Genomic DNA, 52,141 nt, shown 5'->3' on the forward strand with positions numbered 1-52,141 from the left:
GCTGGAGAGTTTCCTCATCCTGCACACCGTGCTGTGTAAGCCGTTGTGCCGTGTCAGTGGAGGCGCATTATAGGGATCCGTTCGATTAGCACAAGCGTTTTTTAGATCTTTTATTTTGATTGCGCAGATTCTGTGCTCATCGTCCGGATCACATACGATCCGCTTAACTTTCGCTCACTAAACTTGAGGTTTTGCCACACAATTAGATGATTTCATGTAAGGAGCAAAGTATGCCTCAACCGTTAAAAGCTTATAAAGATACCTTTCCCGTCTGTGGTGAGCACGTCATGGTCGACGAATCCAGTGTGGTAGTCGGTGATGTTCATCTGGCTAACGATGTTAGCATCTGGCCATTGGTAGCGATTCGTGGTGACGTTAATCACGTTATTATTGGCGAACGCAGCAACATTCAGGATGGATGCGTACTGCATGTTACGCATAAGTCGGACCGTAACCCTCAGGGTTTTCCGTTGTTGATTGGTAAAGATGTGACAGTCGGCCACAAAGCCATGCTGCATGGCTGTACCATTGGCGATCGAGTTTTAGTTGGGATGGGAACTATTGTGCTGGATGGCGTCATTATCGAAAATGACGTAATGATTGGTGCAGGTAGTCTTGTACCACCGGGCAAAAGACTGGAAAGCGGCTATCTCTACTTTGGCAATCCCGTAAAACAGATACGCCCTTTGAATGAGCAGGAAATTGCAGGATTGCTTTATTCAGCGACTAACTACGTTAACTGGAAAAATGACTATCTCGCGCTGCTCAACCAGACCCAGCCCTGATCATCATCTTTTTGCTGTTCGATGAGGGTTTGCGCTTCTTCTTCCAGATCCCAGCGATGAGCACTGAACAGTTTGTCAGCCAGGTGCTCATTGCCATAACGATGCTGTAACTCACTTGCGGAAATAGCGCAGGTAAGGCTGATGCCATTTACCAGCGCGGGAAAACACATCGCATCAATTTCTCTATTCCACTCTTCGCGATCGGGAAATTGAATTGCCTGATTCATGACAGCAGCTCTTTGTGCAAACGGTCAATCACAGGTTCAACGTCGGGAAACTCGCCATGCCAGAGATAAAAAGCATGTGCGGCTTGTCCCACCAGCATCCCTAATCCATCTGCAAGCTGACTGGCTTCATGTTGCTGACCCCAGCGCAGAAAAGGCGTTAAACCCGGCTGGTAAAACATGTCGTAACAGCGGGTCGAAGGCGCAATGATTGTTGAAGGTAACGCTGGCACTTCTCCCGAAATCCCACTGGACGTTGCATTCACAATCACATCAAACGGCTGTCCGCTCAATTTTTCCATGGGACATGCGATTACGTCGCCATGTGATTGAAAGAGAGTGGCTAGTTCCTGCGCCTTCTCAGCCGTTCGATTTGCTATGGTGATCACGCAGCCTGCAGAAAGCAGTGGCAGAATAACCCCTCTTGCTGCCCCTCCCGCGCCCACCAGCAAAATACGGCAGCCCGGCGCGATCATTTGCAGGCGGGAAAGATCGCTGACTAAACCAATCCCATCGGTGTTGTCGCCGAGAATCTTTCCCGCACCGATTTTTTTAAGCGTGTTGACGGCCCCCGCCAGAGCTGCTCGCTCGGTTAACTCATCTGCCAGCTCAAATGCCTGTTGTTTAAACGGCACCGTCACATTTGCGCCTTCGCCACCGTTCGCAAAAAAGTCTTTTATCGTGGCAGGAAAAGCGTCAATGGGTGCACAGACGCGACCATACGGATGTTCGATGCCCGTTTGTGCAGCGAACAACGCATGAATCAACGGTGATTTACTGTGAGCGATTGGATGACCAAATACGGCAAAACGTTCCATCTTTTATCCCTGGCGAATCAATGCACCTGTAATAACATCTTTAATTTCCGAAGGATTTTTTCTTCCGCCGGTCACACCTGCCAATACGGGAAAATCGCTACCAAACTGCGCCAGAACGTCTTCCATTGAACGGCAAGGAGGCTGACCGGAAAGATTGGCACTGGTAGAAACGATAGGTTTGCCGAATGCCTGGCAGAGAGCTCTGACATCAGGATGATCGCTTACGCGAATAGCCAATGAATCAAACTGGCCGGTAAGCCATCGTGGAGTTTGCGGCTTTGCCGGCGCCACCCATGTTACTGGTCCAGGCCAGCTGTTCAGCATGCGTTCACGCTGGATAACAGATAACTCACGATCGGCAATATAGGGTTCTAATTGCGAGTAGTCGGCAGCAATTAGGATCAAACCTTTTTCGATCGGACGCTGCTTCAGAGCGAGCAGAGCTAAAACCGCCTGCTCATCATCCGGATCGCATCCCAGCCCAAAAACTGCTTCGGTTGGATAGGCGATAACGTTATGGTTGCGTAAATGGTGCAGGCAGTTCTCAAATGATGATGAATGAATCGAGTTAATCACTTTCAGTTCCTGATGCCACAGGTTTGCCGCAAATTTTGCTGGCACAAAATTGCTTCATTCCCTGCGCGGTTTTCTTTTCTATTAGCAGAGGAAAATGGCAAAACGCACATTCGCCTTCTATCGGTTGTGCGTTAATCGCAAACTGGCAGCTGGGATAGCGATTACAGGAATGAAAAGTTTTGCCAAAACGTGAACGTCGTTGAACCAGATGGCCAGTCTCACACTGAGGGCAAGCAATTGCTGTTTCATCCGGACGATCGATCACTTCCGTATGCGGACATTCCGGGTAGTGGCTGCAACTAATAAACATGCCGTATCGTCCCTGGCGCAATACTAAATCGTTACTGCAGACTGGACAGCTCTGTCCCTCTAAAATTTTCACAACGTGTCCGTCGCTTTGACTTTTAAGCGGACGAGAATAATCACATTGAGGATAATGCGTGCAGCCCAGGAAGGGACCATGTTTACCGGAGCGTATAACAATTTCTGCCCCACATTTGGGGCAGAGTTCGTTTTTTCGCACCGTAAAGAGCGCTGGTTTATTCATAACTGCTCAGGCATGAAGAGAGTCTTCAGTGCATCATTCCTTCGTTGACGTCAAAAAGTAATTCTTCCATTTGCTGATAGGCATTTTCACATCCCGGGATGTTAAATAACACCATCAACACGACCCATTTAAGATCTTCCAGATCGAATTCAAAAGTATCAAGCGCCATGATGCGTTCAATAACCATCTCCCGGGTTTCGAGATTGAGTACCTGAATCTGTTCCAGGAACAGAATGAAGCCCCGGCAACTGGCATCCAGACGCTGGCTCTCTTCTTCCGTATAAATACGCATAGAGAGCGGATCGGTAGTTAACAAAATCGGCGCAACGAGGCCATCCTGATAATCTGCCAGCTTCTCCAACCAGTTCAACGCATTGTAGATATCTTCCCGATGAAAGCCGGCATCCGTCAAATCATCAGTGAGCTTATCCTGATCAACGCGCATTTCAGCCTCGCTGTGGATATACGTTTCAAACAAGTACATTAGTACGTCGAACATGGCATGCCCTCCTCAATCGGACATAGCCGCCGGGTACAGCTGCGATCCATCCTGCTAACTCCAGCTCAAGCAACTTTGCTGCGATAGCTGGCACAGGTTGGCCGGCACGTTCAGCGACGACGTCAACAGGTGTAACCTCATCTCCTACGTTAGCCAACACCTCAGCAAATGGCAATGGAACATCAACGTTGTCTGATGAATATATTGCGTCATCCGCAGAAAATGGTAACCAGGCAAAATTTTGATTGAGCTGCTCAACAATATTATTGGGATGTGCGACCAGTAAGGCGCCCTGCTGAATAAGCCAATGCGTACCTTCACTGCTGTTATTTCCCAGCGGTCCGGGCAACGCATACACATCGCGATTTTGCTCAAGCGCATAACGCGCCGTGACCAGAGAACCACTCTTGATGGAAGCCTCAACAACCAGAACGCCTTTGCTAAGGCCGCTAATAATGCGATTCCTTCGCGGAAAATTAGTGGCGTAAGGGGGTAACGATAGCGGGAATTCGGAAACTATCGCCCCGCCCGCCTCAATAATGTCATGTGCCAGGCCAATATGCCGCTGCGGATATATATTTTCCAACCCACTTCCGAGCACTGCCAGTGTTTTTCCCGATACTGACAGCGCGGCGCGATGTGCAATACCATCAATTCCTCTTGCCAGCCCGCTGGTTATTGTGAGTCCGCTTAGCGCAAGCGCCTGGGTAAAGTATTCCCCCCACTGACGACCATAATGTGAACAATTTCGACTTCCAATAACGGCTAGCTGAGGTGTCAGCAGTAATGAAACATTGCCTGTCACAAACAACAGTGCAGGAAATGCAGTAATAGCAAGCAGCTGTGGCGGATAGCGTTCATCTTCGGCGGTAATTAAAAAATGGTTATCGGCTTCCAGCCACATTGCTGTCTGCTCTATGAGGTGCTGCGGACATGACCAAAATTGCTCCCGCTGCAATTCAGTTAATCCGGCATGTATACACGCGTCTTCATCGACCCCCTGTTGAGACAGATACCTCGCTGTAGCCAGCAGCTGTGTACCTTTTAATCCTTTTACTACCGATAACCGCAACCAAAGCTCACTTTTTTCCACGGCTGCCTCCTTGCAAAGCCCGGTATCTCATACCGGAATGCTGTCAATCGGGCAGTGAAATGTCTACAATACAGGGAACAATTTTCCCTTTTCTTGAACACAGATCTGGATAGTTATGTCAGTTTTGCAGGTATTACATTTCCCTGACGATCGTCTTCGCATTGTCGCCAAGCCAGTTAAAGAAGTGAATGCGGATATTCAGCGCATCGTGGATGATATGTTTGAAACGATGTACGCCGAAGAAGGCATTGGCTTAGCGGCTACGCAGGTGGATATTCATCAGCGCATCATCGTTATCGATGTATCAGAAAATCGTGATGAGCGTTTAACGCTCATCAATCCTGAATTGCTGTCAAAAGATGGCGAAACCGGTATTGAGGAAGGCTGCCTTTCTATTCCGGAACAGCGTGCTTTTGTGCCGCGCGCAGAACGAGTGAAGATTCGCGCATTAAACCGCGAAGGCGAAGCATTTGAGCTTGAAGCCGATGGCCTGCTCGCCATCTGCATTCAGCATGAGCTGGATCATCTGGTTGGTAAGTTATTCATTGATTATCTTTCACCGATGAAACGTCAGCGTATTCGCCAAAAAATGGAAAAACTGGCGCGCCTGAATGCGCGCGATGCCTGATTAAGGAATAAGCGTGTCCGAATCATTGAACATCATTTTTGCCGGCACGCCAGACTTCGCGGCCCAACACCTGTCGGCGCTTCTGTCATCACAGCATCGTGTCGTGGCTGTTTTCACGCAGCCTGACAGACCGGCCGGGCGTGGTAATAAATTAGCTGCCGGGCCAGTAAAAACGCTGGCTCTTGAAAATAATATTCCGGTGTACCAACCAAAATCTTTGCGGCCTGCAGAAAATCAACAGCTGGTTGCAGATTTACAGGCTGACATCATGGTTGTTGTCGCTTATGGGTTGATTCTGCCTGCGTCAGTACTGGCAATGCCGCGGCTGGGCTGTATCAACGTTCATGGCTCGCTGCTGCCACGCTGGCGCGGCGCAGCGCCCATCCAACGTGCCGTATGGGCTGGCGATGCGCAAACCGGCGTGACCATTATGCAAATGGATGTTGGTCTTGATACTGGAGACATGCTGCTTAAGCTTGACTGCCCTATTGAACCTGAAGATACCAGTGCAACGCTTTATCACAAGCTTGCCCAGCTCGGGCCAACAGGCATGCTTGAAACGTTGGCCTTGTTGGCAACTGGCGAAGCGAAACCGGAAGTGCAGAATGAAGCCAGCGCGACTTATGCTGAAAAACTCAGTAAAGAGGAAGCTCGCCTGAACTGGCATTTGAGCGCGGCGCAACTTGAGCGCTGTGTTCGTGCCTTTAATCCGTGGCCAGTCAGCTTTTTTGTCGTTGATGAGCAACCAGTGAAAGTATGGCAGTCCAGCATTTTCCCTCACCAGCCGAATACCACGCCGGGGGAAGTCATCGCCGCCGATAAGCACGGTATTCAGATCGCAACGTCTGATGGCGTATTGAATATTGAGCAATTACAGCCTGCTGGAAAAAAAGCCATGACAGCGCAAGACCTGCTTAACTCACGCCGTGATTGGTTTACGCCAGGAACCGTGCTTACCTGATACCCGAACCCGGCCATCGCCGGGTTTTATTTAATGACGATGTAAAATGAAAAAAACAACCAATCTTCGTAGCCTGGTGGCCATTGCTGTTGAGCGCGTAATAGAACAGGGGCAATCGCTGAGCACCGTATTGCCCGTTATACAGCGAGAAGTAGCGGAAAAAGATGCCGCACTTTTGCAAGAGCTCAGCTATGGCGTTCTACGTACTCTTCCGCAGCTGGAAGGTATTATTGGCAAGTTAATGGCCCGCCCCATGACCGGCAAGCAGCGGACTATTCATTTCTTGATCATGGTTGGTCTTTATCAGCTTATACATACGCGTATTCCTGCTCATGCCGCCCTGGCAGAAACCGTTGAAGGCGCAGTCGCGCTGAAACGCCCACAGCTGAAAGGGGTAATTAACGGTGTTTTGCGTCAATTTCAGCGCCAGCAGGATGAGCTTCTTGCGCAGCATGAGCAATCTGCACAGCGCTATTTGCATCCTAAATGGCTGATGAATCGCTTGCAACAGGCCTGGCCTGAGCAATGGCAATCGATTGTAGAAGCAAATAATCAGCGCCCGCCGATGTGGCTACGTGTTAATCAGCAGCATCATTCACGCGAAGACTGGCTAAAGCTGTTGCAGGAAAGTGGTAAAAACGCCATCGCTGACGAGCATGCAAGACATGCAGTGCGTCTTGAAACACCTTGTGGTGTCTCGCAGCTTCCGGGATTTAGTGAAGGTTGGGTAACCGTACAGGATCTTTCAGCTCAGCGGTGTGCTGAGTTTTTAGAGCCGCAAAATGGAGAAAGCATTCTTGATTTATGCGCTGCTCCTGGCGGGAAAACCACGCATATTTTGGAAGCAGCGCCTGAAGCCATTGTACTTGCCGTTGATGTCGATGAAAAACGGCTTGCGCGTGTTCACGAAAATTTGAAACGCCTCGGGCAGCACGCTGATGTTAAGGCAGGAGATGGGCGTTTTCCGGAACAATGGTGCGAAGCCAGCCAGTTCGATCGTATCTTGCTGGATGCGCCCTGCTCTGCAACCGGTGTCATTCGTCGTCATCCAGACATCAAGTGGTTAAGACGAGATGCAGATATTGCCGAACTGGTTAAGCTGCAGAGTGAAATATTTGATGCGGTCTGGCCGCGCTTAAAATCCGGCGGCACATTTTTATATGCTACATGCTCAGTACTCCCAGAAGAGAACCACCTTCAGGTAGCTGCATTTTTACAGCGGCATCCGGATGCGCAACATGTTCCACTGACTGATTCAGCGGAACCGGGATTACAAATTTTCCCGCAGCACGACAGCGGTGATGGTTTTTACTATGCGAAGCTGATTAAACGTTAATCTGAAGCCTAATACTTGAGGCAGGTTCACTGATGAAAATCATTATATTAGGCGCCGGGCAAGTGGGCGGAACGCTGGCGGAAAACCTGGTTGGCGAAAATAACGATATCACCGTTGTGGATACCGATACCGGGCGGCTGCGCCAGTTGCAGGACAAGTTCGATCTTCGTGTTGTTCAGGGACACGGCTCACATCCTCGCGTTTTACGCGAAGCTGGCGCCGAAGATGCTGACATGTTGGTCGCCGTAACCAGCTCAGATGAAACAAACATGATCGCGTGTCAGGTAGCCTACACGCTTTTTAATACACCGAACCGCATTGCTCGTATTCGTGCCGTGGATTATGTGCGTGATTCTGAGAAATTATTTGGCCCTGAAGCCGTACCGATTGATCACCTGATTGCGCCTGAGCAACTGGTGATTGATAACATTTATCGCCTGATCGAATATCCTGGTGCGCTGCAAGTGGTCAATTTCGCAGATGGGAAAGTTAGTCTTGCGGCGGTAAAAGCCTATTATGGCGGACCATTAGTTGGCAATGCTCTGTCTATTATGCGCGAGCACATGCCGCATATAGACACGCGAGTTGCCGCAATTTTCCGACAGGATCGCCCTATCCGTCCGCAAGGTTCTACGATTGTGGAGGCTGGTGATGAAGTCTTCTTTATTGCCGCCAGCCAGAATATTCGCGCCGTGATGAGCGAGCTTCAGCGACTGGAAAAACCCTATAAACGCATCATGTTAGTCGGTGGCGGCAATATCGGTTTTGGCTTAGCGCAACGCCTGGAAAAGCATTACAGCGTCAAGCTGATTGAAAGAAATCAACAACGAGCCGCGGAACTCGCTGAACAACTGCAAAATACCATCGTGTTTTATGGTGACGCATCCGATCAGGAATTATTAGCCGAAGAGCATATCGATCAAATCGATCTGTTTATCGCCGTTACCAATGACGATGAGGCTAATATTATGTCAGCAATGCTGGCCAAGAAAATGGGTGCCAAAAAAGTCATGGTGCTGATCCAGCGTCGTGCATATGTTGATCTGGTTCAGGGCAGCGTCATTGATATTGCCATTTCGCCTCAACAAGCCACTATTTCCGCCCTGCTTGGACATGTACGTAAAGCTGATATCGTCAGCGTTTCATCACTCCGACGCGGCATAGCAGAAGCGATAGAAGCGATTGCTCACGGCGATGAAAGTACTTCACGGGTTGTTGGTCGCACCATTAACGATATTAAACTTCCCCCAGGAACGATCATTGGGGCAGTGGTTCGTGGAGATGACGTGATGATTGCCAATAACAATTTGCGCATTGAGCAAGGCGACCATGTCATCATGTTCCTGACTGATAAAAAGTTCGTTCCTGATGTTGAGCGCCTGTTCCAGCCAAGTCCGTTTTTTCTGTAAAAGATTTCCAGATAAGTTATTAGCAATCTATGCAAATTAGCTAAGCAACATGGCAAACCCCGTATCGTTTGTTAGACTTTACCCACTGGTAATGGAAAGGAGATAAGAATGAGTTTATTCAAAGAGTTTCGCGATTTTGCCATGCGCGGCAATGTGGTGGATTTGGCAGTAGGTGTCATCATCGGTGCGGCCTTTGGTAAGATTGTATCTTCATTGGTCTCAAACATCATTATGCCGCCACTGGGCTTGCTTATCGGGGGAGTAGATTTCAAGCAGTTCAGCTGGATATTAAAACCAGCGAATGGGTCAACGCCTGCGGTAGTAATGGAATATGGCATGTTTTTGCAGACCGTATTCGATTTTGTCATCGTAGCTTTTGCAATCTTCATTGCTATCAAACTGATGAATAAGTTGCACAAGAAGAAAGAAGTTGAGAAGCCGGCACCGAAGCCTACGGCTGAAGAAAACCTGCTCACTGAGATCCGAGACCTGTTAAAGCAGCAAAACAGCAAGATCTAAAATTTACGCCGGGCTAGAGCTAAAAGGCCAGTGGTAAAGTTTGCTTTACCACTGGCCTCCCAGTTGCCCTTCTTATGATGTTTATCCTTCCGTTTAAAACTTCCTTTCCCTTTCTGATTTACTTCAACCCGTGCTCTAAATAATGGATCGTGTAACAGAGCTTCGAGCGCGTTATCGCGTATTTTCCCCTTCGTATGCTTATAGTCGGCCATGCAATCATTTCCTGTGTTTAAAATGGATGTCATCTGAACAATTTAATGCAGATGATTATTTCATACGGTTGCGTAAACTCGCGGCATAATCACCATGGAGAAACTCGGTATTCATTCCTGCCTGACGCAACGTTAACTCCACGACTTGCAGACGCTTAAGATAGTGTGCATATTGCGGATTTTCAAGCTGGCAACTTTCTAATAATTCATTCAACTCCATGGCTTCGCGACGCAACTGAAGTTCTGGCGGCAAAAAACCTGCATTTTTTAGTATTCGATAAGACGCGCGTAACTCCTGAGGGACATGGCTATCATCCTCTATCTGAAGTGGCATGCCAGCACCAGGTAGATTATCGAATTCACCTTCAGCCAGTGCTTTACGAATATGCTCTTCAGCAAGTTGGTCAATTAACCACATATATTACCCCCTGAAAAAAGAGACGTGACTGGCCCAGGTTAACGTACCGCCATAATAAAGATATAAAAAAACCCGCCGGAGCGGGTTTTTCCAAGTAGCTACAGATTACTCTGCAGCAGCTTCTGCTTGAACTTCTGGACGATCAACGAGTTCGATGTAAGCCATCGGAGCGTTGTCACCAGCACGGAAGCCACACTTAAGAATACGAGTGTAACCACCTGCGCGGCTCGCGAAACGCGGGCCAAGTTCATTAAACAGTTTTGCCACGATCTCGTTATCACGAGTGCGGGCGAATGCCAGACGACGATTAGCTACGCTGTCGGTCTTGGCAAGTGTAATCAGCGGCTCAACTACACGACGCAGCTCTTTCGCTTTCGGCAGGGTCGTCTTGATGATCTCATGACGAACCAGAGAGCCAGCCATGTTGCGAAACATAGCCTGACGATGGCTGCTGTTGCGGTTCAGTTGACGACCACTCTTACGATGGCGCATGACCTTATCCTTCTCAGTGAAACCTTAACCTGTGATCGGTTTATTCATCAGCAATGCTGGCTGGCGGCCAATTCTCAAGGCGCATGCCCAGAGAAAGACCACGTGATGCCAACACATCTTTAATCTCAGTAAGAGATTTTTTACCCAAGTTAGGCGTTTTAAGGAGCTCAACTTCAGTACGCTGCACCAGATCACCGATGTAGTGGATAGCTTCTGCCTTAAGGCAGTTAGCAGAGCGGACAGTCAATTCCAGATCGTCAACAGGGCGCAGCAGGATCGGATCGAATTCTGGTTTTTCTTCTTTAACTTCTGGTTGACGTACATCACGTAGGTCGACAAAAGCTTCAAGTTGTTCAGCCAGAATGGTTGCCGCACGACGAATCGCCTCTTCAGGATCGATTGTGCCGTTAGTTTCCATTTCGATGACCAGCTTGTCCAGGTCGGTGCGCTGTTCTACACGCGCTGCTTCAACATTGTAGGCGATACGGTCTACAGGGCTGTAACAGGCGTCAACCAACAGGCGGCCGATCGGGCGCTCATCTTCTTCCGAATGAATTCGGGCAGACGCCGGCACATAACCACGGCCACGTTGAACTTTGATACGCATATTAATAGATGCGTTGTCATCGGTCAGATGGCAGATCACGTGCTGCGGCTTGACGATTTCGACATCACCGTCATGGGTGATGTCGGCTGCAGTCACAGGGCCAATGCCAGATTTATTCAGAGTAAGAATAACCTCATCTTTACCCTGAACTCTTACCGCCAGCCCTTTCAGGTTGAGCAGGATTTCCAGGATATCTTCCTGTACTCCCTCTTTGGTGCTGTACTCATGAAGTACACCATCAATTTCAACCTCGGTCACCGCGCAACCCGGCATGGATGAAAGCAGAATACGGCGCAGTGCGTTACCAAGAGTATGGCCAAAGCCACGCTCTAAAGGCTCAAGGGTCACCTTGGCGTGCGTCGAACTGACTTGCTCGATATCTACCAGGCGCGGTTTTAGAAACTCTGTCACAGAACCCTGCATTGTGTCCTCTCTTTGGTACTAAGCTTTACTTAGAGTAAAGCTCGACGATCAGGTGTTCGTTAATGTCCGCAGACAGATCGGTACGCTCAGGAATACGCTTGAACACACCTTCCATCTTAGTAGCATCAACTTCCAGCCAGGTTGGCTTTTCACGCTGCTCAGCCAGCTCCAGAGCGGCTTTCACGCGAGATTGCTTTTTGGCTTTCTCACGGATGCTAACAACGTCATTCGGAGTTACCTGATAAGAAGCGATGTTAACAACGCGGCCGTTAACCATGACGGATTTATGGCTTACCAGCTGGCGTGCTTCTGCACGAGTGGCACCAAAACCCATACGATAAACTACGTTATCAAGACGGCCTTCAAGCAGAGCCAGCAGATTTTCACCTGTGTTGCCTTTCAGACGTGCTGCTTCTTTATAATAGTTACGGAACTGACGCTCAAGAACGCCATAAATGCGACGTACTTTTTGCTTTTCACGTAACTGACCGCCGTAATCAGACAGACGCGGTTTACGCGCTCCGTGCTGACCAGGCGCTTGATCAATTTTACACTTGGTGTCAATCGCACGAACGCCAGACTTAAGGAATAAGTCTGTGCCCTCACGACGGCTCAGCTTGAGCTTAGGACCCAAATATCTTGCCATTTTCTTTCTCCAACTATCCTAAAAACGAGCGTTATACGCGGCGTTTTTTCGGCGGACGACAACCGTTATGAGGGATCGGAGTCACATCAGTAATATTCGTGATGCGGAAACCAGCGGCGTTCAGAGCACGAATCGTTGATTCGCGACCCGGACCCGGACCCTTAACCATAACTTCCAGGTTCTTAATACCGTAATCTTTTACCGCTTCTGCACAGCGCTCTGCAGCAACCTGAGCAGCGAACGGGGTAGATTTACGTGAACCGCGGAAACCGGAACCACCGGCGGTTGCCCAACCCAGTGCGTTACCCTGACGATCAGTGATAGTAACGATGGTGTTGTTAAAAGAAGCATGGACATGTGCCACGCCGTCGGAGACTTGCTTTCTTACACGCTTACGTGCACGAACTGGTGCCTTTGCCATTATTCAATCACCCCGATTATTTCTTGATCGGTTTGCGCGGACCCTTACGGGTACGAGCGTTGGTCTTGGTACGCTGGCCGCGAACCGGAAGACCACGACGATGACGCAAACCACGATAGCAACCAAGGTCCATAAGACGTTTGATGCTCAGGGTGACTTCACGGCGCAGGTCGCCTTCGACGACGAACTTCGCGACTGCATCACGCAGCAAGTCGATTTGCTCTTCAGATAACTCACTGATCTTAACATTTTCAGCGATACCCGTTTCAACGCAGATAGCTTGTGAACGAGTTTTGCCGATACCATAGATCGATGTTAAAGCGATTACGGTATGTTTTTGATCAGGAATGTTAATGCCTGCTATACGGGCCACTATGCACTCCTATAAAAAATATATACGTTCCATGCCGAAAAGCCCGTTTTCAGGATACTCAAATGGAAACGCATAGACATACAAAAGATTGGCTGGCTAATCTAGCCAGCTCAACCCGACTTTGCAAGAAAAATATGTGAAAATCAGCCTTGGCGCTGTTTATGCTTTGGCTCGGCGCTACAGATCACACGTACGACGCCGTCGCGACGAATGATTTTGCAGTTACGACATAATTTCTTGACGGAAGCACGAACTTTCATTTTTACTCTCCGTAACTTCTCAAGCGCCTGAATTAACGGCCGTAGCCCTTCAGGTTTGCTTTCTTCAATGCAGACTCGTACTGACTTGACATCATCAGAGTTTGCACTTGAGCCATAAAGTCCATGATGACAACTACTACAATAAGCAGTGACGTACCGCCAAAGTAGAAAGGAACTTTCATCGCATCACGCATGAACTCCGGGATAAGGCAGATAAAAGTAATATACAGAGCGCCGATTAAGGTCAGTCGAGTCATTACTTTATCGATATACTTCGCCGTTTGCTCTCCCGGACGAATTCCTGGTACAAATGCACCAGACTTCTTCAGGTTATCTGCTGTTTCACGTGGGTTGAAAACCAACGCCGTATAGAAGAAACAGAAGAAGATGATCGCAGTCGCATAGAGTAGCACATATAGCGGCTGACCTGGTTGCAAATACATTGTAATAGTTGCTAACCAGTTCCAACCGGTACTGCCGCCGAACCACTGAGCAATAGTTGCCGGGAACAGAATAATACTGGAAGCAAAAATAGCCGGGATAACCCCTGCCATATTAACTTTCAGCGGCAAATGCGTGCTCTGAGCAGCATAGACACGACGGCCTTGCTGACGTTTCGCATAGTTCACCACAATGCGGCGTTGACCACGCTCTACGTAAACAACGAAGAAGGTCACTGCAAATACGAGAACTGCAACCAACAGCAACAGGAGGAAGTGCAGGTCACCTTGCCTTGCTTGCTCGATGGTATGGCCAATGGCCGGCGGTAAACCCGCAACGATACCAGCAAAGATTATGATTGAAATACCGTTTCCGATACCGCGCTCAGTAATCTGTTCACCTAGCCACATGAGAAACATTGTTCCCGTAACCAAGCTCACAACAGCGGTAAAATAGAAAGCAAAGCCTGGGTTCATCACCAGGCCCTGCATTCCCGCCATATTGGGCAAACCAGTAGCAATACCGATCGCCTGGAATATGGCAAGTACCAACGTACCGTAACGAGTGTACTGACTAATCTTACGACGGCCAGCCTCCCCTTCTTTCTTTATTTCAGCTAATGCAGGATGAACCACAGTTAGCAACTGGATGATAATCGATGCCGAAATATAGGGCATGATTCCCAGAGCAAAGATAGAAGCACGGCTTAAAGCACCACCAGAGAACATGTTAAACATTTCAATGATGGTGCCACGCTGTTGCTCAAGCAGTTTGGCAAGTACAGTGGCATCAATACCAGGGATCGGAATAAAAGAGCCAATACGGAAGACAATAAGTGCACCAATTACAAACAACAGTCTGCGTTTCAGTTCACCCAGCCCACCCTTGGCACTTTGAAAATCTAATCCCGGTTGTTTAGCCATCTGCTACTTATTCCTCGATTTTTCCGCCAGCAGCTTCGATTGCAGCACGAGCGCCTTTCGTTACACGCAGGCCACGAATTGTTACTGGTGTAGTCACTTCGCCAGACAAGAACACCTTAGCGAACTCAATCTGTACACCAATAATATTCGCTGCTTTCAGCGTGTTCAGGTCTACAATACCGCCTTCTACTTTCGCCAGGTCAGAGAGACGAACTTCAGCCGTCACCATTGCTTTGCGAGAAGTGAAGCCAAATTTTGGCAGACGACGATACAGAGGCATCTGACCGCCCTCAAAACCGCGACGTACGCCACCGCCAGAACGTGAGTTCTGACCTTTGTGACCACGACCACCGGTTTTGCCGAGGCCCGAACCGATACCACGACCCAGACGCTTAGAAGCGTGTTTAGATCCTTCGGCCGGAGACAGAGTATTTAAACGCATCTCTTACTCCTCCACTTTAACCATGTAGGAAATCGCGTTAACCATACCGCGAACAGCAGGCGTATCTTCACGCTCAACGGTATGACCAATACGACGCAGACCCAGGCCAAGCAGCGTTGCCTTGTGTTTAGGCAGACGGCCGATCGAACTACGGGTTTGTGTAATTTTAATAGTGTTTGCCATGGTGATTACCCCAGAATTTCTTCAACGGATTTACCACGCTTGGCAGCGACCATTTCTGGAGAATTCATATTCGCCAGGCCATCAATAGTTGCACGCACCACGTTAATCGGGTTAGTGGAACCATATGCTTTAGCCAGAACGTTATGAACTCCAGCAACTTCCAGAACGGCGCGCATTGCACCACCGGCGATGATACCGGTACCTTCGGAAGCTGGCTGCATGAACACGCGAGAACCCGTGTGAACACCTTTAACCGGGTGTTGCAGGGTACCGTGCGTCAGCGCGACGTTAATCATATTGCGACGGGCTTTTTCCATCGCTTTCTGGATCGCTGCTGGAACTTCACGCGCTTTACCGTAACCAAAACCGATACGACCATTACCATCGCCTACAACAGTCAGTGCTGTGAAGGAGAAGATACGACCGCCTTTAACAGTTTTAGATACACGGTTTACCGCGATCAGTTTTTCCTGCAGTTCACCAGCTTGTTTCTCGATGTGTGCCATCTTAGACCTCTACCTTAGAACTGAAGGCCAGCTTCACGGGCAGCATCTGCCAGTGCCTGGACGCGACCATGATATTGGAACCCGGAACGGTCGAAAGAGACACCAGTGATGCCTTTCTCAATTGCGCGCTCTGCAATGGCTTTGCCCACAGCAGCTGCAGCGTCTTTGTTACCGGTGTACTTCAGTTGTTCAGTGATAGCTTTTTCTACAGTAGAAGCAGCAACCAAAACTTCAGAACCGTTCGGTGCGATTACCTGTGCGTAAATGTGACGCGGGGTACGATGTACCACCAGGCGAGTAGCACCCAGCTCTTTGAGCTTGCGACGTGCGCGGGTCGCACGACGGATACGAGCAGATTTCTTATCCATAGTGTTACCTTACTTCTTCTTAGCCTCTTTGGTACGCACGACTTCGTCGGCGTAACGAACACCCTTGCCTTTATAAGGCTCAGGACGACGGTAGGCGCGCAAATCAGCTGCAACCTGGCCAATCAACTGCTTATCTGCACCTTTCAGTACGATTTCAGTTTGAGTTGGACATTCTGCAGAGATGCCTGCCGGCAGCGCGTGTTCAACAGGGTGAGAAAAGCCCAGAGACAAATTCACCACGTCGCCCTTAACGGCCGCACGATAACCTACACCAACCAGCTGCAGCTTCTTAGTGAAGCCTTCGGTAACACCGATAACCATTGAGTTCATCAGCGCACGAGTAGTACCCGCCTGCGCCCAGCCGTCAACGTAACCATCGCGCGGAGCGAAGGTCAGCGTGTTGTCAGCTTGTTTAACTTCAACAGCATCATTGATAGTACGAGTCAGCTCGCCGTTTTTACCTTTAATCGAAATAACCTGACCGTTGAGTTTTACCTCTACGCCGGCAGGAATAACGACAGGTGCTTTAGCAACACGAGACATTTCTTCCTCCGATTAAGCTACGTAGCAGATAATTTCGCCACCAAGACCAGCCTGGCGCGCTGCACGATCAGTCATAACACCTTTAGAGGTAGAAACAACCGCGATACCCAAACCTGCCATAACTTTTGGCAGTTCGTCTTTGCGCTTATAAATGCGCAGACCTGGGCGACTAACACGTTGAATGCTCTCTACCACAGCCTTGCCCTGGAAATACTTAAGAGTCAGTTCCAGTTCAGGCTTGATGTCGCCTTCGATTTTAAAATCTTCAATATAGCCTTCTTCCTTCAGCACGTTGGCAATTGCCACTTTCAGCTTGGAGGAAGGCATAATGACCGCGACTTTGTTCGCGGCCTGACCGTTACGGATACGGGTCAGCATATCCGCGATCGGATCTTGCATGCTCATCAGTATAACTCCCGTGATTCAAATGGTGACAATTACCAGCTAGCCTTTTTAAGACCCGGGATCTCACCGCGCATAGCGGCTTCACGGACCTTGATACGGCTCAACCCGAACTTCCGCAGGAAAGCGTGCGGACGACCAGTTTGGCGGCAGCGGTTACGCTGACGGGACGGGCTGGAATCACGCGGCAGAGACTGCAGCTTGAGAACAGCATTCCAACGATCTTCGTCAGAAGCGTTCACATCAGAAATGATAGCTTTCAGCTCAACGCGCTTTGCGAAGAATTTGTCTGCTAATTTCTCACGCTTAACTTCGCGTGCTTTCATTGATTGCTTAGCCATTAAGTAACCCTACCTTACTTGCGGAACGGGAATTCAAAGGCGGCCAGCAGAGCACGGCCTTCATCGTCAGATTTCGCAGTAGTGGTGATGGTAATATCCAAACCACGAACGCGATCGACTTTGTCATAGTCGATTTCTGGGAAGATGATCTGCTCACGGACGCCCATGCTGTAGTTACCACGACCATCGAATGACTTAGCGGACAAGCCACGGAAGTCACGAATACGTGGAACAGCAATAGTGACCAGACGCTCAAAGAACTCCCACATGCGCTCGCCACGCAGAGTTACTTTACAGCCGATCGGATAGCCCTGACGGATTTTGAAGCCTGCAACTGATTTGCGTGCTTTGGTGACTAACGGCTTTTGACCGGAGATTGCTGCCAGGTCAGCTACTGCATTATCCAGCAGCTTCTTGTCAGCGATCGCTTCACCAACACCCATGTTCAGGGTGATCTTCTCGACCCGAGGGACTTGCATGACAGAAGCGTAGCCAAACTCAGTCATGAGTTTGTTAACTACTTCGTCTTTGTAGTAATCATGCAGTTTCGCCATCGTACTACTCCAAATTACTTGATAGTTTCGCTGTTTGATTTAAAGAAACGGACTTTTTTTCCGTCTTCAAATCTAAAGCCTACACGGTCAGCCTTACCAGTTGCCGTGTTGAAGATTGCAAGGTTGGAAACCTGAATTGCGGCTTCTTTCTCAACAATGCCACCCGCCTGGTTTGTAGCCGGAACCGGCTTCTGATGCTTCTTAACCAGGTTGATACCTTCAACAATGACCTTACCAGAAGACAGGACATTTTTTACTTTACCGCGCTTACCTTTATCTTTACCGGTCAGCACGATAACTTCGTCATCGCGACGGATTTTAGCTGCCATTGCTCGCTCCTTAGAGTACTTCTGGTGCCAGAGAGATAATTTTCATGAACTTTTCAGTACGAAGCTCACGAGTTACCGGCCCAAAAATACGCGTACCGATAGGCTGCTCACTGTTATTATTTAAAATAACGCATGCATTACCATCGAAGCGAATGACAGAACCGTCAGGGCGACGAACACCCTTCCTGGTGCGCACCACTACCGCCTTAAGCACATCACCTTTCTTAACTTTACCGCGAGGAATTGCTTCCTTGATGGTAACTTTGATGATGTCGCCTACGCCTGCGTAGCGACGGTGCGAGCCACCCAGAACCTTGATACACATTACGCGACGTGCACCGGAGTTGTCGGCGACGTTCAGCATAGTCTGTTCTTGGATCATTTTAGTGCTCCGCTAATGTCAACTACTACTTCGGGACCTAGAAACAGGTCGATTGATAGCCCCATAATTGAAGGCGCGGCATTATAACACCGGTTCCCCAATTTGGGTAGAAAAAATAAACGGCTCGACTGAGCCGTTTATTTTATTTTTTAAGAGGGCAGATTCTATTACAGAATCGCTTTCTCTACAACGCGAACCAGTGTCCAGGACTTAGTCTTGGACAGCGGACGGCATTCGCGGATTTCAACCACGTCGCCGATACCGCATTCATTGTTCTCGTCGTGGATGTGCAGCTTAGTCGTACGCTTAATGAATTTACCGTAGATTGGGTGTTTCACGAAACGCTCGATAGCAACAACAGCAGATTTCTGCATCTTGTCACTGATCACACGACCCTGCAGAGTACGGATTTTATCGGTCATTACGCACCCGCCTTCTCAGTCAGTAAAGTCTTAACGCGTGCAACATCACGGCGAACTTGCTTCAACAGATGAGACTGTTGCAGCTGGCCAGATGCTGCCTGCATGCGCAGGTTAAACTGCTCACGCAGCAGGTTAAGCAGCTCAGTGTTGAGCTCTTCAACGCTTTTTTCACGCAGCTCAGTTGCTTTCATTACATCACCGTCTTAGTTACAAAGGTGGTTTTGATAGGCAGTTTTGCTGCTGCCAGCTTGAAGGCTTCACGGGCAAGCTCTTCCGGAACGCCGTCCATTTCATACAGGACTTTGCCCGGTTGGATCAGGGCAACCCAATACTCAACGTTACCCTTACCTTTACCCATACGCACTTCGAGCGGCTTCTCAGTAATTGGTTTGTCCGGGAATACACGGATCCAAATTTTACCTTGACGCTTAACTGCACGGGTCATAGCACGACGTGCTGCTTCGATCTGACGGGCAGTCAGACGACCACGGCCAACAGCTTTCAGACCGAAAGTCCCGAAGCTAACATCCGTACCCTGCGCCAGACCACGGTTGCGGCCTTTATGCACTTTACGGAATTTTGTACGCTTTGGTTGTAACATAGCGACTCTCCTTACTTACGGCCTTTACGCTGCTGCTTTTTAGGTTGAGCAGCCGGTTCCGGTTGTTCAACAGCAGCCATACCACCCAGGATCTCGCCTTTGAAGATCCATACCTTAACGCCGATTACACCATAAGTAGTGTGCGCTTCAGAGGTGTTGTAGTCGATGTCAGCACGCAGAGTGTGCAACGGCACGCGACCTTCACGGTACCATTCAGTACGTGCGATCTCGGCGCCGCCCAGACGGCCGCTAACTTCAACTTTGATACCTTTAGCGCCCAGACGCATTGCGTTCTGTACAGCACGCTTCATAGCACGACGGAACATCACACGACGCTCCAGCTGTGAAGTGATGCTGTCAGCAACCAATTTAGCGTCCAGTTCCGGCTTACGGATTTCAGCGATATTGATCTGTGCAGGGACGCCAGCAATATTTGCTACGACCGCACGCAGTTTCTCGACGTCTTCGCCTTTCTTACCGATTACGATGCCCGGGCGAGCGGTGTGAATAGTCACACGGATGCTCTTAGCCGGACGCTCGATTACGATACGAGAGACAGACGCTTTTGACAGTTCTTTAGTCAAAAACTGACGAACTTTAAAATCGCTGTCCAGGTTGTCAGCGAATTCTTTGGTATTCGCGAACCAGGTAGAGTTCCAGGGCTTTACAATACCCAGGCGAATACCATTAGGATGTACTTTCTGACCCATTGCTAGTCTCCAGAGTCTCAGCGATCGGACACAACCACAGTAATGTGGCTGGTGCGCTTCAGGATGCGATCTGCACGACCTTTTGCACGCGGCATAATGCGCTTCATGCTTGGGCCTGCGTCGACGAAAATTTTCGCGACTTTCAGATCATCGATATCAGCGCCATCGTTGTGTTCGGCGTTAGCAATGGCAGATTCAAGTACTTTCTTGACCAGTACAGCCGCTTTCTTGTTGGTGTAGGTCAAAATGTCCAGAGCCTGCGACACTTTCTTACCGCGAATCAGGTCAGCCACAAGGCGAACCTTTTGAGCAGAAGAACGAGCGTGGCGATGTTGAGCTAAAGTTTCCATCTCTTCCTCCTGCCTTAGCGTTTCTTGGCTTTTTTATCAGCCGCGTGACCGCGATAAGTACGAGTCGGCGCAAATTCACCCAGCTTGTGACCGACCATTTCATCGGAAACAAAAACTGGAACGTGCTGACGACCATTATGGACAGCGATGGTCAAACCGATCATGTTTGGAAAGATCGTTGAACGACGGGACCAAGTGCGCAGGGGCTTCTTGTCACCGCTTTCCACCGCTTTCTCTACCTTCTTCAGCAAGTGCAGGTCAATAAAAGGACCTTTCTTGAGAGAACGTGGCATGGCTTATCCTCTAATTTTATTTGCTACGGCGACGTACGATAAATTTATCAGTACGCTTGTTGCTACGGGTCTTCTTACCTTTGGTCTGGAGGCCCCATGGGGACACCGGATGCTTACCAAAGTTACGACCTTCACCACCACCGTGCGGGTGATCAACTGGGTTCATCGCAGTACCACGAACGGTCGGACGAATACCACGCCAGCGAGCTGCACCTGCTTTACCCAGAACGCGGAGCATATGCTCTGCATTGCCGACTTCGCCAAGGGTAGCGCGGCAGTCGGATTCGACTTTACGCATTTCACCAGAACGCAGACGCAGGGTAACGTAGGAACCTTCGCGCGCAACGATCTGCACGTAAGTACCAGCTGAGCGAGCAATCTGACCGCCTTTGCCTGGTTTCATTTCTACGTTGTGAACAGTTGAACCTACTGGGATGTTACGCATCGGCAGAGTGTTACCTGCTTTGATCGCAGCATCAACGCCAGACTGAATCTGGTCGCCAGCTTTCAGGCCTTTAGGGGCCAGGATGTAACGGCGTTCGCCATCTTTGTACAGAACCAGAGCGATGTTCGCTGAGCGGTTCGGATCGTACTCAAGACGTTCAACAACTGCCGGGATACCATCTTTGTTGCGTTTAAAGTCAACAATACGGTAAGCCTGCTTGTGACCACCACCAATATGACGAGTAGTGATGCGACCGTTGTTGTTGCGGCCGCCAGATTTGCTGTTTTTCTCAAGCAGCGGGGCGAATGGTTTGCCCTTGTGCAGCTCCTGGTTCACCACTTTAACTACATGGCGACGACCCGGAGATGTCGGTTTACATTTAACAATTGCCATTGTTTCTCTCCTCCGACTTACTCTGCGCCGCCGACGAAGTCCAGATTCTGGCCTTCTTTCAGGGTGACGTAAGCTTTTTTCCAGTCGCTACGACGACCAATACGCTGTCCATGACGTTTAACTTTCCCTTTAACAACCAGGGTGTTAACGACTTCAACTTCCACTTCGAAAAGTTTCTGTACAGCGGCTTTGATTTCTGCCTTGGTCGCGTCTTTTGCAACTTTGAGAACGATGGTATTTGTTTTTTCCATCGCAGTAGACGCTTTTTCTGATACGTGCGGCGCGCGCAGTACTTTTAGCAGACGTTCTTCACGGATCATGCCAGCATCTCCTCAACTTGCTTAACTGCGTCAGCAGTCATAACGACTTTGTCGAAGGCGATCAGGCTAACTGGATCAATACCGGCTGCATCACGAACATCAACCTTGTACAGGTTGCGAGCGGCCAGGAACAGATTCTCTTCCAGTTCGCCAGTGATGATCAGTACGTCTTCCAGAGCCATGTCTTTCAGTTTTTCTACAAGCAGCTTAGTTTTAGGCGCTTCCAGAGAAAACTTCTCGACAACGATCAGACGATCTTGACGTACCAGTTCGGACAGGATGCTTTTCAGCGCGCCGCGGTACATCTTTTTGTTAACTTTTTGACTGTGATCCTGTGGCTTTGCAGCAAAGGTCACACCACCAGAACGCCAGATTGGGCTCTTTACAGAACCTGCACGCGCACGGCCGGTGCCTTTCTGGCGCCATGGCTTTTTGCCAGAACCAGTTACTTCAGCGCGGGTCTTCTGAGCACGAGTACCTTGACGGGCGCCTGCTGCATAAGCAACAACAACCTGATGTACCAGCGCTTCGTTGAAATCACGACCGAAGGTAGTTTCGGAAACAGTCAGCGCGCTTTGCGCGTCTTTCAATACCAATTCCATTCCTATCTCCTCACGCCTTCACAGCTGGTTTAACGATCAGATCGCCACCGGTTGCACCGGGGACAGCACCTTTCACCAGCAGCAGGTTGCGCTCAGCGTCAACACGTACTACGTCCAGGCTCTGAACGGTTACGCGCTCATTACCCAGCTGACCAGCCATTTTTTTGCCTTTGAACACTTTGCCCGGAGTCTGGTTCTGACCGATAGAACCCGGAACGCGGTGTGACAAGGAGTTACCGTGGGTGGCATCCTGGGTACGGAAGTTCCAGCGCTTTACAGTACCGGCAAAACCTTTACCTTTGGACGTACCAGTCACGTCAACTTTCTTAACGTCAGCGAAAATTTCAACACTGATGCTCTGACCTACGGTGTATTCTTCACCTTCAACGGTAAGGAATTCCCACAGACCACGGCCAGCTTCAACGCCAGCTTTAGCAAAATGACCTGCTTCAGGCTTAGTTACACGGCTTGCTTTCTTAACGCCGGTAGTGACCTGAATAGCTTGGTAACCATCGTTCTCCAGACCTTTGACCTGAGTAACGCGGTTTGCTTCAACTTCGATTACGGTTACTGGGATAGAAACGCCATCTTCAGTGAAGATGCGGGTCATACCCACTTTTTTACCGACTAAACCAATCATTGTTTCAACCTCTCAATCGCTCGGTGGCCTGATTAACCCAGGCTGATCTGCACGTCTACACCGGCAGCCAGATCCAGACGCATCAGAGCATCAACGGTTTTCTCAGTTGGCTCAACGATGTCAACCAGACGCTTATGAGTGCGGATCTCGTACTGATCACGCGCGTCTTTGTTAACGTGCGGAGAGATCAGAACGGTAAAGCGCTCTTTACGGGTCGGCAGCGGGATCGGACCACGAACCTGCGCACCAGTGCGCTTGGCAGTCTCAACGATTTCCGCGGTTGATTGATCGATCAGACGATGATCAAACGCTTTAAGACGGATACGGATTCTTTGGTTCTGCATGAGACCAGAGCTCCAATTTTATAAACGAAAAAAATTACTACTCGCACCCCATTGCGATTGATGGGGGAGTGTAATCGTTCAGCATATAACTCCACAATTGGGAGTATTGTCAGGCGACATCATATCGACAGCGCCTGCGATTCTGCTCGAATCGCGCCTGCTAATATTGGCAAGCCCGCGCATTATACGTAAATCAGCTCAGGAAGCAACCCATGCAGCCAGCTTAAATCATTTTTTGAATGTAACGCAGGTCACTTTGTAATGGCTCGCATCTGCGAGATGTTTCATTCGAGTCGCGACGCATAGCGGCACTTTCGCGTTTGGCTGAAGTCTTATCTCGACTTATCTTCGCCACTTACATTAATAGGAGGTGGCATGAGCGTATTACTCTTTGGCCTTGTTGGCATGCTGTTAGGCAGTTTTCTGGCTTTGGCCACGGAGCGATATTCTCTTGCCAATAATTATCGTGAGTGGCTACGCTATCTGCTCTCCCCTGCTTCACACTGTGCACACTGTTTACATCAGCTACGCTGGCGAGAATTGATTCCGGGGATCAGTTGGCTGCTGCTACGCGGGAAATGTCGCTACTGCTCGCAGCCCCTACCATTCACTCTATTGTTACTCGAATACATTTCTAGCTTGCTGCTTGTAGTGCAGTACTGGCTAATTGCCGGTCTTGAGATGCAGTTGTGGATGGGCAGTTATACGCTGATGCTGCTTTTGCTGGCAGATATTGACCGTCGCTATGGAGTTTTACCAGATATCCTGACCCTCCCCTTTTTATGGGCAGGATTAATTTTTCACAGTTTTCATAATCAGCTCACGGCTGTTGATGCCATCGCAGGAGCAACAGTGGGCTATCTTGCGTTTGCGTTTTTAGCTGAAGGTTGGCAAATCGTTCGTGGTTCACCGGGTATGGGCTATGGTGATGTGAAACTGTTTGCGGCTCTCGGCGCCTGGCATGGTTGGGCATTGCTACCAGAAATAGCCTTGGTTGCGGCGGGATTAGGTATTGCGGGCACACTAGCTATATCATCTTTTCACAAAGCAAAGCGCAACGTGATGTTCAGCAGGCAACCCTTTGGGCCTTATCTTGCAGTTGCCGGCTGGATCATCATGTTCATAAAATTTTGAATCACTCGCCCTTTCCTTCGCTTTTTATCTGGGCTTGCAGGTAATTTTGCAGCCCAATTCTCTGCAGCAGATCGAGTTCTGTTTCAATAAAATCGATGTGGTGTTCTTCATCAGCAAGTATCTCGATCATCATGTCACGACTAACATAATCGAAAACCTTATCGGCGTAAGCAATGGCTTCCCTCAGGTCTTTTGCTCCCTCAAGCTCCAGCAATAAATCCGATCTCAACATCTCTTCGACGTCTTCGCCAATACGTAGCCTGCCAAGATCCTGAAGATTGGGTATGCCTTCTAAAAAAAGAATACGTTCAATGTATTGGTCAGCATGCTTCATCTCATCAATGGACTCATGATACTCAATATCATTTAAGCGCATCAGGCCCCAGTTTTTAAACATTCTGGCATGAAGGAAATACTGATTTATCGCAACCAGCTCATTTCCAAGTAATTTATTGAGATGCTGTATGATTTTATTGTCACCTTTCATCGCTTTCCTCCTTATCCTGTTTATAACAGCGTAGATGCGGTTAAAAAGAAGTCAAAAAAGCTGGATGAAATGTGTGGGTATAGTCAGAGAAGTTCTTTGTACTGAGGAATGTGCTGCAACTCTTCATCAAGAATTTCACGCGTGGCGCGCAAACACTTTCCACACTGTTTACCAACAGGCAGAATTTTACGGAGATGTTGTACAGAGGCAGGCTGATAGCGGCGAATAGCTTCGCGAATCTTCTTGTCACTTATGGCGTTACACAGGCAGATATACATTGGACTACCCTTAAACCCAGTCTGAGTTAAGTGTAAATAATAATCGTTTCCATTACAAACATGCTGAGAGTTCTGATTTTCTGCTGATGAGTAGCTATGTAATTTGGCAAAAAAAAAGAGCACCGAAGTGCTCTTTTCTGTCATTGGCCGTTTTAAAACGGCCATGCCTGGTTATGCGATTAAGCGATAACTTTAGCAACAACGCCCGCGCCAACGGTACGGCCGCCTTCGCGAATTGCGAAGCGCAGACCATCGTCCATGGCGATTGGGTGGATCAGGGTAACAACCATTTTGATGTTGTCGCCTGGCATTACCATCTCAACGCCTTCCGGCAGCTCGATGGTTCCGGTCACGTCAGTTGTACGGAAGTAGAACTGTGGACGGTAGCCTTTGAAGAACGGAGTATGACGGCCGCCTTCGTCTTTCGACAGGATGTACACTTCTGATTCGAACTGGGTGTGTGGCTTGATGGTGTTTGGCTTGGCCAGTACCTGTCCACGCTGGATATCTTCGCGCTTGATACCGCGCAGCAGGATACCGCAGTTTTCGCCCGCACGGCCTTCGTCCAGCAGCTTACGGAACATCTCAACGCCGGTACAGGTTGATTTCACGGTATCCTTGATACCCACGATTTCAACTTCTTCGCCGACTTTAACGATGCCGCGCTCTACACGACCGGTCACAACGGTACCGCGACCTGAGATAGAGAACACGTCTTCGATTGGCAGCAGGAACGGCTTGTCGATTGCGCGCTCTGGTTCCGGGATGTAGTTATCCAGGTGACCGGCCAGCTCGATGATTTTCGCTTCCCACTCAGCGTCACCTTCCAGTGCTTTCAGCGCTGAACCGTGAACGATTGGCGTGTCGTCGCCCGGGAAGTCGTACTGTGACAGCAGGTCACGTACTTCCATCTCAACCAGTTCCAGCAGCTCTTCATCATCAACCATGTCGCACTTGTTCATGAACACGATGATGTAAGGAACGCCAACCTGGCGACCCAGCAGGATGTGCTCACGGGTCTGCGGCATTGGGCCGTCAGTCGCAGCAACAACCAGAATTGCGCCGTCCATCTGGGCAGCACCGGTGATCATGTTTTTCACATAGTCGGCGTGGCCCGGGCAGTCAACGTGCGCGTAGTGGCGAGTCGGGGTGTCATACTCAACGTGAGACGTGTTGATGGTGATACCACGTGCTTTTTCTTCCGGTGCGTTATCGATCTGATCGAATGCACGAGCAGAACCGCCGTAGGTTTTCGCCAGAACGGTGGTGATTGCTGCAGTCAGGGTAGTTTTACCGTGGTCAACGTGGCCGATAGTACCAACGTTGACGTGGGGTTTTTTACGTTCAAATTTTTCTTTAGCCACGACGATATTCCTTACTTTAATGCTCTCATCCGTTGATGAGAGCATAGGATCAATAGTTTAAAACTGTAGCTTATTTGCTACGAGCTTCAATAACGGCCTGCGCAACGTTGTTCGGCGCATCATCATACTTCAGGAACTCCATGGAGTAAGAAGCACGACCTTTGGTCAGAGAACGCAGCTGAGTTGCGTATCCGAACATTTCAGACAACGGAACTTCAGCGTGAATCTGAACGCCAGTAGCGTTAGATTCCTGCCCTTTGAGCACACCACGACGACGGCTAAGGTCACCGATGACATCACCCGTGTTCTCTTCTGGCGATTCAACTTCAACCTTCATGATAGGTTCAAGCAGAACTGGTTTCGCTTGTTTAAAGCCTTGTTTAAAGGCAATAGACGCAGCCAGTTTGAACGCCAGTTCTGAGGAGTCGACATCATGGTATGAACCATAGTGTAGACGAACACCCAGATCGACTACCGGATAACCTGCCAGTGGACCTGATTTCAGCTGCTCCTGGAGGCCTTTATCAACCGCAGGGATGTATTCAGTTGGAATCACACCGCCTTTGATATCGTTGACAAATTCGTAGCCTTTAGGGTTCACACCCGGCTCCAGAGGGTACATGTCGATAACAACATGACCATACTGACCACGACCACCAGACTGCTTGGCGTGTTTACCTTCGATATCGGTAACTTTCGCGCGAATCGCTTCGCGGTAAGCAACCTGAGGTTTACCCACGTTAGCTTCAACGTTGAATTCACGCTTCATGCGGTCAACGATGATGTCGAGGTGCAGCTCACCCATACCAGCGATGATGGTCTGGTTGGTTTCTTCATCAGTCCATACGCGGAATGATGGATCTTCCTTCGCCAGACGACCCAGAGCCAGACCCATTTTTTCCTGGTCAGCTTTGGTTTTCGGCTCAACGGCGATAGAGATTACCGGCTCTGGGAACTCCATACGCTCCAGGATGATGACGTTATCTGGATCACACAGGGTGTCACCCGTAGTCACATCTTTCAGACCGATTGCTGCAGCAATGTCGCCTGCACGAACTTCTTTGATCTCTTCACGCTTGTTGGCGTGCATCTGAACGATACGGCCCAGACGCTCACGAGCAGATTTAACCGGGTTGAACACGGTATCGCCTGAGTTTACAACACCAGAGTAAACGCGGAAGAAGGTCAAGTTACCCACGAATGGGTCGGTTGCAATTTTAAACGCCAGAGCAGCAAACGGCTCCTTGTCGTCTGAGTGACGAACAGCTGGAGTATCTTTACCGTCGTCCAACATACCGTTGATTGCAGTAACGTCAGTCGGTGCTGGCAGGTATTCAACAACCGCATCCAACATCGCCTGAACACCTTTGTTCTTAAATGCAGAACCACAGGTAACCAGGATGATTTCGTTGTTCAGAACGCGCTTACGCAGAGAAGTTTTGATCTCTTCTTCAGTCAGCTCATCGCCACCAAAGAACTTCTCCATCAGCTCATCAGAGCCTTCAGCTGCGGCTTCAACGAGTTTCGCACGCCATTCTTCAGCCAGTTCCTGCATGTCAGCTGGAATATCTTCGTATTCGAAGGTGACGCCCTGATCGGCTTCGTTCCAGTTGATGGCTTTCATTTTCACCAAGTCAACAACACCGGTGAATTTCTCTTCTGCGCCGATAGCCAGTTGCAGTGGCACCGGAGTTGCGCCCAGACGAGTTTGCATCTGATCAACAACTTTCAGAAAGTTAGCACCCATGCGGTCCATTTTGTTAACGAACGCGATGCGTGGAACTTTGTATTTGTTAGCCTGACGCCATACGGTTTCAGACTGTGGCTGAACGCCACCAACTGCACAGTAAACCATTACCGCGCCATCAAGCACACGCATAGAACGCTCTACTTCGATGGTGAAGTCAACGTGTCCTGGGGTGTCGATGATGTTTACGTGGTGTGGTTCGAACTGCTTAGCCATACCAGACCAGAAACAGGTGGTCGCAGCGGAAGTGATGGTGATACCACGTTCCTGTTCCTGCTCCATCCAGTCCATGGTTGCTGCGCCGTCATGTACTTCACCGATCTTGTGGTTTACACCGGTGTAGAACAGAACGCGTTCGGTAGTAGTAGTCTTACCGGCGTCGATGTGAGCGCTGATACCAATGTTACGGTAGCGCTCAATGGGTGTTTTACGAGCCATTTGATTCCTCTGATTCTCGGACGTTCAAAGTTAGTAAACCCCAGCGGGTTGGCTATTTGAGCGCCCGCTGGGTTAATAACAACTACGTGGCTATTACCAGCGGTAGTGAGCGAACGCCTTGTTGGCTTCGGCCATACGGTGAACGTCTTCACGTTTCTTAACTGCTGTACCTTTGTTATCAGCAGCATCAGAAAGTTCGTTCGCCAGGCGCAGAGCCATAGATTTATCACCGCGTTTACGAGCAGCTTCTACGATCCAACGCATTGCCAGGGCATTACGACGAACCGGACGTACTTCAACTGGAACCTGGTAGGTTGAACCACCAACGCGACGTGACTTAACTTCTACAGTCGGACGTACGTTTTCAAGAGCAACCTCGAAAGCTTCCAGACCATCTTTACCAGAACGCTGAGCCAGGGTATCAAGCGCGGTATAGACGATAGATTCTGCAGTAGATTTTTTACCATCTACCATCAGGATATTTACAAATTTGGCCAGCAATTCTGATCCGAACTTAGGATCTGGCAGGATTTTACGCTGACCAATTACGCGACGACGTGGCATGGAAATACTCCGTTGTTAATTCAGGATTGTCCAAAACTCTACGAGTTAAGTTTGACATTTAAGTTAAAACGTTTGGCCTTACTTAACGGAGAACCATTAAGCCTTTGGCTTCTTCACGCCGTACTTGGAGCGGGATTGCTTACGGTCTTTAACACCTGAGCAGTCCAGCGCGCCACGAACGGTGTGGTAACGCACACCTGGCAGGTCTTTAACACGACCGCCACGGATCAGGATCACGGAGTGTTCCTGCAGGTTGTGGCCTTCGCCACCGATATAAGAAGTCACTTCAAAACCGTTGGTCAGACGCACACGACAAACTTTACGCAGTGCTGAGTTCGGTTTTTTAGGGGTAGTGGTGTACACACGAGTACATACGCCACGTTTCTGCGGGCATGCTTCCAGCGCAGGCACGTTGCTTTTAGCAACTTTGCGTGCGCGTGGCTTGCGTACCAGCTGATTAACTGTTGCCATTAAATAGCTCCTGGTTTTAGCTTTTGCTTCGTAAACACGTAATAAATCTCCTCGCAGTAGTACGAGGACGCAGAATTTTAGGGCTGAGCATAAAAGGTGTCAAGAAATAACCAGGCTTCGCGTGCTACCAGGCAACCTGTTGTTGGTGCTTAATCGTCAGCGTAACGAAACCATTATAGTCGATCACAGCGAAGTTGGTTGAAATTTGAGCAACAAGCCCGCGCGCCGCAACATCCTCTTGCAACACATATAATTGTGCGCTGCACGCCGTCAGGCGAGGCAAAAAGCGGCTCTTTTCAACGGCGGCAGTAACGCCATCCTGCAGCAATAACAACGCATCTTCTGCCGTTAACGCTTGCAGTAAAATATCCAAATCAATTTGATAAGGTGAGCGCATAAGCGTGAATAACATCATTTGCCGCCTTAAAAACTCAGCACACAGTCAAAGTTTGCCAGTCGATCGCGCCATTCGGTTACCGAGAGTAGAGAAACGGGCAGGACTTTTACATCCTCCGACCTCAGTCCTCGTTCAGTTAGTGATTGCGCGCATAGATAGCACTGCTCCACATCATACAGGGGCAACACACCAAAGGTGGCAATATAGTCACGAGCCAATATCCGTTGCGGCTGTTGCCCCTGAACCAATTGAAAAACACCGTCGCCAATAAAAAACAGCGCGACGTTTTCACTGAGGGCAGAGATAGCTAATACGGCATCCAACCCTTCACGGCCGGCACTGCTACCATGCGGGGGCTGACTAAAGACAATCGCTACGCTGTTCATTAAAACTGCACCATGCGATCGCAGGTCAACGCCGCCTGCGCAAGCTCGCCTAAGCCGCTCAGCTGAAAGCCTGGCTGCAGGTTAGCCGCAGACAAGCCGTTATTAGCGGCCTCCTGTGCATCCGTCACACCACGGCGCAGCGCTGCCGCTACACAGACATTTAGCGCTACACCCTGCTCGCCAATCTGCTGCCAGGCTCGGACCAGATCACATTCGTCGCTGGCCGGCGCGGTTAGCTGATTTGCATTGAAAACGCCTTCCCGATAAAAAAAGACGTTCGTAAGCTGATGGCCGGCAGCCAGCACCGCCCGCGCGAACAGCAGTGCACTGCTCGCCTGTTGCGTGCCATACGCCGGACCGGTTACCAGCAGAGAAAAACGCATTACTTCTCCTGAGCAGGCAGATCGTCGTTTTTAAACTGACGGATATAGAGATAAACCGTGTGCTTGGAAATGTTGAGCCGTTCAGCCACCTGATTAATGGCATCTTTGATATCAAAAATGCCCTTCTCATACAGATTCAGCACTACCTGACGGTTTTTTGCATTATTCGACACATTACGGTCGGCGCTCACCTCTTCAATGGTGAACTCCAGCGTTTGGGTGACCAAATCCTCCACCGAAGAGGCAAAGTTCACCGAAGAGTCCACCTGCTGCATTTCAGGCGGCATAAACGTCGACATAATCTGCGAGAACGGCACATCGAGGTTCATATTGATACAGAGCAGGCCGATAACACGTTGATCGCGATTTCTGATCGCGATGGTAACCGACTTCATCAGCACGCCGCTTTTAGCACGAGTAAAATAGGCGCGGGAGACGTTACTGTCCTGCCCGGTCATATCATGCAGCATGCGCAGCGCGAGATCGGTAATCGGTGATCCCACTTTACGCCCGGTGTGTTCGCCATTCGCGATGCGCACCGCCGAACATTTGAGATCTTCCAGAGAATGCAGAACGATTTCGCAATGCGAGCCAATCAGCATCGCCAGACCGTCCACTACCGCTTCGTAGGATTTCAGAATGTCGTAGTCGGTCCGATCAAAAGGATGCTGCTCCAGCAGATCGGAGTCAGTTAAATCGCCAGGATTAAATGGATTGGACATCAAAGGATTACCCTAAATGGCTGGAGCCTGTCTCGGCGCAGCAGGGCAGACTCGACAATAGATATTTCGCGCAGGCATTAGTCTGGCAAATGTCCTGGCCTTATGCCAGAGCTTTTGTGGGGATAAAACAAAACCGCCGCAGTAAATGCGGCGGTGGTAGAAATTAGTTCGCTTTTTTCTCTTCGGCTGCTGGCGCCTGTGCCTTGGTATCGGCTTTTGGTGCTTGCTTGATATCTAACAGTTCAACGTCAAATACCAGCGTGGAGTTCGGCGGGATACCCGGAACGCCATTTTTGCCGTAAGCCAGTTCCGGTGGAATGACCAGCTTGATCTTGCCACCTTTTTTAACGTGCTTCAGACCTTCGGTCCAGCCAGGAATCACACCGTCAAGACGGAATGACAGCGGCTCGCCACGTGAATAAGAGTTATCAAATTCGGTGCCGTCGATCAGCGTACCTTTGTAGTTCACCACAACGGTGTCGCTGTCTTTAGGTACGTTACCGGTACCTTCTTTCTCAACTTGATACAGCAGACCTGTATCGGTTTTCTGAACGCCCTTTTCTTTCGCAAATTTATCAGCAAACGCTTTGCCTTTAGTCGCGTTTTCAGTGGCGTCTTTTTCCATCTTCGCCTGCGCAGTGCCCTTCACGCGGGTTTCGAATGCCTGCAAGGTCTGCTCAATTTCCTGATCGGATAATTTGCTCTTGCCAGCAAAGGCATCCTGCACGCCAGAGATCAGCTGCTGCTTATCAAGGTTGATACCCAGCTTCTCTTGCTCTTTCAGCGAGTTATCCATGTAACGGCCCAGCGATGCGCCCAGCGCATAAGCGGACTGCTGATCGTCATTTTTAAAGGCGTTATTTTTAGGGGCCTGAGGCGCAGCAGCCTGATCGGCGGCGGGCTGAGCTGGGGTGGATTCTGCTGCCATTGCCAGCGGTGCATTCAGCGCGACGGCCATAGTGGTAGCTAACAATGTAACTTTAAACAGTGATTTCATCCTTTCTCCAAAACCGAAGCCTCTCACCTCGGGAATCATGACAGACCAGAAGCCTGAATTTTATATGTGGGACGGCATCTGACCGCTTCCCACCCTAACTTACCGGGTAAACTTCCGACTCCATTTTACGGCGGAAGTTTCAACATAGATGATACCGACGGCACTTATTTTCAACCATACGGCGCAAATTAGTGGCCGTAACGGATGAATCCATTCCAATAACCCGTAGAATTAGCGGTTTCAAACCTGAAACATTGCCTGGCACGGTAACATGAGGAAAGCGTATGCAACAATCAATGATTGAACAGCGGCTGGAAGCGCTGGAGAGCAAGCTTGCTTTCCAGGAGCACACCATTGAAGAACTTAATCACACCGTGGTTCAGCATGAGCTGGAGATGAGCAAAATGCGCGAGCAGCTCAGAGCATTGCTGGAGAAACTCAAGGCCGCTGCACCTTCACTGATGGCGTCGCAATCAGAAGAAACGCCGCCACCACACTACTGACTTTGTTGCCGCTAATGCAGCGATTATGCTGCATTAGCGGCACTGACTGCCCAGCCGTGCGCAGTTAGCGATTTTGCTGACATGCTACCGGCTTTCAAAGGCCAAAAAAAAGGCCACTGCAATGAGTGGCCTTGTGCAAACTGTTGTGCTTAGTGGCAGCCACAGCCGCCGGTACCGCAACCACCTTTACCGTGGTCGTGGTCATGATCGTGGTCGTGGTGATGATCGTGCTCGCCGTGCACGTGACCGTGCTCCAGCTCTTCTGGCGTGGCTTCGCGAATCGCCACAACTTCAACGTTGAAGTTTAGGTTTTGACCGGCCAGCATGTGGTTACCATCAACCACAACATGATCGTCTTCGACTTCGGTAATTTCTACCGGCACCGGGCCCTGATCGGTTTCCGCCATGAAGCGCATGCCAACCTGCAGCTCATCCACACCCATGAAGACATCTTTCGGTACGCGCTGCACCAGGTTGTCATCATATTGGCCGTAAGCTTCGTTAGCTGCGATATGCACATCAAACTTATCGCCAACGGTATGATCGTCCAGTGCCTTTTCCAGACCTGAAATCAGTGAACCGTGACCGTGCAGATAGTCCAGCGGTGCACTTACCGGTGACTCGTCAACCAACACACCGTCTTCTGTACGTACTTGGTAGGCCAGGCTAACCACCAGGTCTTTTGCTACTTTCATGATATCTCCTAACCGTTGAGAACTGAGACCCCGTCTCATTGGTCTATTTTTGCGTGCAATAACACCAACCAGAAAGGTTTAAGGTTGTACCACTCAGTTGAACACTATTTTCATTGCTTACCGCAAATGAGGTATAAAACGTTATTGCGCCGATTGTAGCGGAATTCAATGCCGCTGTGTGGCTAAGCTTAAAAAAAGCCGGCGCGTTTCGCTACTCCGGATGAAAAATTCCAATGACTTGTTCCTGAGTGCGGATTTTGTCACGGATTTGTTTATCCGCTTCGCGCATCTGATGACCGCATTTCACACACTCAACCACGTCGACATTGTTTTCACGCCACATGGCAAGCGTATCTTTTTGCTGGCAGTGCGGGCACACCGCACCGGCGATAAAACGTTTACGCATAAGTTTCCTCAGCAGCCCAGCCAACGGTGGCTGAGCATTTATTCATGTCCATCCCAGCCATCATACTGGCGTCGTTCCTGCTGCATTTCAGTCTGAAAAATATCTTCGAGTTCGCGCCGCGCCTCTTTAACCCGTGAGATCTGCGCGCTGTCAGCATGATTTGGCATCAGCTCGCGCAGCATACGCATATCGAGTCGACGAAAATGCTGCTGCGCACGGTGCGCCTGATGCGGATGCATGCCTAACGTCATCAGCGTCTTGCGCCCCAGTTCCAGCGCACTGGAAAAGGTTTCGCGAGAAAACTGCGTCACGCCCGCCTGCAACAGTTCATGCGCTTCAACGCGCCCACGTGCGCGCGCCAGAATTTGCAGATGCGGAAAATGCTGCTGGCAAAGATGCACAATGGTCATCGAATCTTCCGGATCGTTGCAGGTAATGACCACCGATTGCGCATTTGCCGCACCCGCTGCCCGCAGCAGTTCCAGTTCCGTCGCATCTCCATAGTATACTTTATAGCCGTATTTTCGCATTAAACTGACGGCGCTGATATCACGCTCCAGCACGGTGATCCGCTTCTGATTCGCCATGAGCAGACGCGCCACAACCTGACCAAATCGGCCAAATCCCACCACGATGACCTGCGGCTGATCGTCATCAACAAACGGCTTCTCGTCGTGCTCTTCGCCATCGTTGATGCGTCGTGTCAGGATTTTATCAATCGCCTGCATCAACAATGGCGTCGTCATCATTGAAAGCGTAACTGTCACCACCAGCAGTGGCAGCTGATCGCCGCTGAACAGTTTGGTTGATGATGCGGCAGAAAAGAGCACAAACGCGAATTCACCGCCCTGACTCAACACGCCGGCGAACTGCATTCGTTCCAGGCTGCGTAAACCATAAATGCGTGACAGGAGATAGAGCACCGCAATTTTCACCGCCACCAGCACCAGTACGCCAACCAGAATGGCGACGATATGGGTGTAGAGCACGCCCAGGTTCAGCGCCATGCCAACGGAGATAAAAAATAGCCCCAGCAGCAATCCTTTAAACGGCTCAATCGCCACTTCCAGCTCGTGCCGGTATTCACTTTCCGCCAGCAGGATACCCGCGATAAAGGTGCCCAGCGCCATCGACAGGCCCAGCGCTTCCATGAACAGTGCCGATCCCAGCACCAGCAATAAAGCCGCCGCGGTAAACACCTCGCGGACGCCTGAGGCGGCGATATAGCGCAGGATCGGACGTAACAGATAGCGGCCGCCAATCAGCATGCCGGCAAAGGCCAGCACTTTCATGCCCACTTTCATCCAGTCAATACTGCCGCTGTCGGTGCCAGCTAATAGCGGTACCAGCGCCAGCGCCGGGATCACCGCCAGATCCTGAAACAGCAGCACGGAAAAACCGAGCTGGCCCGATTCGTTGCGGTTCATGCCTTTGTCGCGCATCAACTGTAACGCCATGGCGGTCGACGACATCGCCAGGCCGAGGCCACCAATTACCGCGGCCTGCCAGCTAAATTGCGACAGGTAAAGCAGTGCGCCGAGAATGGCGGCGCTGACCAGCACCTGCGCGGCGCCTACGCCAAAAATCGAGCGACGCAGTTGCCACAGTTTAGAGGGATTCAGTTCCAGGCCGATGATAAACATCAGGAACACCACACCGAGTTCAGAAAAGTGCAAAATCTCCTGAACATCGCTGATAAAACCGAGGCCCCATGGGCCGATGGCGATACCCGCTAACAGATAGCCGAGCACCGCGCCGATGCCCAGGCGCGCCGCAATAGGTACCGCCACTACCGCCGCAAACAGGTAAAGCACCCCTGCGGTCAGCAACGTTTGTCCTTCCATTAAATGCCTCCATAGGGCAACGGCGAAGCCAGCCAGTCGCCATAAGCGCGGGCAAAATTTTTCATCACATCGGGTTCCTGACGGCGCGCCCAATAGACGATCATCGGCGTGAGCCAGTGCATGCCGCACATCTGCGCGGTCAGCTCAAAGGGTCGCATGATGGCTGACATCGAATAGCCGTTCAGGCCGTCGTGATGATAGGCGCTTTCCGGTTCACCTGTAGTGATGACGCTGCGCCAATATTTTCCTGCCAGCGCCGTGCCATCGGTGCCGCTGGCAAAGCCGCGCGACAATACGCGATCCAGCCACTCTTTGAGCAGCGCCGGACAGCTATAGGTATAAAGCGGATGCTGAAACACAATGATTTGATGGTCACGCAACAGCTGCTGTTCATAATGAATATCGATAAAAAAGTCAGGATAATGCGCGTAGAGGTCATGCACCGTCACGTGCTCAAGCTGACGAGCGGGCTGCAATAATACGCGATTGGCGATGGAATCCTGTGACTCCGGGTGAGCATATAAAAGCAGAACCTTAGGCAGCTGCGACATCGTTTCCCTCCAAATCGTCGTCATGGCGATGCTTTTCCGCTACCATGCACGACGCAACGGAATAGCTATTCCGGCTCTCTGATTATAATCCCAGTAAATTAACATATTCTGACGATACGGCGCTTATGATTGTCTTTTCCGCATTACAAATTCGTCGCGGTACCCGCGTGCTGTTAGATAACGCCACCGCCACCATCAATCCCGGGCAAAAAGTGGGACTGGTGGGTAAGAACGGCTGTGGTAAATCCACCCTGTTATCGCTACTGAAAAATGAAATGGCGGCCGATGCCGGCAATCTGACATTTCCCGGCAACTGGGCGCTCGCCTGGGTCAATCAGGAAACCCCGGCGCTCAGCGTGCCTGCGCTGGAATATGTGATTGATGGCGACCGTGAGTATCGTCAACTGGAAGCAGAACTTCAGCACGCCAACGACATTAATGACGGCAACGCGATTGCGCTGCTGCATGGCAAGCTTGATGCTATTCAGGCGTGGAGCATTCATGCCCGCGCATCCAGCCTGCTGCACGGGTTGGGATTCAGTCAGGAGCAGCTGCAACATCCGGTCAGTGATTTTTCTGGCGGCTGGCGCATGCGTCTCAACCTGGCGCAGGCGCTACTCTGTCGCTCCGATCTGCTGCTGCTCGATGAACCTACCAACCACCTCGATTTAGATGCGGTGATCTGGCTGGAACGCTGGCTGAAAAGCTATCCTGGCACGCTGATTCTAATTTCCCACGATCGCGATTTTCTCGATCCGGTGGTAGACAAAATTCTGCATATTGAGCAGCAGTCGCTGTTTGAATATACCGGTAACTACAGCTCGTTCGAGCGGCAGCGCGCCACCAAACTGGCTCAGCAGCAGTCGTTGTATGAGCATCAGCAGGAAAAAGTCACCCATCTGCAGAAGTATATCGATCGCTTCCGCGCGCAGGCGACCAAAGCCAAGCAGGCACAGAGTCGCATAAAGATGCTGGAGCGCATGGAGCTGATTGCACCCGCGCACGTGGATAATCCTTTCAGCTTTAGCTTTCGTCAGCCAGAAAGCCTGCCAAATCCCCTGTTGAAGATGGAAAAGGTCACCGCAGGCTACGGCGATCGCGTCATTCTTGACGCCATCAAGCTTAATCTGGTGCCGGGCTCGCGGATCGGTTTACTGGGCCGCAATGGCGCCGGTAAATCAACGCTGATTAAAATGCTGGCGGGCGAACTGGCGCCGATGCAGGGCGATATTGGCCTGGCGAAAGGCATCAAGCTTGGCTATTTCGCGCAGCATCAGCTGGAGTTTTTACGCGCCGATGAGTCGCCGCTACAGCATCTGGCGCGGCTGGCCCCTAAAACGCTGGAGCAGCAGCTGCGTGATTATCTTGGCGGCTTCGGTTTTCAGGGCGACAGCGTAAGCGAGCAAACGGCACGTTTCTCCGGCGGTGAGAAAGCGCGGCTGGTGTTGGCGCTGATCGTCTGGCAGCGCCCTAACCTGCTGTTGCTGGATGAGCCCACTAACCATCTCGATCTCGATATGCGTCAGGCGCTCACCGAGGCGCTGATCGATTTCGAAGGCGCGCTGGTGGTAGTCTCGCACGATCGACATTTGTTGCGCTCTACCACTGACGATCTCTATTTAGTGCATGACGGCAAAGTCGACGTATTCAACGGCGATCTTGATGATTATCAGCAGTGGCTAAGCGATCAGCAGCGACAGCAGGCGCAGCAGGACGCCACGCCAAAAGCGGACAGCAGCAACAGCGCGCAGGCGCGTAAAGATCAGAAGCGTCGCGACGCCGAGCTGCGCACCCAAACGCAGCCGCTGCGCAAGCAGATTGAGAAGCTGGAAAAGCAGATGGCAAAACTGCAGGAGCAGCTGGCTGCCGCTGAAAGCCAACTGAGCGACAGCGCGATTTACGATCACAGCCGCAAAGCGGATCTCACCGCCGCGCTTGCCGCCCAGGCCAACGCAAAATCGGCGCTGGAAGAGGTCGAGATGGCATGGCTTGATGCACAAGAGCAGTTAGAAACCCTGCTGGCAAGCTAACATCGCCAGCAGTCAGGCAAGCGGCGATCCTTCAAGGGATCGCCACTCGCCGAATTCTCATCGCCGGTTTTTTTCCTGCCAACTTACTTCTTATTTTCCGGCCGCGGCTCCCTCCTCAAGGAGAGACTGAGCAGCGGCGAGACAAGGCACCAGGCGCTAAGCGAGCGGAGCATAGTGTATGTGAGCTTAACGCAGCAACGCTGTCGCAGCCCTGCGCAGCCTCTCCTTCCTGATTCAAAAAGGTTTATCCCCCAATACCGTCGCCCTGTGCATAATCCGTCGCGCCGGCAAATAATCGGCATTGGCATAATGCTGCGTGACCCGGTTATCCCACATCGCCACATCATTTTCCTGCCAGCGCCAGCGCACCTGAAACTCTGGCTTAGTGATATGAGCAAACAGGAAGTGCAGCAGCGTATCGCTCTCTTTTTCGCTCAGCTCCTTGATTCGCGTGGTAAAGCCTTCGTTGACGAACAGGGCTTTTTTGCCGCTTACCGGATGAGTACGCACTACCGGATGAACCACCGGGGGATTGTTGATCACCGCTCGCTGCCAGCGCTGGTGCTCCTGCTCGCTGTTGCGATGTTTGTACTCCTGAAACGACTTTTTGAAATCGTGCTCGGCATGCAACCCACTTAGCAGCGTCTGAAAAGGCAGCGAGAGTGCTTCCCATGCGGCAATACCGCTGGCCCATAAGGTATCACCGCCGGTTTCCGGCAGCTGTTTTGCCGCCAGAATTGCGCCAGCTGGCGGCGTATCGATAAAAGTTACGTCGGTGTGCCAGTTGTCATTGTCCGGCGGATTGTCGTTGTGAGTATCCAGCACAATGATCTGCTCGACATCTTCAGCGTGCGGATAAACGGGATGAATATGCAGATCGCCGAATCGCGCGGCGAGCGCCCGCTGCTGATGCGGCGTGATCGGCTGATCGCGCAAAAACAGCACCTGATGGCGAATCAGCGCATGATAGAGCTGTTCAAACTGTGCATCGCTCAGCGGCCGGGCCAAATCGACATTACTGACCTGCGCACCGATGTAAGGGCCTAAGGGTTTGATGACCAAACGTTCGTTCATTGCTGTTCTCCATGCCAGGGCGTTAAGCGGCGCTGAAGTGCACGCAGCCCCAGTTCTAAGGTAAAGGCGATCAGGGCGATAACGGTTATGCCCGCCAGCACCACGTCGGTTGCAAGAAATTCTCCGGCGGACTGCACCATAAAGCCGAGCCCGCGCGTGGCGGCGATCAGTTCGGCCGCCACCAGCGTTGACCAGCCGACGCCAAGCCCAATACGTAAGCCGGTCAGGATTTCCGGCAGCGCGCCGGGCAGAATCACATACCACAACACCTGCCAGCGGCTGGCCCCCAGCGATTGCGCGGCGCGAGTTCGCACCTGCTGCGCACTTTTCACGCCAGCCAGCGCTGACAGCGCGACAGGTGCAAAAATGGCGAGATAGATCAGCAGGATCTTCGACGTTTCCCCAATGCCAAACCAGATCACCATCAGCGGCAGATAGGCGAGCGGCGGTATCGGACGATAAAGCTCAATCAGGGGATCCAGAATGCCGCGCACGGTCTCATTCAGTCCCATGGCGATACCTACCGGCACACCGATAAGCACCGCAGCGGCCAGCGCGATCAGGATGCGCGTCAGGCTGGCAGCCAGATGCTGCCACAGCGTGGCATCCATGAAGCCCTGCGCGCTGGCAATGGTGAACAGCTGATGCAGCACCTGTTGCGGCGGCGGCAGGAACAGCGGCCCAATCAGCTGCAAGCGGGTTACCGCCCACCAGATCGCCAACAGCACCAGCAGCGTGGAAATGCTCAGCGTTAGCTGACGGGAAATTGGCCAGCGCAGCGTAAATCGACGCGTTGCCGGTTTATCATTGATGAATGCGCTCATGAAAACACCTCGCGCTGTTGGAAAACACGGCTAAGCACATATTCACGGCAGGCGATAAAGTCAGCGTCTGATTTAATGGCGCGGCACGCTTCACCGGCGGCGTAGCGCTGGCCGAAGTTCAGCGATAGCCGCTCCACGATACGGCCTGGGCCAGGCGATAACAGCACCAGCTCGCTGGCTAAAAAAATCGCTTCTTCAATATCGTGCGTAATCAGCAGTACCTGCTTGCCGCTGTCTCGCCAGAGCCGCAGCAGCAGCTCCTGCATCTGTTCACGGGTAAAGGCATCCAGCGCACCAAAAGGCTCATCCAACAGCAGCAACTGTGGATCGGCCGCCAGCGCGCGTGCGATGCCCACGCGCTGACGCATACCACCGGAGAGCTGCCAGAGAAATTTTTGTCCGGCGCTCTCCAGCCCGACTTTCTGCAGCATGCGTTGCGCCGTCGCCTGCCGTTCAGCTTTGCCGTGCCCCGCCAGCTGTAAGCCAAACGCGACGTTATCCAGCACGTTGCGCCACGGCAGCAGACCTTCGTGCTGAAACACCACGCCACGTTCAGCGCCTGGACCCTGCACCGGCTGGCCATTCAACGTAATAGTGCCGGAATCGGGCCGTTGAAAACCGGCCACCAGGTTCAGCAAGGTGGTTTTGCCACAGCCGGACGGGCCAAGCACCACCACCATTTCACCTTCAGCAATGGTCAGATTGATATCCTGCAGCGCCAGATGATCGGCATAGCGCGCCGTGAGATGAGAGAGCGTCAGCATAAGCGGTTCCGTTATTTCAGCAGCGGTTTAACAAAACGATCGGTCACGTAGCCACGGTAATCATCTGCAACCTGCGGCACTTTGCCCTGCTCTTTTAAAAAGCCCGCGGTGTCGACAATCGCTTTGTTCACCGGCGCACCGAGCTGATCGACCTGTTGCTGCGCGCTAAGATAGGTGTTGCCTTTTACCAGCGCGGGCACATCAGCTTCCGCAACGCCACTGAAGCGCGACAGCTTGCTCAGGTTATCCGGCTGCTTGAGCCACTGTTCCGGGTTATCGAGATAGCGCTGCTGCGCCTGTAGCGCGCTGCGGGCAAATGCGGTGACAATCTCAGGATGCGCCGCGGCAAAATCTTTGCGAACGACCCAGACATCAAGCGTTGGCGCGCCCCATTTACCCACCTGCGAAGAATCAGTCAGCACCGTGCCGCTTTTCTCCAGCTCATTCACCGCCGGTGCCCAGACGTAGGCGCCATCAATATCACCCCGTTGCCATGCCGCAATGATCGCCGGCGGTTGCAGGTTAATGATCTGCACCTGTCCCGGTTTGATGCCCCAGTGTTTCAGCGCCGCCAACAGGCTGTAATGGGTGGTTGAGATAAACGGCACGGCGATACGTTTGCCAATCAGATCCTGCGGTGAGCGAATGGCTTTCTTCACCACCAGCGCTTCAGAACTGCCCAGCTGCGAAGCGAGCAGAAAAACCTCAATCGGCACCTGCTGACTGGCGGCAATCGCCAGCGGGCTGGAGCCGATATTGCCAATCTGTACGTCGCCCGATGCCAGCGCCCGCACCACGCTGGATCCGCTGTCAAACTTACGCCAGTCCACCTGCGCACCGCTGGTGCTGGCAAAGGTGTTATCCGCCTGCGCCACCTTGGCCGGTTCCGCCGAGGTTTGGTAGGCGACGGTCACATTGACCGCCTGCGCCTGGAGTACAAACAGTGAGAGCGCCGCAGCAAGCAGCCGCAGTCCGGAACGCGTTGTGATCATCATCTTATCCACTGAAGAGGTTGTTATGCGCTCAGTGTTGCCGTAGCGGAATAATGAATAAAGGAATTAAAAATTATTTTTAATTACCTTAAATGCTTAGAAGAAAAATGGGTTTGCATAGTTTTTGGCTGCATAACCGCAGGCCAGCGGGCACAACTTTGCGCGCCTGAAGGGTGTGCGCGACGAGGATTCTTGTTACCTTAGCGCAGCGGCTATTAACACTCTTTAACCTGGGAATGACGTGCATCATGTCGATTGAAAAAGTGGCTCGTCTGGCGGGCGTTTCTACCGCCACCGTTTCGCGCGTACTGAATGACCAACCCGGCGTAAGAAGCACCACGCGCGATAAGGTGCTGGCAGCAATTAACGCCTGCGATTACCAACCGAATCTGCTGGCGCGCCAGCTGCGCACCTCACAAAGCCGCATGTTGCTGGTGCTGATCCCCGATTTAACCAACCCATTCTGCTCACGCGTGGTGCAGGGCATTGAGGCAGAAGCCGAAGCGCAGGGTTACCACATTCTGCTCTGTCATTCCGGCTCGCTTTTCCGCCGGGAAACCGCCTATCTGGCATTGCTGACCGGCAAAGTAGTCGAGGGGGTAATCACGCTGGATGCAGTGAATCGCCTGCCTGAGCTGATCGCGCTGATCGGCGACTCACCCTGGGTTCAGTGTGCAGAAGGCGATCCCGCTTTTGGCCGCTCAACGGTGACCATCGATAATTTTGATGCCGCTGCCAACACGGTAAAATTTTTAGTCGCCAAAGGACGCAAGCGTATTGCGCTGGTGAACAGCGACACGCGTTATCTCTATGCGCAACAGCGTGAGGCGGGCTATATCGCCGCGCTGAAAGATGCCGGACTGAACTGGAGCGCGATAAGTTATGCCAGTGATGTCTCCTGCGAAGCGGGCACCGCGGCGATGGACGAACTGTTGGCCAGGGCGCAGCGCCCTGACGCCATTATTGCCGTTTCTGATGTGCTGGCGGTGGGCGTCATGCATGCTATTCAGGAGGCAGGTTTGTGTATACCGAACGATGTGGCGGTGGTCGGCTTTGATGGCATTCCATTCACCAGCAGCCTTAATCCACCGCTGACGACCATTGAACAACCGATGGGTAAAATGGGCGCGCGCAGCGTACAACTTCTGCTGGAGAGCATTCGCCATCCTCAGGCGACCGCAACGCACGATGTGCTGCCATGGAAAATGGTGGAACGTCGCTCAACCTGAGCGACGTCTTGCCAGATTAATGCCAGATCAGCAGCACGCAGGCGGCGGTCAGAACGCCCATGGCCAGATTGAAAATTTTCCACGCCCGTGGGCTGCGCAGAATGCGGCCAATCAAACTACCAAAACCCAACCAGATAATGCCAGAGACCAGATTCACGCTAAACAAGCCAAGCGCAATCGCCAGGATAGAGTGCTGGTAAGCCGCTCCGGCCAGGCTAAAGCTGGCAACCGCACCCAGCACCATCAGCCAGGCTTTGGGGTTCACCAGCTGCAGCAAACCGCCCTGCCAGAAGGGCATTGGCGACTGCGGGCCATCGCCGGTTTCCAGCTTTTCATAGGCGGCGGTGGCAATTTTCCAGGCAAGCCACAACAGGTACAGGCTACCGGCGATTTTGAGGATAAGATGCAGCGAAGGGTACAGCAGTAACAGGCTGCCAACGCCGGAGGCGACCAATACCAGCATCAGCTGCATGCCAAGCATAATGCCGATCATCAACGGCAACGAGCGCAGAAAACCAAAATTAGCGCCTGATGCGGTGAGTAACATATTATTAGGACCGGGCGTGATTGCCGCCACCCACAGAAAACCCAACATTGATAAAAACAGACCCAGCTCCATCTACAGGTAGCTCCTTATCCGAACGCAACTCATCGAAGCCAACAGTGTGATATGGATTGTATAACTCCCGCAATAACAGATTTACCGGATACTGAATTCACGCCAATGGCGGGCCTGCGCAATCCGCACCTGCAAACCGTGATGCCACGTTTTTTTCGCCGACGCATTACGCTAACGCCGCACTGGCAGCGGCTGGAACTGCCCGACGGCGACTTTGTCGATCTCGCCTGGAGTGAAGAGCCGATGGCGGCGCGGCATAAACCGCGCGTAGTGCTGTTTCACGGGCTGGAGGGTAATTTTAACAGCCCTTATGCGCATGGTCTGCTGGAGACGTTTCGCCAGCGTGGCTGGCTGGGCGTGGTGATGCATTTTCGCGGCTGCAGCGGCGAACCCAACCGGCTGAACCGCATTTATCACTCCGGCGAAACGGAAGATGGGCGCTTTTTTCTGCACTGGCTACAGGAAAATTATGGCCGCGTCGCCACCGCCGCCGTCGGCGTATCGCTGGGCGGCAATATGCTGGCCTGTTTGCTGGGGCAGGATGGCGATCGCGCGCCGCTTGATGCAGCTGTGGTGGTGTCTGCACCGCTGCTGCTTGAACCTTGCAGCATCAAACTCGAACAGGGCTTCTCCCGGCTTTATCAGCGCTATCTGCTGTCGCTGTTGAAGCAGAATGCCGCACGCAAGCTGCACGCCTGGCCTGGCACGCTGCCGATCGATCTCGCCGGGCTTAAGGCGCTGAAAAAACTTCGCGCCTTTGATGAGGCGATTACTGCTCGCGCACACGGTTTTGCCAGTGCAGGCGACTATTATCAGCAGGCCAGCGCCATGCCGTTGCTGCCGCAGGTGCGCAAACCGCTGCTGATCGTGCATGCGCAGGACGATCCTTTTATGACCGCGGCGGTGATCCCGGATTTAGCCCAGCTTCCTGCTAACATTACCTATCAACTGACACAATACGGTGGCCACGTTGGCTTTGTCGGCGGCACGCCACGGCAGCCGCAAATGTGGCTGGAACAACGTATTCCTCAATGGCTCTCAACATATCTGGATAACTAAGCGGTGATTATTCCCTGGAAAGAACTTGAAGCGGAGACGCTGAACAGCCTGATTGAATCATTCGTGTTGCGCGAAGGCACCGATTACGGTGAGCAGGAACGCAGCTTCGCCGATAAAATTGCCGATGTGCGCCGTCAGCTGGAAAGCGGCGAGGCGGTGCTGGTGTGGTCAGAACTGCATGAGACGGTAAATATCATGCCGCGCAAAGCGATCCGCAGCTAACGGGCGAAAGATGACAGGCGCGTTGACTCATGTTAACAATGCCTGTCGCAGATCCATTCAGGGAGCAGCACTATGTCAGCAAGGCATCCGATCATTGCCGTTACCGGCTCCAGCGGCGCCGGTACTACCACCACCAGTCTCGCTTTTCGCAAGATTTTTCAGCAGTTTAATTTGCAGGCGGCCGAACTGGAAGGTGACAGCTTTCACCGTTTTACCCGGCCTGAAATGGATATGGCGATCCGTAAAGCGCGCGATTCCGGGCGCCACGTCAGCTATTTTGGCCCAGAGGCTAACGATTTTGGCCTGCTGGAACAGACCTTTATCGAATACGGGCTGAACGGTACCGGCCAGTCACGCAAATATCTGCACACCTATGATGAAGCGGTGCCGTGGAACCAGGTGCCTGGCACCTTTACGCCGTGGCAACCGCTGCCGGAACCCACCGACATCCTGTTTTACGAAGGCCTGCACGGCGGCGTCGTCACACAGCAGCATAACGTGGCAGACAAGGTCGATTTGCTGGTCGGCGTGGTGCCTATCGTCAATCTTGAGTGGATCCAGAAGTTGGTGCGCGATACCAGCGAGCGCGGTCACTCGCGTGAAGCGGTGATGGATTCCGTGGTGCGCTCAATGGATGATTACATCAATTTCATCACGCCGCAGTTTTCGCGCACGCACATCAACTTTCAGCGCGTTCCAACGGTGGATACCTCAAACCCCTTCGCCGCGCGGGACATTCCCTCGCTGGACGAAAGCTTCGTGGTGATTCACTTCCGCGGCCTGGAAGATATCGATTTTCCTTATTTACTCGCCATGCTGCAGGGCTCGTTTATCTCGCACATCAATACGCTGGTGGTACCGGGCGGCAAAATGGGCCTGGCGATGGAACTGATTATGACGCCGTTGGTACAACGTTTAATGGAAGGTAAAAAGATCGAGTAAAATGCAGCCGGACCGCGGGCGGCAGTCACAAATATTTTACAAACCGTTAACCTTAGCGGTTTGACCACTGCCCGCTGCGCCAGCCGTTACGCCTGTTAATCATCACGTATTGGTGTTCTGCAGGTGCGCTATTCTCTCCTCGCCCTTGTCCTGATTTTTGCGCTGCGGACGATCATGATATGAGATCGGGCGATACAGACTGCCGATAATACTTTCTCGCTATGCAAACCAGCCCGCTCTTGCCGTTAGCAGCAAAGAAAACGCACGACTGCACTGCAAATGCTTGCTACCAGTGATATTATCCTCGCCGCAATCACGCACCGGCCCGTCAATACTCATGCTGTTACACAGTACTGCACGCCTGAGGATTCTCCTAAAAGCGGGGTTATGCTCTTCGCTCCGCTGACATGCGCTTTACTATAACCATTGATCGAGTGTGAGTATGATCGCGTCAACCTGCCCTGCTAAAAGCGCAATCTGACACGATGTACATCATGCTGAAGCGAGACAACAGAAGACAGTAAGTGAAAGCTGTGCTACAAACGAAGTTGTAATATTTTCGTTGCGCAAGCGAAAACGGGAGCACTGATGAGCAAAACTCAAAACAGCAGCCCGCCGACTTTCCTTCAAAGGAATAGCTTTACTATTTCAACGCCTGACAGGGAATCTTGCCCCTGTGTTTAGGGCACGATTACAACAGAGGATAATAGCGAATGGTTCTCGGCAAACCGCAAACAGACCCTACACTCGAATGGTTCCTGTCACATTGCCATATTCACAAATATCCATCCAAAAGCACGCTCATCCACCAGGGTGAAAAAGCGGAGACGCTTTACTACATCGTTAAAGGTGCAGTTGCGGTGTTAATTAAGGATGAAGAAGGCAAAGAGATGATCCTCTCTTACCTTAACCAGGGCGATTTTATCGGTGAGCTTGGCCTGTTCGAAGAAGGTCAGGAACGCAGCGCCTGGGTTCGCGCGAAAAGCGCCTGTGAAGTGGCTGAGATCTCTTACAAGAAATTTCGCCAGCTGATTCAGGTTAACCCCGACATCCTGATGCGTCTGTCCTCACAGATGGCGCGTCGCCTGCAGGTTACCTCAGAAAAAGTGGGCAACCTGGCGTTCCTGGACGTGACCGGCCGCATCGCACAAACGTTGCTGAATCTGGCGCGTCAGCCTGATGCGATGACGCACCCGGATGGCATGCAGATTAAGATCACCCGTCAGGAGATCGGCCAGATCGTTGGTTGTTCCCGCGAAACGGTGGGCCGCATTCTGAAAATGCTGGAAGATCAAAACCTGATTTCTGCACACGGTAAAACGATCGTCGTCTACGGCACTCGCTGATTTTTCTTACCCCGACGGCGTGATGATTGCTCATCACGCCGTTTTCTATGTTGTGAAAAGCTGATGTGGCGCCGACTCATCTACCACCCTGAAGTAAATTATGCCCTGCGGCAGACGATGGTGCTATGCCTGCCGGTAGCCATCGGCTGGCTGTGCGGCGATCTGCAAAAAGGCCTGCTGTTCTCGCTGGTTCCTGCGTGCTGTAATATTTCTGGTCTTGATACGCCGCACAAGCGCTTTTTTAAGCGGCTGATTGTGGGCGGTTCTCTGTTTGCCACCAGTAGCCTGCTGATGCAGGTCTTAACGCTGCATGGCATTCCGTTGCCCGTGATCCTGTTTGCGATGACCATGCTGCTCGGCGTGCTGGGCGAAATCAGCCCGCTGCATGGCCGCCTGTTATCGGGTTCACTGATCGCCGCCATCTTTACCCTGAGCCTGACAGGTAAGCTGCCGATCTGGGCACCGCCGCTGCTCTATATTGGTGGCACCTTATGGTATGGGCTGTTCAATGCGTTCTGGTTCTGGCTGTGGGAAGAGCAGCCGATGCGCGAGACACTCAGCCTGATCTATCGTGAACTGGCAGATTATTGTGATAAAAAATACAGCCTGCTGACCCAGCTCACCGATCCTGAAAAAGCGCTGCCGCCGTTGCTGGCACGGCAACAGAAAGTGGTCGATCTCATTAATACCTGTTATCAGCAAATGCACATGCTGGCGGCCAATCGTGACAACAGCCACAAGCGGCTGACGCGGGCATTTCAGGTGGCGCTGGATCTGCAGGAGCACATTTCGGTGAGTTTGCATCAGCCGGAAGAGGTTCAAAAGCTGGTGGAAAAGAGCCATGCCGAGGCAGTAATCCGCTGGAACGCCCGCGTCATCTCTGCTCGCCTGCGCGTGCTGGCGGACGACATTCTTTATCATCGCATGCCAGCTCGTTTTGAGATGGATAAGCCGTTGCAGGCGCTGGAGAAGATCGCCCGCCAGCATCCTGATAATCCGGTAGGTAACTTCTGCTTTTATCATTTCAGCCGCATCGGCCGCGTGCTGCGCACTCAGCGCCCACTTTACCGCCGCGACCTGATGGCCGATCGTCAGCGTCGACTGCCGCTTTTACCGGCGCTACGCAACTATCTGTCGTTGAAATCCGCCGCGCTGCGCACCGCTGCTCGCTTCGCCGTTATGCTGATGTTTGGCAGTACGCTGGCGCTGTTCTTCGATATTCCCAAGCCTTACTGGATTTTGATGACCATTATGTTCGTCAGCCAGAATGGCTACAGCGCCACGCGCGTACGCATTCAGCATCGGGCGCTGGGCACGCTGGCGGGGTTAATTGTCGCCGCCGCCACGCTGCGCTTTGCCGTCCCGGAATCAGTGGTATTGCTGATCATGCTGGCGATCACGCTGGGCGGCTATTTGATTATCCGTAAGTTTTACGGCTGGGCAATGGTTGGGTTTACCGTGACCACCGTCTGGACGTTGCAGCTGCTGTCGCTGAACGGCTCCGCTTTTCTGCTGCCGCGTTTGATGGACACGCTAATGGGCTGCCTGATCGCCTTTGCCGGCATGGTCTGGCTGTGGCCGCAGTGGCAGAGCGGCCTGCTACGTCAGAATGCCCATGATGCACTGGAAACCTATCAGGATGCTTTACGGCAACTGCTGGGGCCGGAGCAGTCGCCGCAAAAGCTCGCCTGGCAACGCATGCGGGTCAATCAGGCGCACAATGCGCTGTTTAACTCGCTGAATCAGGCGATGCAAGAGCCGGGCTTTAATTCCCGGTATCTTGATGACATGAAGCTGTGGGTGACGCACAGCCAGTTTATCGTTGAGCACATCAATGCCATTACCAGCCTCGCGCGTGAACACACCATGCTGACGCCTGCGCTGGCGGAACGTTATCTGCAATCGCTGGAAATTGGCCTGCAACGCTGTCAGCAGCGGCTGGAATATGATGGCCCGGGCTCGGACAGCAATGTGCTGGAGGAACCTGAAGATCTGAATGAAGGGCCGGTGACGATTGTGGAACGGCATGCAAAACGCATTCTCGATCATCTGCGCGTGATGCATACCCTATCATCGCTGGCATGGCAGCAGCGCCCGCACCACGGTCAGTGGCTGGTCAGACGCTTACGGAATAAATAACCTGTCGGGCCTGGCTGCTTAACGTGCCAGCACGCTTTCCACAGCCTGAGCGAAGCGTGCCATGCCTTCGTCGATCTCTTCCGGCGTGATAATCAGCGAAGGCACCAGGCGAATAACGTCGGTGCCGGCAGTAAGGATCATCACGCCCGTCTCTGCTGCGGCCAGCAAGATATCGCGCGCTTTACCGGCGTGCTGTGGTTTTAGCGCCGCGCCGATTAACAGCCCTTTGCCGCGAATCTCGGTGAACAGATCATGGCGGGCATCCAGCGCCTGTAGCGCGCTGACGAACCGCTCGCGACGCACATCAACGCCGTTCAACACCTCTGGCGTATTGATAATATCCAGTGCCGTTTCCGCTACCGCGCAGGCCAGTGGATTGCCACCGTAAGTGGTGCCATGCACGCCAGGCGCCATGGTCGAAGCAATCTCATTGCTGGTCAGCATTGCGCTAACTGGAAAGCCACCGCCCAGCGCTTTCGCGGTGGTTAAAATATCGGGCGTCACGCCGTAATGTTCGTACGCAAAAAGCTTACCGCTGCGCCCCATGCCGCTTTGCACCTCATCCAGTACCAACAGCGCCTGATGCCGATCGCACAGTTCGCGCAGCCCCTGCATAAAAGCCTGGGTGGCAGGCACGACGCCGCCCTCGCCCTGAATTGGCTCGACGACAATGGCGCAGGTGTGATCATCAATCACCGCTTTTACCGCATCAAGGTCGTTGAAGGGTACATGGACGATATCCGCCGGTTTGGGACCAAAGCCGTCGGAATATTTCGGCTGGCCGCCGACGCTCACGGTAAACAGCGTGCGACCGTGAAAGGCGTTATGAAAGGCGATGATTTTGCTTTTATACGGACTGTGACGTTTAGAAGCGTAGTAGCGGGCAAGTTTAAATGCCGCTTCGTTTGCCTCCGCGCCAGAATTGGCAAAAAACACCCGTTCGGCAAACGTAGCGGCAATCAGTTTGCTGGCCAAACGCAGCGCCGGTTCGTTGGTAAAGACGTTGCTGGTATGCCATAGCGTTTCACCCTGGCTTTTCAGCGTCTCGACCAGCGCCGGATGGCAATGTCCCAGCGCGGTAACCGCAATGCCGCCAGAGAAATCGATATAGTCTTTGCCCTGCTGATCCCAGATACGGCTGCCTTTTCCCTTAACCGGCACAAACTGCGCAGGTGCATAGACAGGCAAGATTACCTCATCAAAGGTTTGCCGGGTCACTGCCATTTTTTCTTGTGCCATTCCGAAAATCTCCTGCGCCTTTCACTATTCATGATTGAAAATATAATCATAAAATATGCATAAAAAATCACTCAAAGGCAATCGGAAACTTAGCGCTGCAGGAAATTGGCCAGCAGTTGATGACCCTGTTCACTGAGGATGCTTTCCGGATGAAACTGCACACCTTCCACATCCAGAGAACGGTGGCGCAACCCCATAATTTCATCTTTGTCGGTAAGCGCGGTGATCGCCAGACAGTTCGGCAAAGAGGATTTCTCCACCAGCAGCGAATGATAGCGCGTCACGGTGAGTGGATTGTTTAACCCCTGAAACACGCCGCTGCCGTCATGGGTAATGCGCGAGGTTTTGCCATGCATGACCTGCGGCGCGCGCACTACGCGTGCACCGAATACCTGCGCTAGCGCCTGATGACCGAGACAAACGCCGAGCACGGGGATTTTGCCGGCAAAATAGCGGATAGCCTCAAGAGAAATACCGGAGAGATCGGGCGTACAGGGACCCGGAGAGATCACCA

Annotated in this window: 73 protein-coding genes (1 of these 73 cut by a window edge); 15 read left to right on the plus strand and 58 right to left on the minus strand. The window is 51.8% G+C overall.

The genetic code is table 11. From position 1 onward, the window contains the following. Positions 1–230: 230 nt before the first annotated feature. Positions 231–785: a gamma carbonic anhydrase family protein gene (locus tag ACJY2L_RS12275; RefSeq protein ID WP_439214594.1), complete on the plus strand. Its 555-nt coding sequence runs from the start codon at positions 231–233 to the stop codon at positions 783–785. Here the strand turns inward: ACJY2L_RS12275 and ACJY2L_RS12280 are convergent. From ACJY2L_RS12280 to dprA, 6 genes are read right to left on the minus strand one after another with little or no spacing between them, the layout of a single operon-like run. Then, on the minus strand, positions 752–1,012 hold the full coding sequence (locus tag ACJY2L_RS12280) for a DUF1488 domain-containing protein (protein WP_439214592.1): 261 nt from the start codon (positions 1,010–1,012) through the stop codon (positions 752–754). The two genes, ACJY2L_RS12275 and ACJY2L_RS12280, sit on opposite strands and share 34 nt — an antisense overlap. Continuing rightward, a complete protein-coding gene (gene aroE, locus ACJY2L_RS12285; protein WP_439214590.1) occupies positions 1,009–1,827 on the minus strand; it encodes a shikimate dehydrogenase in 819 nt (272 codons plus the stop codon). Before aroE ends, ACJY2L_RS12280 begins: the two co-directional genes overlap by 4 nt. Before the next feature lie 3 nt (positions 1,828–1,830). Beyond that, positions 1,831–2,403: an L-threonylcarbamoyladenylate synthase type 1 TsaC gene (gene tsaC / locus ACJY2L_RS12290; RefSeq protein ID WP_439214588.1), complete on the minus strand. Its 573-nt coding sequence runs from the start codon at positions 2,401–2,403 to the stop codon at positions 1,831–1,833. Continuing rightward, positions 2,396–2,950, minus strand: coding sequence for a DNA topoisomerase family protein (locus tag ACJY2L_RS12295; RefSeq protein ID WP_209500754.1), 555 nt, complete (start codon positions 2,948–2,950; stop codon positions 2,396–2,398). Before ACJY2L_RS12295 ends, tsaC begins: the two co-directional genes overlap by 8 nt. A gap of 25 nt (positions 2,951–2,975) precedes the next feature. Continuing rightward, positions 2,976–3,449 carry a DUF494 family protein Smg gene (gene smg / locus ACJY2L_RS12300; protein WP_067427390.1) on the minus strand — a complete coding sequence of 158 codons (474 nt, stop codon included), beginning with the start codon at positions 3,447–3,449 and terminating at the stop codon, positions 2,976–2,978. Further along, positions 3,421–4,542: a DNA-protecting protein DprA gene (gene dprA, locus ACJY2L_RS12305; protein WP_439214586.1), complete on the minus strand. Its 1,122-nt coding sequence runs from the start codon at positions 4,540–4,542 to the stop codon at positions 3,421–3,423. The genes smg and dprA overlap by 29 nt, the downstream gene beginning before the upstream one ends. Before the next feature lie 115 nt (positions 4,543–4,657). Here dprA and def point away from each other — a divergent pair, with 115 nt between their 5' ends. The 5 genes from def to mscL all read left to right on the plus strand — a co-directional run bounded on the left by def (position 4,658) and on the right by mscL (position 9,395). After that, a complete protein-coding gene (gene def, locus ACJY2L_RS12310; protein ID WP_067427386.1) occupies positions 4,658–5,170 on the plus strand; it encodes a peptide deformylase in 513 nt (170 codons plus the stop codon). Positions 5,171–5,183: 13 nt separating this feature from the next. Further along, positions 5,184–6,131 carry a methionyl-tRNA formyltransferase gene (gene fmt, locus ACJY2L_RS12315; RefSeq protein ID WP_187488713.1) on the plus strand — a complete coding sequence of 316 codons (948 nt, stop codon included), beginning with the start codon at positions 5,184–5,186 and terminating at the stop codon, positions 6,129–6,131. A gap of 46 nt (positions 6,132–6,177) precedes the next feature. Next, the gene (gene rsmB, locus ACJY2L_RS12320) at positions 6,178–7,467 is read left to right on the plus strand and encodes a 16S rRNA (cytosine(967)-C(5))-methyltransferase RsmB (protein WP_439214584.1); all 1,290 of its coding nucleotides are present in this window, start codon (positions 6,178–6,180) and stop codon (positions 7,465–7,467) included. Positions 7,468–7,499: 32 nt separating this feature from the next. Beyond that, entirely contained in the window at positions 7,500–8,876 is a 1,377-nt protein-coding gene (trkA, locus tag ACJY2L_RS12325) for a Trk system potassium transporter TrkA (protein WP_067427383.1), read from the plus strand. Between the two features lie 108 nt (positions 8,877–8,984). Beyond that, positions 8,985–9,395, plus strand: coding sequence for a large-conductance mechanosensitive channel protein MscL (gene mscL / locus ACJY2L_RS12330; RefSeq protein ID WP_439214582.1), 411 nt, complete (start codon positions 8,985–8,987; stop codon positions 9,393–9,395). Here the strand turns inward: mscL and ACJY2L_RS12335 are convergent. The 30 genes from ACJY2L_RS12335 to rpsJ form a co-directional block, all read right to left on the minus strand. After that, complete coding sequence (locus tag ACJY2L_RS12335; protein ID WP_439214580.1) at positions 9,392–9,607, minus strand: alternative ribosome-rescue factor A; 216 nt, start codon at positions 9,605–9,607, stop codon at positions 9,392–9,394. The genes mscL and ACJY2L_RS12335 overlap by 4 nt on opposite strands. Before the next feature lie 55 nt (positions 9,608–9,662). Continuing rightward, entirely contained in the window at positions 9,663–10,025 is a 363-nt protein-coding gene (locus tag ACJY2L_RS12340) for a DUF1992 domain-containing protein (protein WP_439214578.1), read from the minus strand. Between the two features lie 105 nt (positions 10,026–10,130). Beyond that, positions 10,131–10,517 (minus strand): 50S ribosomal protein L17, encoded by a 387-nt coding sequence (gene rplQ, locus ACJY2L_RS12345; RefSeq protein ID WP_067427377.1) that lies wholly within the window; start codon positions 10,515–10,517, stop codon positions 10,131–10,133. A gap of 40 nt (positions 10,518–10,557) precedes the next feature. Beyond that, entirely contained in the window at positions 10,558–11,547 is a 990-nt protein-coding gene (locus ACJY2L_RS12350; RefSeq protein WP_067427376.1) for a DNA-directed RNA polymerase subunit alpha, read from the minus strand. Positions 11,548–11,572: 25 nt separating this feature from the next. Continuing rightward, on the minus strand, positions 11,573–12,193 hold the full coding sequence (rpsD, locus tag ACJY2L_RS12355; protein WP_067427375.1) for a 30S ribosomal protein S4: 621 nt from the start codon (positions 12,191–12,193) through the stop codon (positions 11,573–11,575). A gap of 31 nt (positions 12,194–12,224) precedes the next feature. Next, positions 12,225–12,614: a 30S ribosomal protein S11 gene (gene rpsK, locus ACJY2L_RS12360; protein ID WP_004160563.1), complete on the minus strand. Its 390-nt coding sequence runs from the start codon at positions 12,612–12,614 to the stop codon at positions 12,225–12,227. Between the two features lie 16 nt (positions 12,615–12,630). Next, positions 12,631–12,987, minus strand: a complete 357-nt coding sequence (gene rpsM / locus ACJY2L_RS12365; RefSeq protein ID WP_067427373.1) for a 30S ribosomal protein S13 — start codon at positions 12,985–12,987, stop codon at positions 12,631–12,633. A 143-nt stretch (positions 12,988–13,130) separates the two neighbouring features. Beyond that, positions 13,131–13,247 carry a 50S ribosomal protein L36 gene (rpmJ, locus tag ACJY2L_RS12370; protein ID WP_004160566.1) on the minus strand — a complete coding sequence of 39 codons (117 nt, stop codon included), beginning with the start codon at positions 13,245–13,247 and terminating at the stop codon, positions 13,131–13,133. Between the two features lie 32 nt (positions 13,248–13,279). Beyond that, entirely contained in the window at positions 13,280–14,611 is a 1,332-nt protein-coding gene (secY, locus tag ACJY2L_RS12375; RefSeq protein WP_067427371.1) for a preprotein translocase subunit SecY, read from the minus strand. A gap of 7 nt (positions 14,612–14,618) precedes the next feature. After that, complete coding sequence (gene rplO, locus ACJY2L_RS12380) at positions 14,619–15,053, minus strand: 50S ribosomal protein L15 (protein ID WP_067427369.1); 435 nt, start codon at positions 15,051–15,053, stop codon at positions 14,619–14,621. A 3-nt stretch (positions 15,054–15,056) separates the two neighbouring features. Continuing rightward, positions 15,057–15,236 (minus strand): 50S ribosomal protein L30, encoded by a 180-nt coding sequence (rpmD, locus tag ACJY2L_RS12385; protein WP_067427367.1) that lies wholly within the window; start codon positions 15,234–15,236, stop codon positions 15,057–15,059. 5 nt (positions 15,237–15,241) lie between these two features. Beyond that, positions 15,242–15,742 (minus strand): 30S ribosomal protein S5, encoded by a 501-nt coding sequence (gene rpsE, locus ACJY2L_RS12390; protein ID WP_067427365.1) that lies wholly within the window; start codon positions 15,740–15,742, stop codon positions 15,242–15,244. Positions 15,743–15,756: 14 nt separating this feature from the next. Next, positions 15,757–16,110, minus strand: a complete 354-nt coding sequence (gene rplR / locus ACJY2L_RS12395; RefSeq protein WP_067427363.1) for a 50S ribosomal protein L18 — start codon at positions 16,108–16,110, stop codon at positions 15,757–15,759. Positions 16,111–16,119: 9 nt separating this feature from the next. Further along, a complete protein-coding gene (rplF, locus tag ACJY2L_RS12400) occupies positions 16,120–16,653 on the minus strand; it encodes a 50S ribosomal protein L6 (protein WP_439214572.1) in 534 nt (177 codons plus the stop codon). A gap of 12 nt (positions 16,654–16,665) precedes the next feature. Next, complete coding sequence (gene rpsH / locus ACJY2L_RS12405; protein WP_067427361.1) at positions 16,666–17,058, minus strand: 30S ribosomal protein S8; 393 nt, start codon at positions 17,056–17,058, stop codon at positions 16,666–16,668. Positions 17,059–17,090: 32 nt separating this feature from the next. Continuing rightward, positions 17,091–17,396, minus strand: a complete 306-nt coding sequence (gene rpsN / locus ACJY2L_RS12410; RefSeq protein ID WP_067427360.1) for a 30S ribosomal protein S14 — start codon at positions 17,394–17,396, stop codon at positions 17,091–17,093. A 14-nt stretch (positions 17,397–17,410) separates the two neighbouring features. Next, on the minus strand, positions 17,411–17,950 hold the full coding sequence (gene rplE / locus ACJY2L_RS12415; RefSeq protein ID WP_067427359.1) for a 50S ribosomal protein L5: 540 nt from the start codon (positions 17,948–17,950) through the stop codon (positions 17,411–17,413). Positions 17,951–17,964: 14 nt separating this feature from the next. After that, entirely contained in the window at positions 17,965–18,279 is a 315-nt protein-coding gene (rplX, locus tag ACJY2L_RS12420) for a 50S ribosomal protein L24 (RefSeq protein ID WP_067427357.1), read from the minus strand. Between the two features lie 10 nt (positions 18,280–18,289). Continuing rightward, the gene (gene rplN, locus ACJY2L_RS12425; protein ID WP_006120590.1) at positions 18,290–18,661 is read right to left on the minus strand and encodes a 50S ribosomal protein L14; all 372 of its coding nucleotides are present in this window, start codon (positions 18,659–18,661) and stop codon (positions 18,290–18,292) included. A gap of 167 nt (positions 18,662–18,828) precedes the next feature. After that, positions 18,829–19,083: a 30S ribosomal protein S17 gene (rpsQ, locus tag ACJY2L_RS12430; RefSeq protein ID WP_067427355.1), complete on the minus strand. Its 255-nt coding sequence runs from the start codon at positions 19,081–19,083 to the stop codon at positions 18,829–18,831. Next, positions 19,083–19,274: a 50S ribosomal protein L29 gene (rpmC, locus tag ACJY2L_RS12435; protein WP_013204129.1), complete on the minus strand. Its 192-nt coding sequence runs from the start codon at positions 19,272–19,274 to the stop codon at positions 19,083–19,085. Before rpmC ends, rpsQ begins: the two co-directional genes overlap by 1 nt. After that, complete coding sequence (gene rplP, locus ACJY2L_RS12440) at positions 19,274–19,684, minus strand: 50S ribosomal protein L16 (RefSeq protein ID WP_002438716.1); 411 nt, start codon at positions 19,682–19,684, stop codon at positions 19,274–19,276. Before rplP ends, rpmC begins: the two co-directional genes overlap by 1 nt. Before the next feature lie 11 nt (positions 19,685–19,695). Further along, positions 19,696–20,394: a 30S ribosomal protein S3 gene (rpsC, locus tag ACJY2L_RS12445; protein WP_067427353.1), complete on the minus strand. Its 699-nt coding sequence runs from the start codon at positions 20,392–20,394 to the stop codon at positions 19,696–19,698. A 17-nt stretch (positions 20,395–20,411) separates the two neighbouring features. Continuing rightward, positions 20,412–20,744 (minus strand): 50S ribosomal protein L22, encoded by a 333-nt coding sequence (gene rplV / locus ACJY2L_RS12450; RefSeq protein ID WP_067427351.1) that lies wholly within the window; start codon positions 20,742–20,744, stop codon positions 20,412–20,414. A gap of 14 nt (positions 20,745–20,758) precedes the next feature. Then, positions 20,759–21,037 (minus strand): 30S ribosomal protein S19, encoded by a 279-nt coding sequence (gene rpsS, locus ACJY2L_RS12455; RefSeq protein ID WP_004929772.1) that lies wholly within the window; start codon positions 21,035–21,037, stop codon positions 20,759–20,761. 16 nt (positions 21,038–21,053) lie between these two features. Beyond that, the gene (rplB, locus tag ACJY2L_RS12460; protein WP_067427349.1) at positions 21,054–21,875 is read right to left on the minus strand and encodes a 50S ribosomal protein L2; all 822 of its coding nucleotides are present in this window, start codon (positions 21,873–21,875) and stop codon (positions 21,054–21,056) included. 17 nt (positions 21,876–21,892) lie between these two features. Next, complete coding sequence (rplW, locus tag ACJY2L_RS12465; protein WP_000617546.1) at positions 21,893–22,195, minus strand: 50S ribosomal protein L23; 303 nt, start codon at positions 22,193–22,195, stop codon at positions 21,893–21,895. Continuing rightward, positions 22,192–22,797 (minus strand): 50S ribosomal protein L4, encoded by a 606-nt coding sequence (rplD, locus tag ACJY2L_RS12470; RefSeq protein WP_067427347.1) that lies wholly within the window; start codon positions 22,795–22,797, stop codon positions 22,192–22,194. Before rplD ends, rplW begins: the two co-directional genes overlap by 4 nt. Positions 22,798–22,807: 10 nt before the next feature. After that, positions 22,808–23,437 carry a 50S ribosomal protein L3 gene (gene rplC / locus ACJY2L_RS12475; protein ID WP_067427345.1) on the minus strand — a complete coding sequence of 210 codons (630 nt, stop codon included), beginning with the start codon at positions 23,435–23,437 and terminating at the stop codon, positions 22,808–22,810. 32 nt (positions 23,438–23,469) lie between these two features. After that, a complete protein-coding gene (gene rpsJ, locus ACJY2L_RS12480) occupies positions 23,470–23,781 on the minus strand; it encodes a 30S ribosomal protein S10 (protein WP_001181005.1) in 312 nt (103 codons plus the stop codon). 375 nt (positions 23,782–24,156) lie between these two features. On the opposite strand from rpsJ, the gene ACJY2L_RS12485 reads away from it, so the two are divergent. Continuing rightward, on the plus strand, positions 24,157–24,915 hold the full coding sequence (locus ACJY2L_RS12485) for a prepilin peptidase (protein WP_439214567.1): 759 nt from the start codon (positions 24,157–24,159) through the stop codon (positions 24,913–24,915). A 1-nt stretch (position 24,916) separates the two neighbouring features. Here ACJY2L_RS12485 and bfr read toward each other — a convergent pair whose 3' ends face one another. From bfr to fkpA, 11 genes are all read right to left on the minus strand, one after another. After that, a complete protein-coding gene (gene bfr, locus ACJY2L_RS12490; RefSeq protein ID WP_439214565.1) occupies positions 24,917–25,402 on the minus strand; it encodes a bacterioferritin in 486 nt (161 codons plus the stop codon). An 83-nt stretch (positions 25,403–25,485) separates the two neighbouring features. Further along, the gene (bfd, locus tag ACJY2L_RS12495) at positions 25,486–25,680 is read right to left on the minus strand and encodes a bacterioferritin-associated ferredoxin (RefSeq protein ID WP_209500761.1); all 195 of its coding nucleotides are present in this window, start codon (positions 25,678–25,680) and stop codon (positions 25,486–25,488) included. 179 nt (positions 25,681–25,859) lie between these two features. Further along, the gene (tuf, locus tag ACJY2L_RS12500; protein WP_439351294.1) at positions 25,860–27,044 is read right to left on the minus strand and encodes an elongation factor Tu; all 1,185 of its coding nucleotides are present in this window, start codon (positions 27,042–27,044) and stop codon (positions 25,860–25,862) included. Between the two features lie 70 nt (positions 27,045–27,114). Beyond that, complete coding sequence (gene fusA, locus ACJY2L_RS12505; RefSeq protein WP_067427335.1) at positions 27,115–29,229, minus strand: elongation factor G; 2,115 nt, start codon at positions 29,227–29,229, stop codon at positions 27,115–27,117. A 93-nt stretch (positions 29,230–29,322) separates the two neighbouring features. Next, complete coding sequence (rpsG, locus tag ACJY2L_RS12510; protein ID WP_067427333.1) at positions 29,323–29,793, minus strand: 30S ribosomal protein S7; 471 nt, start codon at positions 29,791–29,793, stop codon at positions 29,323–29,325. A gap of 96 nt (positions 29,794–29,889) precedes the next feature. Beyond that, a complete protein-coding gene (rpsL, locus tag ACJY2L_RS12515; RefSeq protein ID WP_013204141.1) occupies positions 29,890–30,264 on the minus strand; it encodes a 30S ribosomal protein S12 in 375 nt (124 codons plus the stop codon). Positions 30,265–30,388: 124 nt separating this feature from the next. After that, on the minus strand, positions 30,389–30,676 hold the full coding sequence (gene tusB, locus ACJY2L_RS12520; protein WP_439214179.1) for a sulfurtransferase complex subunit TusB: 288 nt from the start codon (positions 30,674–30,676) through the stop codon (positions 30,389–30,391). Positions 30,677–30,687: 11 nt separating this feature from the next. Beyond that, complete coding sequence (gene tusC / locus ACJY2L_RS12525; protein WP_439214122.1) at positions 30,688–31,047, minus strand: sulfurtransferase complex subunit TusC; 360 nt, start codon at positions 31,045–31,047, stop codon at positions 30,688–30,690. Next, on the minus strand, positions 31,047–31,430 hold the full coding sequence (tusD, locus tag ACJY2L_RS12530; protein ID WP_067427328.1) for a sulfurtransferase complex subunit TusD: 384 nt from the start codon (positions 31,428–31,430) through the stop codon (positions 31,047–31,049). Before tusD ends, tusC begins: the two co-directional genes overlap by 1 nt. Continuing rightward, a complete protein-coding gene (locus tag ACJY2L_RS12535) occupies positions 31,430–32,152 on the minus strand; it encodes a helix-turn-helix transcriptional regulator (protein WP_439214123.1) in 723 nt (240 codons plus the stop codon). Before ACJY2L_RS12535 ends, tusD begins: the two co-directional genes overlap by 1 nt. Before the next feature lie 163 nt (positions 32,153–32,315). Beyond that, on the minus strand, positions 32,316–33,149 hold the full coding sequence (gene fkpA / locus ACJY2L_RS12540) for an FKBP-type peptidyl-prolyl cis-trans isomerase (protein WP_067427325.1): 834 nt from the start codon (positions 33,147–33,149) through the stop codon (positions 32,316–32,318). A 284-nt stretch (positions 33,150–33,433) separates the two neighbouring features. Between fkpA and ACJY2L_RS12545 the strand changes: the two genes are divergently transcribed. After that, a complete protein-coding gene (locus ACJY2L_RS12545) occupies positions 33,434–33,652 on the plus strand; it encodes a SlyX family protein (RefSeq protein WP_067427324.1) in 219 nt (72 codons plus the stop codon). Positions 33,653–33,801: 149 nt separating this feature from the next. On the opposite strand, the gene slyD is transcribed toward ACJY2L_RS12545, so the two are convergent. From slyD to kefG, 4 genes are all read right to left on the minus strand, one after another. Then, the gene (gene slyD, locus ACJY2L_RS12550) at positions 33,802–34,347 is read right to left on the minus strand and encodes a peptidylprolyl isomerase (RefSeq protein WP_067427321.1); all 546 of its coding nucleotides are present in this window, start codon (positions 34,345–34,347) and stop codon (positions 33,802–33,804) included. A gap of 211 nt (positions 34,348–34,558) precedes the next feature. Next, complete coding sequence (locus ACJY2L_RS12555) at positions 34,559–34,753, minus strand: YheV family putative zinc ribbon protein (RefSeq protein ID WP_067427319.1); 195 nt, start codon at positions 34,751–34,753, stop codon at positions 34,559–34,561. A gap of 38 nt (positions 34,754–34,791) precedes the next feature. Further along, the gene (gene kefB / locus ACJY2L_RS12560; RefSeq protein ID WP_439214124.1) at positions 34,792–36,597 is read right to left on the minus strand and encodes a glutathione-regulated potassium-efflux system protein KefB; all 1,806 of its coding nucleotides are present in this window, start codon (positions 36,595–36,597) and stop codon (positions 34,792–34,794) included. After that, entirely contained in the window at positions 36,597–37,148 is a 552-nt protein-coding gene (gene kefG / locus ACJY2L_RS12565) for a glutathione-regulated potassium-efflux system ancillary protein KefG (protein ID WP_439214125.1), read from the minus strand. The genes kefB and kefG overlap by 1 nt, the downstream gene beginning before the upstream one ends. 125 nt (positions 37,149–37,273) lie before the next feature. Here kefG and ACJY2L_RS12570 point away from each other — a divergent pair, with 125 nt between their 5' ends. Then, entirely contained in the window at positions 37,274–39,178 is a 1,905-nt protein-coding gene (locus tag ACJY2L_RS12570) for an ABC transporter ATP-binding protein (RefSeq protein ID WP_187486906.1), read from the plus strand. A gap of 234 nt (positions 39,179–39,412) precedes the next feature. Here ACJY2L_RS12570 and tauD read toward each other — a convergent pair whose 3' ends face one another. From tauD to tauA, 4 genes are read right to left on the minus strand one after another with little or no spacing between them, the layout of a single operon-like run. Further along, positions 39,413–40,252: a taurine dioxygenase gene (tauD, locus tag ACJY2L_RS12575; protein WP_187488706.1), complete on the minus strand. Its 840-nt coding sequence runs from the start codon at positions 40,250–40,252 to the stop codon at positions 39,413–39,415. Then, positions 40,249–41,076: a taurine ABC transporter permease TauC gene (gene tauC / locus ACJY2L_RS12580; RefSeq protein ID WP_067427306.1), complete on the minus strand. Its 828-nt coding sequence runs from the start codon at positions 41,074–41,076 to the stop codon at positions 40,249–40,251. Before tauC ends, tauD begins: the two co-directional genes overlap by 4 nt. Continuing rightward, entirely contained in the window at positions 41,073–41,840 is a 768-nt protein-coding gene (tauB, locus tag ACJY2L_RS12585; protein WP_187486908.1) for a taurine ABC transporter ATP-binding subunit, read from the minus strand. Before tauB ends, tauC begins: the two co-directional genes overlap by 4 nt. A gap of 11 nt (positions 41,841–41,851) precedes the next feature. Beyond that, positions 41,852–42,832, minus strand: a complete 981-nt coding sequence (tauA, locus tag ACJY2L_RS12590; RefSeq protein WP_067427301.1) for a taurine ABC transporter substrate-binding protein — start codon at positions 42,830–42,832, stop codon at positions 41,852–41,854. Positions 42,833–43,080: 248 nt separating this feature from the next. On the opposite strand from tauA, the gene ACJY2L_RS12595 reads away from it, so the two are divergent. Continuing rightward, positions 43,081–44,061: a LacI family DNA-binding transcriptional regulator gene (locus tag ACJY2L_RS12595; RefSeq protein WP_439214126.1), complete on the plus strand. Its 981-nt coding sequence runs from the start codon at positions 43,081–43,083 to the stop codon at positions 44,059–44,061. Positions 44,062–44,077: 16 nt separating this feature from the next. Here ACJY2L_RS12595 and ACJY2L_RS12600 read toward each other — a convergent pair whose 3' ends face one another. After that, on the minus strand, positions 44,078–44,680 hold the full coding sequence (locus ACJY2L_RS12600; protein WP_067427297.1) for a LysE family translocator: 603 nt from the start codon (positions 44,678–44,680) through the stop codon (positions 44,078–44,080). A gap of 51 nt (positions 44,681–44,731) precedes the next feature. Here ACJY2L_RS12600 and ACJY2L_RS12605 point away from each other — a divergent pair, with 51 nt between their 5' ends. The 5 genes from ACJY2L_RS12605 (at position 44,732) to ACJY2L_RS12625 (ending at position 50,388) form a co-directional block, all read left to right on the plus strand. Next, complete coding sequence (locus ACJY2L_RS12605; protein ID WP_225701107.1) at positions 44,732–45,739, plus strand: hydrolase; 1,008 nt, start codon at positions 44,732–44,734, stop codon at positions 45,737–45,739. A gap of 3 nt (positions 45,740–45,742) precedes the next feature. Continuing rightward, positions 45,743–45,961, plus strand: coding sequence for a YheU family protein (locus tag ACJY2L_RS12610; RefSeq protein WP_067427293.1), 219 nt, complete (start codon positions 45,743–45,745; stop codon positions 45,959–45,961). Between the two features lie 72 nt (positions 45,962–46,033). Beyond that, entirely contained in the window at positions 46,034–46,903 is an 870-nt protein-coding gene (locus ACJY2L_RS12615; RefSeq protein ID WP_067427289.1) for a phosphoribulokinase, read from the plus strand. A gap of 713 nt (positions 46,904–47,616) precedes the next feature. After that, the gene (gene crp / locus ACJY2L_RS12620) at positions 47,617–48,249 is read left to right on the plus strand and encodes a cAMP-activated global transcriptional regulator CRP (RefSeq protein WP_067427287.1); all 633 of its coding nucleotides are present in this window, start codon (positions 47,617–47,619) and stop codon (positions 48,247–48,249) included. 63 nt (positions 48,250–48,312) lie between these two features. Continuing rightward, positions 48,313–50,388: a YccS/YhfK family putative transporter gene (locus ACJY2L_RS12625; RefSeq protein WP_439214127.1), complete on the plus strand. Its 2,076-nt coding sequence runs from the start codon at positions 48,313–48,315 to the stop codon at positions 50,386–50,388. A gap of 18 nt (positions 50,389–50,406) precedes the next feature. Here ACJY2L_RS12625 and argD read toward each other — a convergent pair whose 3' ends face one another. Together argD and pabA are read right to left on the minus strand one after the other, a co-directional pair. After that, a complete protein-coding gene (gene argD / locus ACJY2L_RS12630; protein WP_439214128.1) occupies positions 50,407–51,627 on the minus strand; it encodes a bifunctional acetylornithine/succinyldiaminopimelate transaminase in 1,221 nt (406 codons plus the stop codon). Positions 51,628–51,716: 89 nt separating this feature from the next. After that, on the minus strand, positions 51,717–52,141 hold the 3' portion of the coding sequence (gene pabA, locus ACJY2L_RS12635) for an aminodeoxychorismate synthase component 2 (RefSeq protein ID WP_187488701.1). Its footprint extends 139 nt past the window's final position; only the last 425 of its 564 coding nucleotides appear in the window; its start codon lies beyond the right edge, outside the window; its stop codon occupies positions 51,717–51,719.

Origin of the sequence: Duffyella sp. Ts4 (assembly GCF_051851875.1) — a bacterium.
Lineage (GTDB): Bacteria > Pseudomonadota > Gammaproteobacteria > Enterobacterales > Enterobacteriaceae > Duffyella > Duffyella gerundensis.

What these genes read in the sequence shown, in the direction of transcription:
- bfr (WP_439214565.1), bottom strand. Translation starts at nt 25,402, where the DNA reads ATGAAAGGTGACAATAAAATCATACAGCATCTCAATAAATTACTTGGA.
- tusB (WP_439214179.1), bottom strand. Translation starts at nt 30,676, where the DNA reads ATGTTATTCACGCTTATGCGCTCACCTTATCAAATTGATTTGGATATT.
- rpsD (WP_067427375.1), bottom strand. Translation starts at nt 12,193, where the DNA reads ATGGCAAGATATTTGGGTCCTAAGCTCAAGCTGAGCCGTCGTGAGGGC.
- rplO (WP_067427369.1), bottom strand. Translation starts at nt 15,053, where the DNA reads ATGCGTTTAAATACTCTGTCTCCGGCCGAAGGATCTAAACACGCTTCT.
- rpsN (WP_067427360.1), bottom strand. Translation starts at nt 17,396, where the DNA reads ATGGCTAAGCAATCAATGAAAGCACGCGAAGTTAAGCGTGAGAAATTA.
- rplB (WP_067427349.1), bottom strand. Translation starts at nt 21,875, where the DNA reads ATGGCAATTGTTAAATGTAAACCGACATCTCCGGGTCGTCGCCATGTA.
- kefG (WP_439214125.1), bottom strand. Translation starts at nt 37,148, where the DNA reads ATGTCGCAGCTGCCTAAGGTTCTGCTTTTATATGCTCACCCGGAGTCA.
- ACJY2L_RS12280 (WP_439214592.1), bottom strand. Translation starts at nt 1,012, where the DNA reads ATGAATCAGGCAATTCAATTTCCCGATCGCGAAGAGTGGAATAGAGAA.
- slyD (WP_067427321.1), bottom strand. Translation starts at nt 34,347, where the DNA reads ATGAAAGTAGCAAAAGACCTGGTGGTTAGCCTGGCCTACCAAGTACGT.
- rplV (WP_067427351.1), bottom strand. Translation starts at nt 20,744, where the DNA reads ATGGAAACTTTAGCTCAACATCGCCACGCTCGTTCTTCTGCTCAAAAG.
- rplC (WP_067427345.1), bottom strand. Translation starts at nt 23,437, where the DNA reads ATGATTGGTTTAGTCGGTAAAAAAGTGGGTATGACCCGCATCTTCACT.
- rpsC (WP_067427353.1), bottom strand. Translation starts at nt 20,394, where the DNA reads ATGGGTCAGAAAGTACATCCTAATGGTATTCGCCTGGGTATTGTAAAG.
- rplN (WP_006120590.1), bottom strand. Translation starts at nt 18,661, where the DNA reads ATGATCCAAGAACAGACTATGCTGAACGTCGCCGACAACTCCGGTGCA.
- kefB (WP_439214124.1), bottom strand. Translation starts at nt 36,597, where the DNA reads ATGGAAGGACAAACGTTGCTGACCGCAGGGGTGCTTTACCTGTTTGCG.
- fkpA (WP_067427325.1), bottom strand. Translation starts at nt 33,149, where the DNA reads ATGAAATCACTGTTTAAAGTTACATTGTTAGCTACCACTATGGCCGTC.
- ACJY2L_RS12615 (WP_067427289.1), top strand. Translation starts at nt 46,034, where the DNA reads ATGTCAGCAAGGCATCCGATCATTGCCGTTACCGGCTCCAGCGGCGCC.
- rplE (WP_067427359.1), bottom strand. Translation starts at nt 17,950, where the DNA reads ATGGCGAAACTGCATGATTACTACAAAGACGAAGTAGTTAACAAACTC.
- rpmC (WP_013204129.1), bottom strand. Translation starts at nt 19,274, where the DNA reads ATGAAAGCAACTGAGCTGCGTGAAAAAAGCGTTGAAGAGCTCAACACT.
- fusA (WP_067427335.1), bottom strand. Translation starts at nt 29,229, where the DNA reads ATGGCTCGTAAAACACCCATTGAGCGCTACCGTAACATTGGTATCAGC.
- argD (WP_439214128.1), bottom strand. Translation starts at nt 51,627, where the DNA reads ATGGCACAAGAAAAAATGGCAGTGACCCGGCAAACCTTTGATGAGGTA.
- rplF (WP_439214572.1), bottom strand. Translation starts at nt 16,653, where the DNA reads ATGTCTCGTGTTGCTAAAGCACCTGTCGTTATTCCTGCCGGCGTAGAG.
- bfd (WP_209500761.1), bottom strand. Translation starts at nt 25,680, where the DNA reads ATGTATATCTGCCTGTGTAACGCCATAAGTGACAAGAAGATTCGCGAA.
- rpsS (WP_004929772.1), bottom strand. Translation starts at nt 21,037, where the DNA reads ATGCCACGTTCTCTCAAGAAAGGTCCTTTTATTGACCTGCACTTGCTG.
- rplW (WP_000617546.1), bottom strand. Translation starts at nt 22,195, where the DNA reads ATGATCCGTGAAGAACGTCTGCTAAAAGTACTGCGCGCGCCGCACGTA.
- tusD (WP_067427328.1), bottom strand. Translation starts at nt 31,430, where the DNA reads ATGCGTTTTTCTCTGCTGGTAACCGGTCCGGCGTATGGCACGCAACAG.
- tauD (WP_187488706.1), bottom strand. Translation starts at nt 40,252, where the DNA reads ATGAACGAACGTTTGGTCATCAAACCCTTAGGCCCTTACATCGGTGCG.
- ACJY2L_RS12350 (WP_067427376.1), bottom strand. Translation starts at nt 11,547, where the DNA reads ATGCAGGGTTCTGTGACAGAGTTTCTAAAACCGCGCCTGGTAGATATC.
- ACJY2L_RS12555 (WP_067427319.1), bottom strand. Translation starts at nt 34,753, where the DNA reads ATGCGTAAACGTTTTATCGCCGGTGCGGTGTGCCCGCACTGCCAGCAA.
- rpsL (WP_013204141.1), bottom strand. Translation starts at nt 30,264, where the DNA reads ATGGCAACAGTTAATCAGCTGGTACGCAAGCCACGCGCACGCAAAGTT.
- ACJY2L_RS12595 (WP_439214126.1), top strand. Translation starts at nt 43,081, where the DNA reads ATGTCGATTGAAAAAGTGGCTCGTCTGGCGGGCGTTTCTACCGCCACC.
- ACJY2L_RS12570 (WP_187486906.1), top strand. Translation starts at nt 37,274, where the DNA reads ATGATTGTCTTTTCCGCATTACAAATTCGTCGCGGTACCCGCGTGCTG.
- ACJY2L_RS12535 (WP_439214123.1), bottom strand. Translation starts at nt 32,152, where the DNA reads ATGTCCAATCCATTTAATCCTGGCGATTTAACTGACTCCGATCTGCTG.
- ACJY2L_RS12275 (WP_439214594.1), top strand. Translation starts at nt 231, where the DNA reads ATGCCTCAACCGTTAAAAGCTTATAAAGATACCTTTCCCGTCTGTGGT.
- rpsG (WP_067427333.1), bottom strand. Translation starts at nt 29,793, where the DNA reads ATGCCACGTCGTCGCGTAATTGGTCAGCGTAAAATCCTGCCAGATCCT.
- mscL (WP_439214582.1), top strand. Translation starts at nt 8,985, where the DNA reads ATGAGTTTATTCAAAGAGTTTCGCGATTTTGCCATGCGCGGCAATGTG.
- ACJY2L_RS12340 (WP_439214578.1), bottom strand. Translation starts at nt 10,025, where the DNA reads ATGTGGTTAATTGACCAACTTGCTGAAGAGCATATTCGTAAAGCACTG.
- ACJY2L_RS12605 (WP_225701107.1), top strand. Translation starts at nt 44,732, where the DNA reads ATGGATTGTATAACTCCCGCAATAACAGATTTACCGGATACTGAATTC.
- tauA (WP_067427301.1), bottom strand. Translation starts at nt 42,832, where the DNA reads ATGATCACAACGCGTTCCGGACTGCGGCTGCTTGCTGCGGCGCTCTCA.
- ACJY2L_RS12295 (WP_209500754.1), bottom strand. Translation starts at nt 2,950, where the DNA reads ATGAATAAACCAGCGCTCTTTACGGTGCGAAAAAACGAACTCTGCCCC.
- crp (WP_067427287.1), top strand. Translation starts at nt 47,617, where the DNA reads ATGGTTCTCGGCAAACCGCAAACAGACCCTACACTCGAATGGTTCCTG.
- rpsJ (WP_001181005.1), bottom strand. Translation starts at nt 23,781, where the DNA reads ATGCAGAACCAAAGAATCCGTATCCGTCTTAAAGCGTTTGATCATCGT.
- rplD (WP_067427347.1), bottom strand. Translation starts at nt 22,797, where the DNA reads ATGGAATTGGTATTGAAAGACGCGCAAAGCGCGCTGACTGTTTCCGAA.
- secY (WP_067427371.1), bottom strand. Translation starts at nt 14,611, where the DNA reads ATGGCTAAACAACCGGGATTAGATTTTCAAAGTGCCAAGGGTGGGCTG.
- trkA (WP_067427383.1), top strand. Translation starts at nt 7,500, where the DNA reads ATGAAAATCATTATATTAGGCGCCGGGCAAGTGGGCGGAACGCTGGCG.
- rpsQ (WP_067427355.1), bottom strand. Translation starts at nt 19,083, where the DNA reads ATGACCGATAAAATCCGTACTCTGCAGGGTCGTGTGATCAGTGACAAG.
- ACJY2L_RS12335 (WP_439214580.1), bottom strand. Translation starts at nt 9,607, where the DNA reads ATGGCCGACTATAAGCATACGAAGGGGAAAATACGCGATAACGCGCTC.
- rsmB (WP_439214584.1), top strand. Translation starts at nt 6,178, where the DNA reads ATGAAAAAAACAACCAATCTTCGTAGCCTGGTGGCCATTGCTGTTGAG.
- ACJY2L_RS12485 (WP_439214567.1), top strand. Translation starts at nt 24,157, where the DNA reads ATGAGCGTATTACTCTTTGGCCTTGTTGGCATGCTGTTAGGCAGTTTT.
- rpmD (WP_067427367.1), bottom strand. Translation starts at nt 15,236, where the DNA reads ATGGCAAACACTATTAAAATTACACAAACCCGTAGTTCGATCGGCCGT.
- ACJY2L_RS12625 (WP_439214127.1), top strand. Translation starts at nt 48,313, where the DNA reads ATGTGGCGCCGACTCATCTACCACCCTGAAGTAAATTATGCCCTGCGG.
- rplX (WP_067427357.1), bottom strand. Translation starts at nt 18,279, where the DNA reads ATGGCAGCTAAAATCCGTCGCGATGACGAAGTTATCGTGCTGACCGGT.
- def (WP_067427386.1), top strand. Translation starts at nt 4,658, where the DNA reads ATGTCAGTTTTGCAGGTATTACATTTCCCTGACGATCGTCTTCGCATT.
- tusC (WP_439214122.1), bottom strand. Translation starts at nt 31,047, where the DNA reads ATGAACAGCGTAGCGATTGTCTTTAGTCAGCCCCCGCATGGTAGCAGT.
- tauC (WP_067427306.1), bottom strand. Translation starts at nt 41,076, where the DNA reads ATGAGCGCATTCATCAATGATAAACCGGCAACGCGTCGATTTACGCTG.
- rpsH (WP_067427361.1), bottom strand. Translation starts at nt 17,058, where the DNA reads ATGAGCATGCAAGATCCGATCGCGGATATGCTGACCCGTATCCGTAAC.
- rpmJ (WP_004160566.1), bottom strand. Translation starts at nt 13,247, where the DNA reads ATGAAAGTTCGTGCTTCCGTCAAGAAATTATGTCGTAACTGCAAAATC.
- rpsK (WP_004160563.1), bottom strand. Translation starts at nt 12,614, where the DNA reads ATGGCAAAGGCACCAGTTCGTGCACGTAAGCGTGTAAGAAAGCAAGTC.
- tauB (WP_187486908.1), bottom strand. Translation starts at nt 41,840, where the DNA reads ATGCTGACGCTCTCTCATCTCACGGCGCGCTATGCCGATCATCTGGCG.
- rplP (WP_002438716.1), bottom strand. Translation starts at nt 19,684, where the DNA reads ATGTTACAACCAAAGCGTACAAAATTCCGTAAAGTGCATAAAGGCCGC.
- aroE (WP_439214590.1), bottom strand. Translation starts at nt 1,827, where the DNA reads ATGGAACGTTTTGCCGTATTTGGTCATCCAATCGCTCACAGTAAATCA.
- rplQ (WP_067427377.1), bottom strand. Translation starts at nt 10,517, where the DNA reads ATGCGCCATCGTAAGAGTGGTCGTCAACTGAACCGCAACAGCAGCCAT.
- rpsE (WP_067427365.1), bottom strand. Translation starts at nt 15,742, where the DNA reads ATGGCACACATCGAGAAACAAGCTGGTGAACTGCAGGAAAAACTGATC.
- ACJY2L_RS12600 (WP_067427297.1), bottom strand. Translation starts at nt 44,680, where the DNA reads ATGGAGCTGGGTCTGTTTTTATCAATGTTGGGTTTTCTGTGGGTGGCG.
- rplR (WP_067427363.1), bottom strand. Translation starts at nt 16,110, where the DNA reads ATGGATAAGAAATCTGCTCGTATCCGTCGTGCGACCCGCGCACGTCGC.
- ACJY2L_RS12545 (WP_067427324.1), top strand. Translation starts at nt 33,434, where the DNA reads ATGCAACAATCAATGATTGAACAGCGGCTGGAAGCGCTGGAGAGCAAG.
- smg (WP_067427390.1), bottom strand. Translation starts at nt 3,449, where the DNA reads ATGTTCGACGTACTAATGTACTTGTTTGAAACGTATATCCACAGCGAG.